Origin of the sequence: Kluyvera sp. STS39-E (assembly GCF_040932435.1) — a bacterium.
GTDB lineage: Bacteria > Pseudomonadota > Gammaproteobacteria > Enterobacterales > Enterobacteriaceae > Kluyvera.
This window is the reverse complement of record NZ_JBFQGA010000003.1, coordinates 171,904-228,624: the sequence shown is the minus strand read 5'-3', so window position 1 is coordinate 228,624 and position 56,721 is coordinate 171,904. Positions and strand designations below refer to the sequence as shown.

Annotated in this window: 58 protein-coding genes (2 of these 58 cut by a window edge); 29 read left to right on the top strand and 29 right to left on the bottom strand. The window is 52.6% G+C overall.

The annotated features are described in order from the left end of the window. Both trpB and trpA read left to right on the top strand, forming a co-directional pair. Window positions 1-1,060, top strand: the 3' portion of a protein-coding gene (gene trpB / locus AB4K05_RS07630; RefSeq protein WP_368479388.1) for a tryptophan synthase subunit beta. The gene continues 134 nt to the left of window position 1, outside the view; 1,060 of the gene's 1,194 nt are visible here — the last part of the coding sequence; its start codon lies off the left edge, out of view; it ends in the stop codon at window positions 1,058-1,060. Further along, window positions 1,060-1,869 carry a tryptophan synthase subunit alpha gene (gene trpA, locus AB4K05_RS07625; protein WP_368479387.1) on the top strand — a complete coding sequence of 270 codons (810 nt, stop codon included), beginning with the start codon at window positions 1,060-1,062 and terminating at the stop codon, window positions 1,867-1,869. Before trpB ends, trpA begins: the two co-directional genes overlap by 1 nt. Window positions 1,870-1,900: 31 nt before the next feature. Here trpA and AB4K05_RS07620 read toward each other — a convergent pair whose 3' ends face one another. After that, window positions 1,901-2,356 (bottom strand): MarR family winged helix-turn-helix transcriptional regulator, encoded by a 456-nt coding sequence (locus AB4K05_RS07620; RefSeq protein ID WP_368479386.1) that lies wholly within the window; start codon window positions 2,354-2,356, stop codon window positions 1,901-1,903. A gap of 75 nt (window positions 2,357-2,431) precedes the next feature. Here AB4K05_RS07620 and AB4K05_RS07615 point away from each other — a divergent pair, with 75 nt between their 5' ends. Then, window positions 2,432-3,379 (top strand): zinc-binding alcohol dehydrogenase family protein, encoded by a 948-nt coding sequence (locus AB4K05_RS07615; protein WP_368479385.1) that lies wholly within the window; start codon window positions 2,432-2,434, stop codon window positions 3,377-3,379. Between the two features lie 185 nt (window positions 3,380-3,564). Here the strand turns inward: AB4K05_RS07615 and dhaR are convergent, their stop codons facing one another. Both dhaR and AB4K05_RS07605 read right to left on the bottom strand, forming a co-directional pair. Further along, entirely contained in the window at window positions 3,565-5,490 is a 1,926-nt protein-coding gene (gene dhaR / locus AB4K05_RS07610) for a dihydroxyacetone kinase operon transcriptional regulator DhaR (RefSeq protein WP_368479384.1), read from the bottom strand. Between the two features lie 128 nt (window positions 5,491-5,618). Continuing rightward, a complete protein-coding gene (locus tag AB4K05_RS07605; protein WP_368479383.1) occupies window positions 5,619-6,719 on the bottom strand; it encodes a glycerol dehydrogenase in 1,101 nt (366 codons plus the stop codon). Window positions 6,720-7,295: 576 nt separating this feature from the next. Between AB4K05_RS07605 and dhaK the strand changes: the two genes are divergently transcribed. From dhaK to AB4K05_RS07575, 6 genes are all read left to right on the top strand, one after another. Continuing rightward, entirely contained in the window at window positions 7,296-8,366 is a 1,071-nt protein-coding gene (gene dhaK / locus AB4K05_RS07600; protein ID WP_368479382.1) for a dihydroxyacetone kinase subunit DhaK, read from the top strand. An 11-nt stretch (window positions 8,367-8,377) separates the two neighbouring features. After that, window positions 8,378-9,010 (top strand): dihydroxyacetone kinase subunit DhaL, encoded by a 633-nt coding sequence (gene dhaL, locus AB4K05_RS07595; protein ID WP_368479381.1) that lies wholly within the window; start codon window positions 8,378-8,380, stop codon window positions 9,008-9,010. Between the two features lie 16 nt (window positions 9,011-9,026). Beyond that, a complete protein-coding gene (gene dhaM, locus AB4K05_RS07590; RefSeq protein ID WP_368479380.1) occupies window positions 9,027-10,439 on the top strand; it encodes a dihydroxyacetone kinase phosphoryl donor subunit DhaM in 1,413 nt (470 codons plus the stop codon). Between the two features lie 67 nt (window positions 10,440-10,506). Then, entirely contained in the window at window positions 10,507-12,156 is a 1,650-nt protein-coding gene (locus tag AB4K05_RS07585; RefSeq protein ID WP_368479379.1) for a glycerone kinase, read from the top strand. Between the two features lie 210 nt (window positions 12,157-12,366). Next, entirely contained in the window at window positions 12,367-12,999 is a 633-nt protein-coding gene (locus AB4K05_RS07580) for a LysE family translocator (protein WP_368479378.1), read from the top strand. A 36-nt stretch (window positions 13,000-13,035) separates the two neighbouring features. After that, complete coding sequence (locus AB4K05_RS07575) at window positions 13,036-13,566, top strand: glyoxalase superfamily protein (RefSeq protein WP_368479377.1); 531 nt, start codon at window positions 13,036-13,038, stop codon at window positions 13,564-13,566. 188 nt (window positions 13,567-13,754) lie between these two features. On the opposite strand, the gene AB4K05_RS07570 is transcribed toward AB4K05_RS07575, so the two are convergent. From AB4K05_RS07570 to AB4K05_RS07560, 3 genes are all read right to left on the bottom strand, one after another. Next, on the bottom strand, window positions 13,755-14,327 hold the full coding sequence (locus tag AB4K05_RS07570; protein ID WP_368479376.1) for a TetR/AcrR family transcriptional regulator: 573 nt from the start codon (window positions 14,325-14,327) through the stop codon (window positions 13,755-13,757). A gap of 88 nt (window positions 14,328-14,415) precedes the next feature. Then, the gene (locus AB4K05_RS07565) at window positions 14,416-15,279 is read right to left on the bottom strand and encodes an arginase family protein (RefSeq protein WP_368479375.1); all 864 of its coding nucleotides are present in this window, start codon (window positions 15,277-15,279) and stop codon (window positions 14,416-14,418) included. Between the two features lie 274 nt (window positions 15,280-15,553). Continuing rightward, window positions 15,554-16,471, bottom strand: a complete 918-nt coding sequence (locus AB4K05_RS07560; RefSeq protein ID WP_368479374.1) for a LysR family transcriptional regulator — start codon at window positions 16,469-16,471, stop codon at window positions 15,554-15,556. 103 nt (window positions 16,472-16,574) lie between these two features. Between AB4K05_RS07560 and AB4K05_RS07555 the strand changes: the two genes are divergently transcribed. Continuing rightward, window positions 16,575-17,768, top strand: coding sequence for an MFS transporter (locus tag AB4K05_RS07555; protein WP_368479373.1), 1,194 nt, complete (start codon window positions 16,575-16,577; stop codon window positions 17,766-17,768). Between the two features lie 131 nt (window positions 17,769-17,899). On the opposite strand, the gene AB4K05_RS07550 is transcribed toward AB4K05_RS07555, so the two are convergent. The 3 genes from AB4K05_RS07550 to AB4K05_RS07540 all read right to left on the bottom strand — a co-directional run bounded on the left by AB4K05_RS07550 (window position 17,900) and on the right by AB4K05_RS07540 (window position 21,865). Beyond that, complete coding sequence (locus AB4K05_RS07550; RefSeq protein WP_368479372.1) at window positions 17,900-18,508, bottom strand: hypothetical protein; 609 nt, start codon at window positions 18,506-18,508, stop codon at window positions 17,900-17,902. 58 nt (window positions 18,509-18,566) lie between these two features. After that, window positions 18,567-21,053: an autotransporter outer membrane beta-barrel domain-containing protein gene (locus AB4K05_RS07545; RefSeq protein WP_368479371.1), complete on the bottom strand. Its 2,487-nt coding sequence runs from the start codon at window positions 21,051-21,053 to the stop codon at window positions 18,567-18,569. A gap of 119 nt (window positions 21,054-21,172) precedes the next feature. Then, window positions 21,173-21,865, bottom strand: coding sequence for an EAL domain-containing protein (locus AB4K05_RS07540; RefSeq protein ID WP_368479370.1), 693 nt, complete (start codon window positions 21,863-21,865; stop codon window positions 21,173-21,175). A 245-nt stretch (window positions 21,866-22,110) separates the two neighbouring features. Between AB4K05_RS07540 and AB4K05_RS07535 the strand changes: the two genes are divergently transcribed. Next, complete coding sequence (locus AB4K05_RS07535; RefSeq protein ID WP_368479369.1) at window positions 22,111-22,830, top strand: transcriptional regulator; 720 nt, start codon at window positions 22,111-22,113, stop codon at window positions 22,828-22,830. Further along, window positions 22,830-23,306, top strand: a complete 477-nt coding sequence (locus AB4K05_RS07530) for a hypothetical protein (RefSeq protein ID WP_368479368.1) — start codon at window positions 22,830-22,832, stop codon at window positions 23,304-23,306. The genes AB4K05_RS07535 and AB4K05_RS07530 overlap by 1 nt, the downstream gene beginning before the upstream one ends. Window positions 23,307-23,584: 278 nt before the next feature. Here the strand turns inward: AB4K05_RS07530 and ompW are convergent, their stop codons facing one another. After that, a complete protein-coding gene (gene ompW, locus AB4K05_RS07525) occupies window positions 23,585-24,220 on the bottom strand; it encodes an outer membrane protein OmpW (protein ID WP_368479367.1) in 636 nt (211 codons plus the stop codon). A 324-nt stretch (window positions 24,221-24,544) separates the two neighbouring features. Here ompW and AB4K05_RS07520 point away from each other — a divergent pair, with 324 nt between their 5' ends. The 3 genes from AB4K05_RS07520 to yciA are packed head-to-tail and all read left to right on the top strand — an operon-like array spanning window position 24,545 to window position 26,288. After that, a complete protein-coding gene (locus tag AB4K05_RS07520; protein ID WP_368479366.1) occupies window positions 24,545-25,288 on the top strand; it encodes a YciC family protein in 744 nt (247 codons plus the stop codon). 46 nt (window positions 25,289-25,334) lie between these two features. Then, on the top strand, window positions 25,335-25,874 hold the full coding sequence (locus AB4K05_RS07515) for a septation protein A (RefSeq protein ID WP_368479365.1): 540 nt from the start codon (window positions 25,335-25,337) through the stop codon (window positions 25,872-25,874). 15 nt (window positions 25,875-25,889) lie between these two features. After that, entirely contained in the window at window positions 25,890-26,288 is a 399-nt protein-coding gene (yciA, locus tag AB4K05_RS07510; RefSeq protein ID WP_368479364.1) for an acyl-CoA thioester hydrolase YciA, read from the top strand. 32 nt (window positions 26,289-26,320) lie between these two features. Here yciA and AB4K05_RS07505 read toward each other — a convergent pair whose 3' ends face one another. Next, the gene (locus tag AB4K05_RS07505) at window positions 26,321-26,857 is read right to left on the bottom strand and encodes a YniB family protein (RefSeq protein WP_368479363.1); all 537 of its coding nucleotides are present in this window, start codon (window positions 26,855-26,857) and stop codon (window positions 26,321-26,323) included. A 123-nt stretch (window positions 26,858-26,980) separates the two neighbouring features. On the opposite strand from AB4K05_RS07505, the gene hxpB reads away from it, so the two are divergent. From hxpB to AB4K05_RS07485, 4 genes are all read left to right on the top strand, one after another. Then, a complete protein-coding gene (gene hxpB, locus AB4K05_RS07500; RefSeq protein WP_368479362.1) occupies window positions 26,981-27,649 on the top strand; it encodes a hexitol phosphatase HxpB in 669 nt (222 codons plus the stop codon). 152 nt (window positions 27,650-27,801) lie between these two features. Next, window positions 27,802-28,563 (top strand): 2-dehydro-3-deoxy-D-gluconate 5-dehydrogenase KduD, encoded by a 762-nt coding sequence (gene kduD, locus AB4K05_RS07495; RefSeq protein ID WP_368479361.1) that lies wholly within the window; start codon window positions 27,802-27,804, stop codon window positions 28,561-28,563. Window positions 28,564-28,652: 89 nt separating this feature from the next. Next, the gene (locus tag AB4K05_RS07490) at window positions 28,653-29,243 is read left to right on the top strand and encodes a metal-dependent hydrolase (protein WP_368479360.1); all 591 of its coding nucleotides are present in this window, start codon (window positions 28,653-28,655) and stop codon (window positions 29,241-29,243) included. 177 nt (window positions 29,244-29,420) lie between these two features. Beyond that, the gene (locus tag AB4K05_RS07485; protein WP_368479359.1) at window positions 29,421-30,812 is read left to right on the top strand and encodes an L-cystine transporter; all 1,392 of its coding nucleotides are present in this window, start codon (window positions 29,421-29,423) and stop codon (window positions 30,810-30,812) included. Window positions 30,813-30,922: 110 nt separating this feature from the next. On the opposite strand, the gene cedA is transcribed toward AB4K05_RS07485, so the two are convergent. From cedA to osmE, 8 genes are all read right to left on the bottom strand, one after another. Then, entirely contained in the window at window positions 30,923-31,162 is a 240-nt protein-coding gene (gene cedA / locus AB4K05_RS07480; protein ID WP_368479358.1) for a cell division activator CedA, read from the bottom strand. A 130-nt stretch (window positions 31,163-31,292) separates the two neighbouring features. After that, complete coding sequence (gene chbG / locus AB4K05_RS07475; protein ID WP_368479357.1) at window positions 31,293-32,048, bottom strand: chitin disaccharide deacetylase; 756 nt, start codon at window positions 32,046-32,048, stop codon at window positions 31,293-31,295. Between the two features lie 11 nt (window positions 32,049-32,059). Continuing rightward, window positions 32,060-33,406, bottom strand: a complete 1,347-nt coding sequence (locus AB4K05_RS07470) for a 6-phospho-beta-glucosidase (protein WP_368479356.1) — start codon at window positions 33,404-33,406, stop codon at window positions 32,060-32,062. Between the two features lie 107 nt (window positions 33,407-33,513). Next, complete coding sequence (gene chbR / locus AB4K05_RS07465) at window positions 33,514-34,338, bottom strand: transcriptional regulator ChbR (RefSeq protein WP_368479355.1); 825 nt, start codon at window positions 34,336-34,338, stop codon at window positions 33,514-33,516. Window positions 34,339-34,363: 25 nt separating this feature from the next. Beyond that, on the bottom strand, window positions 34,364-34,711 hold the full coding sequence (gene chbA, locus AB4K05_RS07460) for a PTS N,N'-diacetylchitobiose transporter subunit IIA (RefSeq protein ID WP_368479354.1): 348 nt from the start codon (window positions 34,709-34,711) through the stop codon (window positions 34,364-34,366). A gap of 54 nt (window positions 34,712-34,765) precedes the next feature. Further along, entirely contained in the window at window positions 34,766-36,124 is a 1,359-nt protein-coding gene (gene chbC / locus AB4K05_RS07455) for a PTS N,N'-diacetylchitobiose transporter subunit IIC (protein WP_368479353.1), read from the bottom strand. An 80-nt stretch (window positions 36,125-36,204) separates the two neighbouring features. Continuing rightward, window positions 36,205-36,525, bottom strand: a complete 321-nt coding sequence (locus AB4K05_RS07450; RefSeq protein ID WP_368479352.1) for a PTS sugar transporter subunit IIB — start codon at window positions 36,523-36,525, stop codon at window positions 36,205-36,207. A gap of 285 nt (window positions 36,526-36,810) precedes the next feature. Further along, on the bottom strand, window positions 36,811-37,152 hold the full coding sequence (gene osmE, locus AB4K05_RS07445) for an osmotically-inducible lipoprotein OsmE (RefSeq protein ID WP_368479351.1): 342 nt from the start codon (window positions 37,150-37,152) through the stop codon (window positions 36,811-36,813). A gap of 195 nt (window positions 37,153-37,347) precedes the next feature. On the opposite strand from osmE, the gene nadE reads away from it, so the two are divergent. Further along, a complete protein-coding gene (nadE, locus tag AB4K05_RS07440) occupies window positions 37,348-38,175 on the top strand; it encodes an ammonia-dependent NAD(+) synthetase (RefSeq protein WP_368479350.1) in 828 nt (275 codons plus the stop codon). Between the two features lie 81 nt (window positions 38,176-38,256). Here the strand turns inward: nadE and spy are convergent, their stop codons facing one another. From spy to AB4K05_RS07410, 6 genes are all read right to left on the bottom strand, one after another. Continuing rightward, complete coding sequence (spy, locus tag AB4K05_RS07435; protein ID WP_368479718.1) at window positions 38,257-38,763, bottom strand: ATP-independent periplasmic protein-refolding chaperone Spy; 507 nt, start codon at window positions 38,761-38,763, stop codon at window positions 38,257-38,259. 316 nt (window positions 38,764-39,079) lie between these two features. Beyond that, window positions 39,080-40,057, bottom strand: coding sequence for a succinylglutamate desuccinylase (astE, locus tag AB4K05_RS07430; RefSeq protein WP_368479349.1), 978 nt, complete (start codon window positions 40,055-40,057; stop codon window positions 39,080-39,082). Window positions 40,058-40,066: 9 nt separating this feature from the next. After that, window positions 40,067-41,392 carry an N-succinylarginine dihydrolase gene (astB, locus tag AB4K05_RS07425; protein ID WP_368479348.1) on the bottom strand — a complete coding sequence of 442 codons (1,326 nt, stop codon included), beginning with the start codon at window positions 41,390-41,392 and terminating at the stop codon, window positions 40,067-40,069. Next, window positions 41,389-42,867, bottom strand: coding sequence for a succinylglutamate-semialdehyde dehydrogenase (gene astD / locus AB4K05_RS07420; protein WP_368479347.1), 1,479 nt, complete (start codon window positions 42,865-42,867; stop codon window positions 41,389-41,391). Before astD ends, astB begins: the two co-directional genes overlap by 4 nt. Then, window positions 42,867-43,898: an arginine N-succinyltransferase gene (gene astA, locus AB4K05_RS07415; RefSeq protein WP_368479346.1), complete on the bottom strand. Its 1,032-nt coding sequence runs from the start codon at window positions 43,896-43,898 to the stop codon at window positions 42,867-42,869. Before astA ends, astD begins: the two co-directional genes overlap by 1 nt. Further along, window positions 43,895-45,115, bottom strand: a complete 1,221-nt coding sequence (locus AB4K05_RS07410) for an aspartate aminotransferase family protein (protein WP_368479345.1) — start codon at window positions 45,113-45,115, stop codon at window positions 43,895-43,897. Before AB4K05_RS07410 ends, astA begins: the two co-directional genes overlap by 4 nt. Before the next feature lie 449 nt (window positions 45,116-45,564). Here AB4K05_RS07410 and xthA point away from each other — a divergent pair, with 449 nt between their 5' ends. The 7 genes from xthA (at window position 45,565) to AB4K05_RS07375 (ending at window position 52,655) form a co-directional block, all read left to right on the top strand. Beyond that, on the top strand, window positions 45,565-46,368 hold the full coding sequence (gene xthA / locus AB4K05_RS07405; protein ID WP_368479344.1) for an exodeoxyribonuclease III: 804 nt from the start codon (window positions 45,565-45,567) through the stop codon (window positions 46,366-46,368). A 204-nt stretch (window positions 46,369-46,572) separates the two neighbouring features. Then, on the top strand, window positions 46,573-47,232 hold the full coding sequence (locus AB4K05_RS07400) for a TVP38/TMEM64 family protein (protein ID WP_368479717.1): 660 nt from the start codon (window positions 46,573-46,575) through the stop codon (window positions 47,230-47,232). Beyond that, window positions 47,229-47,936, top strand: a complete 708-nt coding sequence (locus tag AB4K05_RS07395; protein WP_368479716.1) for a TVP38/TMEM64 family protein — start codon at window positions 47,229-47,231, stop codon at window positions 47,934-47,936. Before AB4K05_RS07400 ends, AB4K05_RS07395 begins: the two co-directional genes overlap by 4 nt. After that, complete coding sequence (locus tag AB4K05_RS07390; RefSeq protein ID WP_368479343.1) at window positions 47,936-49,126, top strand: ABC transporter substrate-binding protein; 1,191 nt, start codon at window positions 47,936-47,938, stop codon at window positions 49,124-49,126. The genes AB4K05_RS07395 and AB4K05_RS07390 overlap by 1 nt, the downstream gene beginning before the upstream one ends. Next, complete coding sequence (locus AB4K05_RS07385) at window positions 49,099-50,634, top strand: thiamine ABC transporter permease (RefSeq protein WP_368479342.1); 1,536 nt, start codon at window positions 49,099-49,101, stop codon at window positions 50,632-50,634. The genes AB4K05_RS07390 and AB4K05_RS07385 overlap by 28 nt, the downstream gene beginning before the upstream one ends. Then, window positions 50,634-51,266, top strand: a complete 633-nt coding sequence (locus tag AB4K05_RS07380; RefSeq protein WP_368479341.1) for an ATP-binding cassette domain-containing protein — start codon at window positions 50,634-50,636, stop codon at window positions 51,264-51,266. Before AB4K05_RS07385 ends, AB4K05_RS07380 begins: the two co-directional genes overlap by 1 nt. A gap of 84 nt (window positions 51,267-51,350) precedes the next feature. Beyond that, on the top strand, window positions 51,351-52,655 hold the full coding sequence (locus AB4K05_RS07375) for a rhodanese-like domain-containing protein (RefSeq protein ID WP_368479340.1): 1,305 nt from the start codon (window positions 51,351-51,353) through the stop codon (window positions 52,653-52,655). On the opposite strand, the gene AB4K05_RS07370 is transcribed toward AB4K05_RS07375, so the two are convergent. Both AB4K05_RS07370 and AB4K05_RS07365 read right to left on the bottom strand, forming a co-directional pair. Beyond that, window positions 52,652-53,284, bottom strand: coding sequence for a CDP-alcohol phosphatidyltransferase family protein (locus tag AB4K05_RS07370; protein WP_368479339.1), 633 nt, complete (start codon window positions 53,282-53,284; stop codon window positions 52,652-52,654). The genes AB4K05_RS07375 and AB4K05_RS07370 overlap by 4 nt on opposite strands. Then, entirely contained in the window at window positions 53,277-53,843 is a 567-nt protein-coding gene (locus AB4K05_RS07365) for a carboxymuconolactone decarboxylase family protein (protein WP_368479338.1), read from the bottom strand. The genes AB4K05_RS07370 and AB4K05_RS07365 overlap by 8 nt, the downstream gene beginning before the upstream one ends. A gap of 78 nt (window positions 53,844-53,921) precedes the next feature. Between AB4K05_RS07365 and AB4K05_RS07360 the strand changes: the two genes are divergently transcribed. Beyond that, window positions 53,922-54,338 carry a pyrimidine (deoxy)nucleoside triphosphate diphosphatase gene (locus AB4K05_RS07360; RefSeq protein WP_368479337.1) on the top strand — a complete coding sequence of 139 codons (417 nt, stop codon included), beginning with the start codon at window positions 53,922-53,924 and terminating at the stop codon, window positions 54,336-54,338. Here the strand turns inward: AB4K05_RS07360 and AB4K05_RS07355 are convergent. Next, window positions 54,298-54,567 carry a DUF1496 domain-containing protein gene (locus AB4K05_RS07355; protein ID WP_368479336.1) on the bottom strand — a complete coding sequence of 90 codons (270 nt, stop codon included), beginning with the start codon at window positions 54,565-54,567 and terminating at the stop codon, window positions 54,298-54,300. The two genes, AB4K05_RS07360 and AB4K05_RS07355, sit on opposite strands and share 41 nt — an antisense overlap. 235 nt (window positions 54,568-54,802) lie before the next feature. On the opposite strand from AB4K05_RS07355, the gene gdhA reads away from it, so the two are divergent. Then, window positions 54,803-56,146, top strand: a complete 1,344-nt coding sequence (gene gdhA, locus AB4K05_RS07350; protein ID WP_368479335.1) for an NADP-specific glutamate dehydrogenase — start codon at window positions 54,803-54,805, stop codon at window positions 56,144-56,146. A gap of 113 nt (window positions 56,147-56,259) precedes the next feature. Here gdhA and AB4K05_RS07345 read toward each other — a convergent pair whose 3' ends face one another. Next, a protein-coding gene (locus tag AB4K05_RS07345; protein WP_368479334.1) for a DNA topoisomerase III crosses the window boundary here: on the bottom strand, window positions 56,260-56,721 show its final stretch. Its footprint extends 1,479 nt past the window's final position; 462 of the gene's 1,941 nt are visible here — the last part of the coding sequence; its start codon lies off the right edge, out of view; it ends in the stop codon at window positions 56,260-56,262.

Sequence of the window (56,721 nt, the reverse complement as noted above, 5' to 3'; positions counted from 1 at the left end):
TACCGACCTGCTGAAAAACTACGCCGGTCGCCCTACCGCGCTGACCAAATGCCGTAACCTAACGGCGGGCAGCAAAACCACGCTGTATCTCAAGCGTGAAGATCTGCTGCACGGCGGCGCCCACAAAACCAACCAGGTATTGGGCCAGGCGCTGTTAGCCAAGCGCATGGGTAAAACCGAGATCATCGCCGAAACCGGCGCCGGTCAGCATGGCGTTGCCTCGGCGCTTGCCTGCGCCCTGTTGGGTTTAAAATGCCGTATCTATATGGGCGCGAAAGATATCGAACGTCAGTCACCGAACGTGTTCCGTATGCGTTTGATGGGTGCCGAAGTGATTGCAGTACACAGCGGTTCAGCAACCTTAAAAGATGCCTGTAACGAGGCGCTGCGCGACTGGTCTGGCAGCTACGAAACCGCGCACTATATGCTCGGTACTGCGGCAGGTCCACACCCGTTCCCGACCATCGTGCGTGAATTCCAACGCATGATTGGTGAAGAGACCAAAGCACAAATCCGTGAAAAAGAAGGCCGTCTGCCGGATGCGGTAATTGCCTGCGTCGGCGGCGGTTCTAACGCCATCGGCATGTTCGCTGATTTTATCGATGATACCAGCGTCGGCTTGATTGGCGTTGAACCTGGCGGTCACGGTATCGAAACCGGCGAGCACGGCGCACCGTTGAAACACGGTCGCGTGGGCATCTACTTCGGTATGAAATCGCCAATGATGCAGACCGATGAAGGCCAGATTGAGGAATCTTATTCTGTCTCCGCCGGGCTGGACTTCCCGTCCGTTGGGCCACAGCACGCCTATTTGAACAGCATTGGCCGCGCGGAATACGTGTCGATTACCGATAACGAAGCGCTGGATGCGTTCAAAGAACTCAGCCGCCACGAGGGGATTATCCCGGCGCTGGAGTCTTCGCATGCGCTGGCACACGCTTTAAAAATGATCCGCGAAAACCCGGAAAAAGAGCAACTGCTGGTAGTTAACCTCTCCGGCCGCGGCGACAAAGACATCTTTACAGTACACGATATTCTGAAAGCGCGAGGGGAAATCTGATGGAACGCTATGACAACCTATTTGCCACACTGAAGGCCCGCAAGGAAGGCGCGTTCGTTCCCTTCGTGACCTTGGGCGATCCGAATCCGGGCCAGTCGCTGAAAATTATCGACACCCTGATTGAAGCCGGTGCCGATGCGCTGGAGCTGGGTATTCCGTTCTCCGATCCGCTGGCCGACGGCCCAACAATCCAGAACGCCACCCTGCGCGCATTTGCCGCCGGTGTGACCCCAACGCAATGTTTCGAAATGCTGGCAACCATTCGTCAAAAACACCCGACCATTCCGATTGGCCTGTTGATGTATGCCAACCTGGTGTTCAATCGCGGTATCGATGAGTTTTATGCTGAATGCGCGCGCGTGGGCGTCGATTCCGTGCTAGTCGCCGATGTGCCGGTAGAAGAGTCCGCACCGTTCCGCCAGGCAGCGATGCGTCACAACGTCGCGCCTATCTTTATCTGTCCGCCAAACGCCGATGAAGAGTTGCTTAAGCAGATTGCCCAGCACGGCCACGGTTATACCTACCTGCTGTCTCGTGCAGGCGTGACCGGTACCGAAAGCCGCGCCGCGCTGCCGCTGCATCATCTGGTTGAGAAGCTGGCTGAGTACAACGCCGCGCCGCCACTGCAGGGCTTTGGTATTTCCACGCCCGATCAGGTCAGCGCGACTATCGACGCCGGTGCCGCCGGGGCGATTTCCGGCTCTGCCATTGTGAAAATCATTGAGCGCAATGTGGAAAATCCACAGGCGATGCTCGATGAGCTGTCACAATTTGTGCAGAACATGAAAGCCGCTACCCGTTCAGCATAACCTTCAGGCCGTCTGAGGCTCCTCAGACGGCCTATTTTTGTCGCAAACTGTCTGCGTATTTACGCGTTAAGCGAAATAACGCCTCCACATCCTCCGGCGACCAACCTGCTAGCACCTTATTCATCAGCGTCTGTCTAGCCACCGCAATGGCATTATAAATCTCCCTTCCCCGTTCGCTTAAGGTCACTTCACTGATCCGCCGGTCCTGCGCATTTGGCTGCTTGTGCGCCAACGACTGTGCTTCTAATTTTTTCACCTGACGGCTGACGGTGGTGTAGTCACGCCCCAGATTATCCGCCAGTTCAACCACGCCGATTGGCCCACAGCGACCAATCGCCACCAGCAGTGGAAAAAGGATTTGATCGAGCTGAACGCCCGCCGTTTGCAGCAGTTGGTCGTCACGCGCCGGTTGATTCATTACGCCAATGATATCGAGCAGCGCACCGTGGAATTCAGTGATGTCATAATTATTATGTGCATATTGCATATATTATTGAGCCGTGTATAGTGCCGTTATCTGATATGTGCATTTTACACATAAATTCCTTATGGAGATAATATTATGAAAGCAGCCGTGGTCTTTGACCTCGCTCAGGGGCCGGTCTGGGCCGATTTTACCGACCCACAGCCCAACGAACAGCAGACGCTGGTAAGCGTGCGCGCCGCTGCTATCAGCCACGTGGTGAAAAGCCGCGCCAGCGGTAAACATTACAGCTTTGATGGGCGATTACCGTTTGGCGTCGGCATCGACGGAACCGGAACCTTGCCCAATGGACAACGGGTCTATTTTGCTTTTCCTGAGGCACCGTGGGGCAGCATGGCACAATTTGCCCCGGTCGCATTGCAGCACTGTCTGCCCCTGCCCGATGCCTTAGATGATGTGACCGCTGCTGCCATGGCGAATCCCGGGATGTCGGCATGGGCCGCTTTGGTGAAACGCGCGGCATTTCAAGCCGGCGAAACGGTGTTGATTAACGGCGCGACCGGCACCGCCGGGCAGTTGGCCGTGCAAATTGCACGTCATCTTGGCGCAAAGAAAGTGATTGCCACGGGACGTAACCCGCAGGTGCTGGCATCTTTAGGCGCTGATGCCTGTGTGCTGTTGACGGCGGATGACAATACGATCGGCGAACAATTTGCGGCGCTGGCAAGCCAGCAGATTGATGTGGTCGTCGATTATCTATGGGGACACAGCGCCGAGCTGTTGCTGCCCATCCTCGCCAAACGCAGCCCGGGCCATTCTCCAATTCGCTATGTGCAGGTCGGTTCGCTTGCCGGTGCAGATATCGCGCTTAACGGTGCCGTTTTACGTTCGGCCCCATTACAGCTCATGGGCAGCGGGATCGGTAGCCTGACCATGCCTGAACTTTTGCAGGCCACTGGCGAAATGCTGGCGGCGGCCGCCGTTGGTGGATTTACCCTTGCCACCACTCCCGCGCATTTGCGCGATGTCGCAGCCGCATGGCCGCTGGATAACAGCCAGAAACGAACCGTTTTCCTCGTTGAATAAAAAAAATGCCTTTCACACAAAAGATAGGGTTGATATCTTAGATGAGAACTATTATCTTTCTCATTACCGAATAGTTGAGTAAATCACTCAGGTACTCGGTACGACATTGCTCACATTGCTTCCAGTATTTTTGCCCGCATTCTATGCGGGCTTTTTTTTGAGTCACGCGGCTGATAAAGCAGCGGCTATTCCTGATTCCGCCTTTTAAACTGGCTGACGTCTATCTCAAACTGCTTCAGCTTGCGCCATAGAGTAGTTCGCCCAATATTGAGCAGATGCGACATTTCCTGTACCCGACCATGAGTTACCCGCGCGGCGTGGATAATCGCTTCTTTTTCGATCGCCGAAATGCTCATCCCTGCAGGAAGCACCGCGCTGTTGCTTGCGGTACGAGGATGGTCGTTGAACAGCCAGCCCGGAAGATTGCTCAGCCGAATGTGGCCGTGTTCGCTGCTGATAGCAATATTTTCGATAATACTGTTCAGCTCAAAATCATTCCCTGGCCATGAGTAAGCCACCAGCCGCGCCAGCGCATCGTCATCCACCTTGAGCCGTGAAGAAAAGCGCCGCTCCAGCGTACGTAGCCGATTATGAACCAGCGAAGGAATGCTGTTACGCCGCTCGCGCAGTGGCGGTATGCTAATTTCAAATGAGTGCAGCGCATAATAAAGCTGACGACTAAAACGGTTTTGTTCCACCAGGTTATCGAGATCCATGGTGGTGGTGGCAATCACTTTCACATCCACCGGAATCAGCCGCCGGGCATCGAGACGCGTTACCACGCCTTGCTTAATCACCTGCAGCAGCACCGACTGCAGTTCCGGTGCCAGATACTCGATTTTTTCCAGAAACAGCGTCCCACCGGAGGCCAGTTCGAGGCGGCTTAGACGGCCGTTCTCCTCCTCTGTCGCGCTGCTGCCCATAAAATCGACGCCCAGCGCGTTATCCGCGTACAGCTGGCAGTTCACCGCAATAAACGGCCCTGCCGCTCGTTCGCTTTCATTATGCACAGCCTGGGCGATAAGCTCTTTACCGACCCCTTCTTCGCCACAGATTAAAATGGGGAAACTGCCGCGCGCGGCCTGACGGCCAAAGTGGATCACGCGGCGGGTTTCCGGATCGTCCGCCGACATCTGGGCAAAGGTGTGACTCACTTTGCCCAATTGGCTGGTCATCAGTTGGCGCATCTGCTCAACGGGGTGCAGCAGGAGAATAAAGCTGGTGCCCTGTGCTTCGACAATCGGTTTGAGCGTTACCACAGCATCGATAAACTGGTGCTGGCTTTCGAAGGTCACCTCCGCATGGCTCAGTGGCCTCGCGTGCTTGATGGCGCGGCGCAGTAACGCGGGAAGGGTGACCAAATCATCGAGATTTTTTCCCTGGCTTGCTTGGCCATCGAGGCGAAGCAGGCGCGCGGCTTGCGGATTAATAAACTGCAAAATCCCCTGCTCGTTCCACGCCATCACCCCGTCATCCATACTTTCCAGCAGGCCGTACATCTGGTTAAGGTGGCGATTCGATTCGGCCAGCAGGCTGTCAGTCAGCAACGAATTCCCGACTTCTCGGGCCATCGCCAGCGTCAGCGATAAATCCGCCGCACTCGCCTGCTCGGCAAGACAGCACAGGGCAATGGAGCCAGACAGCCGGCCATGGTTATCAAAGATAGGTGTCGAACAAAACGCCCACGGGAACAGCGCCTGCTTAAAATGCTGCTCTCCCAGCGTTTTAATCGGCTGTCCCACCAGCGAGGCCAGCGACAGCGCGCAGGTGCCGATAATGCTTTCCGCGCAGTAGCTTCCGGGCAGAAAACCAAGCGCGTCAAGCTGCGCAAGCGTGTCCGGGTGGCCGCAGCGCGTGAGAAGGCAGGCGGACTCATCCAGAATAAACAGCGCACAAGGGCGGCCGTCCATATATTCCCATGCGTCTTCCAGCGCGGCCTGGCCGATGGTCAGCAGTGCCGTTTTGCGTCGTCCTATCGACTGAAACGTCAACCCTTGCGCTTGGTGCGGCGTGGTCCAAGTCTCGCGCTGCATCATTTTGCCGCAGCGATGCCAGGAAGGCGCGATAAACGACGACGACGTAGGTTCGACGCGCTGATTCTGCATGGTCATACTCCCTTGGGTGAGTGCCGCGAACGGCAAATCCTAAACGCAACAACCCCCGGCGTCGGGAATAGCCCGCCGGGGGAAAACCACAACACAGGTGGCACGCCGACCGGGTCAACGGTCGGCGGGAAATCTTACTTCGCGGCCAGCCATTCAGCGCCCAATCGATCGGCGGTCAAGATGGCGCCATACACGCTGTCTGGAGTGACCGGGAACGGCATATTGTGAATGGTTTCACCTTCCGCGCAGGTCGCTTTTGCCACCGCAGCGATTTTCGCTTCAATCCCGTCTTTCACGCCCATCTGGGCCAGAGTCACCGGCAGACCAACTTTCTGGCAGAAGCCCAGCACGGTTTCAATTTCTTCTATCGGACTGTTTTGCAGTACCAACTGAGCTAAAGTCCCGAAGGCCACTTTTTCACCGTGATACAAATGGTGGCACTCTTCCAGAATCGTGAAACCGTTATGGATAGCGTGCGCTGCCGCCAAGCCGCTGCTTTCAAAGCCAATGCCGCTTAGGTAGGTATTCGCTTCAATAATTCGCTCCAACGCTATCGTAACCACCCCGGCTTCCGCTGAGCGGCGGGCTTTTTCGCCTTCTGCCAGCAGAGTTTCATAGCACAGACGTGCCAGATTCAGCGCCGCAGCGGTAGACTGACCACCGGCCATGCTGACCGCGTGCGCGTCGTAGCAGGCTTTGGCTTCAAACCACGTTGACAGCGCATCGCCCATCCCGGAAACCAGCAGACGAACCGGCGCTTTGGCAATAATCGCCGTGTCCATCACCACCATATCGGGGTTTTTCGGGTAAATCAGATACTCTTCAAATTCGCCCGATTCGGTATAGATGACCGACAGCGCACTGGTTGGCGCGTCGGTTGAGGCAATGGTCGGGATAATCACTACCGGCAGGTGCTGGTAATAGCCGATGGCTTTCGCCGTATCGAGGGTTTTACCACCGCCGATCCCCACCACGCCTTTGCAGCCTTTTTGTTTCGCGAGCGCACCCAGACGGTTGATTTCCGCGTGGCTGCACTCGCCGTTAAAGCGTTCTGCATGGCAAGAGATACCATTTTCATGCAGGCCGTTAAGCACTTTATCGCCCGCCAGTTTCATCACGAAATCATCGGCAATCACAAAAAAACTGTCCGCTAGATTTTTAGCGTATTGACCGAACAGCGCCGATGCATCAGGACCTTGAAGATATTTTGCTGGAGACTGAATAACTTGTAGCATTCTCTACACCCTCACATTGAACTCGTTTCCATGATGGCGCCGGGCGTTGCTCGCTTCTGCTTATCCTTTCGGAACAAGAAGCATCAGCAGGGCCGGCGCGTTAGACATCACTTTAGAGCGGGTGCGGATCAAAAAAATGCTTTGCTATTTCGTTCCACAACGAAACCGCAGTCCAAAATTTACGTTCCATGATGAAACATTCATTATGGAGGAACATCAGGTTTGCGATCCAGGTCCGGGTCATTCTCACACAATTGTACGCCGTAAAACGCGCTTCCCCGTGGGTTTCCTGCCGTTGTGCGAAAAAAAAAGCGCTACCGTCAAAATGCGCGAACCGACAAATTCGCTATGGCAGTAAAAAAAGCCTGTTCAGGCTCTCATTTTGGCATCTGTCTCGATAATAACGTTTCATTAAGGAACATTTTTAAGCGATCAGGTTTCGACTTGAAACTAAAATAAGTGGGGATTTTCTTTTTTTCGCTGTAGGCCAGAATCAATCTATCGGCGCTCCCATCCGCCGACTCTACGCGGAGCCGCTCTTGGGCGCTCCACATCACATCCAGCGGAGTACACATAATGAAAAAACTGATTAACCGTGTGGAAGAGGTATTAACCGAACAACTGGCAGGGCTGGCAAAAGCGCACCCGTCGCTGAATCTGCATCAAGACCCGGTGTATGTCACCCGTTCCGATGCCCCGGTCGCCGGGAAAGTGGCGCTCCTCTCCGGCGGCGGCAGCGGCCACGAGCCGATGCACTGCGGCTTTATCGGCCACGGCATGCTGAGCGGCGCCTGTCCGGGTGAGATTTTCACCTCGCCAACCCCGGATAAAATGTTTGAATGCGCAATGCAAATTGACGGCGGCGAAGGCGTGCTGCTGATTATTAAGAACTATACCGGTGACATACTGAACTTCGAAACGGCCACCGAGCTGCTGCACGAAAGCGGCATTAAGGTCACGACCGTCGTAGTAGACGATGATGTCGCCGTGAAAGATAGCCTGTACACAGCGGGTCGTCGTGGTGTCGCCAATACCGTACTGATTGAAAAATTGGTCGGCGCGGCGGCGGAACGCGGCGACAGCCTCGATGCCTGCGCTGAGCTTGGCCGTCTGCTCAACAACCAAGGCCATACCCTCGGCATTGCGCTCGGCGCCTGCACGGTGCCGGCAGCAGGCCGGCCGTCGTTTGAACTTAACGATAATGAAATGGAGTTTGGCGTGGGGATCCACGGCGAACCCGGCATCGACCGCCGCCCTTTCACTTCCCTTGATGACACCGTAGATGCCATGTTCGCCACGCTGCAAGAAAATGGCGATTACAGCCGCACGCTGCGTCAGTGGGATACCGTCAACGGCAGTTGGCAGGAAGTAACCCAGAGCAAACGCGCGCTGCAAAAAGGTGACCGCGTTATTGCTATGGTCAATAACCTCGGCGCGACGCCGCTTTCAGAACTGTACGGCGTCTATAACCGTCTTGAAACGCTGTGCGGCGATGCGGGGATCGTTATCGAACGCAACCTGATTGGTTCTTGGTGTACCTCGCTGGATATGTCTGGTTTTTCCATCACCCTGCTGAAAGTAGATGAGGATATCCTCACCTTATGGGATGCCCCGGTTCACACCCCTGCCCTCAATTGGGGTTGCTAAGGAGATCTGCAATGTCACTGAACAGAGAACACATTGTCGACTGGCTGTATCGCTGCGGCGAAACCTTCACCACCCAGTGCGACTTTCTAACCGGACTGGACCGCGAGATAGGCGATGCCGATCATGGCCTCAACATGCACCGTGGTTTTAGCAAGGTCGTCGAAAAACTGCCGTCCATTGCCGACAAAGACATTGGTTTTATTCTCAAAAACACCGGCATGGTGCTGTTGTCTAACGTCGGCGGCGCTAGCGGGCCGCTGTTTGGCACCTTCTTTATTCGCGCAGCGCAGGCAACCCAAGCGCGGCAAAGTCTTTCGCTTGATGAGCTCTATTTGATGATTCGCGAAGGCGCAGATGGCGTCGTCAGCCGCGGCAAAGCGGAACCGGGCGATAAAACCATGTGCGATGTCTGGCTGCCGGTCGTCGACTCACTGCGGCAATCCAGCGAACAAAAATTATCGGTAACCGCCGCGCTAGATGTCGCCTGCGACGTGGCACAACGCGCCGCGCAGTCCACCATCACCATGCAGGCACGCAAAGGCCGCGCCAGCTATTTGGGGGAGCGCAGCATCGGCCATCAGGATCCGGGAGCGACTTCGACGCTGTTTATGATGCAAATGCTGGCCGCCGCGGCAAAAGCATAAGACAAAGGATAAGGCGATGGTAAACCTAGTAATTGTCTCTCACAGCGCCCAACTGGGCGAAGGGATCGGGGAACTGGCCCGCCAGATGTTAAGGGGTGATGGCTGCAGGCTGGCCATCGCCGCCGGGATTGACGATCCCGACAACCCTATAGGTACTGACCCGATTAAGGTCATGGATGCCATTATTTCACTCGCGGATGCCGATGCCATTTTGGTGTTAATGGATATCGGCAGCGCCCTGATGAGTGCTGAAACGGCGATCGACCTGCTGGAACCTGAGATCGCAGCGAAAGTGCATTTGTGCCCGGCGCCGCTGGTCGAAGGTGCGCTGGCCGCAGCGGCGAGTGCCGCCGGTGGTGCAGGTATCGACAAAGTGATCTTCGATGCACAGACCGCGCTGCGTGCCAAACGCGTACAGCTCGGCTTTGCGCCGCAAGAAATGGAGGTTGACGACTCATCGACTGAAGAAAGCGACTTTGATGACGCGCAGTCGATTACCGTTGAGATTCAAAACCCTAATGGCCTCCACGTTCGCCCGGCGGCCCGGCTGGTCGAAGGGCTTGGCGGTTTCAACGCAGCGCTGCTACTTGAAAAAGACGGCAAATGCGTGAAACCCGACAGCATCAATCAAATTGCCCTACTGAAGGTGCGCTGCCATGACCGGGTGCGTCTGATTGCCAAAGGCCCGCAGGCGCAAGAGGCGCTGGCAGCGTTTCGCGCGCTGGCAGAGGATAATTTTGGCGAATGCCTAGCGGCAATGACCCCGCCGGATACCCGGCCACGCACACCGTCTACCGCTAGCGGCCAGGTTCTTTACTATCAACCTGCCGCCTATTCAATAACGCGCACAGCAAATGGGCGGCCGGAAGACGAGTTTCGCCGCCTAAAAATCGCCATCAGCCGTACGCTAGACGATCTTGCTGGCCTCACTGCGCTGGCGGCTGAAAAATACGCTGACGATATTGCCGCCATTTTCGCCGGCCACCAAACCTTGCTTGACGACCCTGAGCTGATGAAGGAGCTTGAACAGAAACTGCGCACGCAGAAGTGCAGCGCGGAATGGGCCTGGCAACAGACCATGAGCGCACTCAGCCAACAGTACCAGGCGCTTGATGATGCCTATCTTCAGGCGCGTTACATTGACGTCGACGATATTCTGCATCGGACTCTCGGACATCTGCTCGACGCCGCCGACGGCGCACCGGCGCTGCTGCATCGCACGATTCTGATAGCAGATGATATTTACCCTTCCGTGGTGCTACAGCTTAATGCTGAAAACACCGCCGCCATCTGCCTGCGGCAAGGCAGCCCGCTGGCCCACGGCGCGCTCATCGCCAAGCAGGCCGGTATCCCTTGGCACTGTCAGCAGGGCCAGGCTTTCGATACGCTGCGCAACGGCGACCCGTTGACGCTTAATTTCTCGCTTTAACCATCTTGGCAACGTTCTGCGCAGCGCGCTGCGCAGGCTTGCTACAGCCAAAATTCAGGAATCTGTTATGTCGCAATTTTTCTACAATCAACGCGAAAACCTTGTCAGTGACGCTATCGAAGGGGCGATTATCGCCAGCCCATGGAATAACCTGGCTCGCCTAGAAAGCGACCCAGCCATCCGCATCGTGGTACGCCAAGATTGGGATAAATCGAACGTCGCGGTGATTTCCGGCGGCGGCGCTGGCCACGAACCGGCACACGCGGGCTTCGTCGGCAAAGGTATGCTGACGGCGGCGGTGTGCGGCGACCTGTTCGCCTCCCCTAGCGTGGATGCCGTGTTGACGGCGATTCAGGCGGTGACCGGCGAGGCTGGCTGTCTGCTCATTGTTAAAAACTACACCGGCGACCGCCTTAACTTCGGGCTGGCTGCCGAGAAAGCCCGTCGTATGGGCTATAACGTGGAGATGGTGATCGTTGGCGATGACATTTCGTTGCCGGATAACAAGCAACCGCGCGGCATTGCCGGTACTATTCTGATCCACAAAGTGGCCGGTTACTTTGCCGAAAACGGCTACAACCTCGACACCGTCACCCGCGAAGCGCGGCTTGCGATGGCACGCGTATTCAGCATCGGCGTCGCGCTTTCCAGCTGTCACCTTCCCGCAGACCCGAATGACGGCGTACGTCATCACCCAGGCCAAGCCGAACTGGGTATGGGGATCCACGGCGAACCGGGTGCCAGCGTCGTTGATACGCAAAACAGCGTTGAAGTCGTGCGCTTGATGGTCGATAAAATCCGCGCTGTACTGCCGGATACCGGGCGGCTGGTGCTGATGCTAAACAACCTCGGCGGCGTGTCGGTCACCGAAATGACGATTATCACTCGCGAGCTGGCACACAGTGCTCTTGGTGCCCGCACCGACTGGCTCATTGGCCCAGCGGCGCTGGTCAGCGCACTGGATATGAAAGGTTTTTCCATCACGGCCATGGTGCTGGAAGAGAGCATTGAAAAAGCGCTGTTGTCGGAAGTCAAAACCGCCGGCTGGTTGCCGCCGGTGCGGTTGCGCGCACAGCGAACCCAGCCCTGCACCATTCGCAGCGCCCGGGTAGAATTCACGCCGTCTGAAAATGCGCTGGCGAGTCGCTATGTTGAAACCGTCACCGCCACGCTGTCGGCGCTGGAAGCCGATTTGAACGCTCTTGATGCCAAAGTGGGCGACGGCGATACCGGTTCAACCTTCGCCGCCGGTGCGCGTGAAATTGCCCACCAACTGCACCAGCACCGCCTGCCGCTGGCGCAGTTGGATACGCTGTGCGCACTCATCGGCGAACGCTTAACAGTGGTGATGGGTGGATCCAGCGGTGTGCTGATGTCGATTTTCTTCACGGCTGCAGGACAAGCCATCCATGAAGGCCACTCCTTTATCGCGGCCCTCCAGGCGGGCCTGGCGCAGATGAAATTTTACGGCGGTGCCGACGTCGGCGATCGCACGCTGATCGATGCGCTCCAGCCTGCCCTAGAAGCTCTTGCCCAGCAGCCGGACAATCTCTGTGCGGCCTATCTGGCGGCACAAGCGGGCGCCGATGCCACGGCACACGCCACCCGAGCCAACGCAGGCCGGGCATCTTACCTGAACAGCGAGAGTCTGGCGGGCAATATGGACCCCGGCGCGCACGCGGTAGCCATGGTGTTTAAGGCGCTAGCACAGCGGTAGTCGCCAGAAAATAGGGATTCCTGCCTGTATGGGCAGGGATTCTTCCTGCCCCCGTAAAGCCTCTGTTTCCCGCTTGTGCGCAATACGCCATCGCCACGATGGTTGGCCTGTTCACATCTCTACCAAAATTAACAGTTCATTGACATTTCTCTCGCTCGACGAAAACGGAAGTCGTAGTATGAAAAACAGTCGCCATGCTGGAGTTTCGTTATGCCTGAGTCTCACAATATTCTCGCCTTCGCCCTCGTCTCACTCGGCATGGCCCTCACCCCCGGCCCAAATATGATCTACCTGATTTCACGTTCTATCTCTCAGGGACGTGCGGCAGGCTTAGTCTCACTTGGCGGCGTGGCATTGGGCTTTATCTTCTATATGGTCAGCGCCGCGTTCGGTCTGACGGCGCTAATGATGGCCGTTCCCTATGCTTACGATGCGTTGAGAATTGCCGGTGTGCTTTATCTGCTGTGGATGGCTTGGCAATCGGTGCGCCCCGGCGGCCGTTCGCCGTTTCAGCTAAAAGAACTGCCGGAGCACAGCCCGCGAAAACTGTTTCTAATGGGCTTTTTGACCAACCTGCTCAATCCTAAAATTGCCATCGTCTATCTGTCGCTACTGCCACAATTTATTAATCCCACTCACGGCAGCGTTCTGGTGCAATCGTTGATGCTGGGGATGACGCAGATCGTCATTAGCGTATCAATCAATGCGCTAGTCGCTATCTCGGCGGGGACAATCGCACTATTTCTGGTACGCAAGCCGTCGTTTGGCGTATTCCAGCGCTGGCTGATGGGCGGAGTGTTGACCGGGCTTGCCGTGAAGATCGCCACGGAATCGCGGCGGTAATGCGAGCACCATCAGTTGCTGAAGACAGGAGAAAGTATGTTAACAATCGAGCTGGCCAAGCAAATGGCGGCAAAGTTAAAAACCTCTTTGGATCTGCGCGATCATAAAATTTCTTATTCCGCTGCACTTGAAACTATTGCACATCAATTAGGCTACAAGGATTGGAACACCGCTGAGGCTGCGCTGCCCTCACAAGCTCCTCAGCCTAAAATTCATTTCATTAAGCCTATCCCCATCTTACGCATGTTCGATGTGCGGAAAGCACGGGAATTCTATCTTGAATTTCTATCATTCAGCGTTGAATTTGAACACCGGTTCGAGCCCAACCTGCCTTTGTATCTTGGCATTGTCCGGGAGGGGTTGCAGCTGCACTTGTCTGAACATCACGGTGACGCTAGCCCAGGCGCTACGATTTTTATTCCTATGCACAATATTGAGTTGTTCAGAAACGAACTACAGGAAAAGCAGTATGGTTATGGTCGCCCGGAAATAGTGAAGCAGGATTGGGGCGATGTCTTGGAAGTTTACGATCCGTTTGGCAACCGGCTCCGTTTCTGTCAAAGCTGATTTTTCCGCTCAATGTTAAGGGGATTGCCATAGGCATTTCCCTTAACACTCATAGACACGAAGCCCGAAATTGGCATATTCGCTCCTGGCACGCAGCGGACAGGCTTGCTGGGCTAGAAGGTCCGCTTTGAGCGAGGAGCGGACATTTGCAATTCCCTGGCTATCACGTTGACTAAAGCTGTTTAGCATTATTTCAATAATTTTGACATCAACTCAAAAAACATAGGCAGGTCGCGACTGAAAGAGAAGGATGCATTTATAGCCTTGCGCGCGATTAAACCGTCAATAAAGGCAAAAAGAATAATCGTGACTTCCTCAAGGTTTATCTCCCGGCGAAACTCTCCTGCTGCAATACCGTCCGCGATTATTCCTGCAATACTTTGCCGCATGATGGTATCACTGGAAATATACGTTTTCTGCAATTCAGGGTTCCGCGCAGACTCCGCCATGATTTCAACCCAGAGTTGATGCGTAACTGGATAACCTACATCGCTTATGCACGAAGTAACCTGCACGCAAAGGCGCTCGAAATAAGTGCCGCTAGACGGAGCACTGTGAGCGGTCAATGCTGAATTCTGCTCTTCAAGAACGATAGCCTTGATGAGATCATCCTTGCTTTTGAAATACGTGTACATCGCTCCCTGGCTGATCCCAGCACGGGTAGAAATTTCACGTACGCTGGTCGCACTAAAGCCCTTTTCTGCAAAGCAGGCAGCGGCAGCGGTAATCAGCTTATGGTAGGTTTCGGTTTTCTTTAACATGTTGACTATTATGTTTAATCGAGGGCCATGACTTTAGCGCGCTTTTTTTCCTGGAGCCAGCATTGAACTCTGACCCCAGAATCAGATATTACTTCATAAGCGGCAACGCACTGAGCATATTCTTCAGATTCAGCATATCCCAGGGTAAATGTTCAGCAATTGTAAGGCCGACAGGCACCGTTTCTGACGTTGCCTGAGCGATCAGATTTAGAACATCTTCAATGGATAGTTTACCTTCTGCGACATCACCAAAATCATGCTCTCCTCTGCCAGGCTGGGCGAAAAGAACCGAACGGAAAAGTGACGGATCGAGAACGTCCAGATCAATGTGTATTGCCAGATGTTCAATATTTTCCCTCTTGATCCATTTTGTGACGTCTTTCGCGTCGTTTTTAACCTTTTCAGGACTCATCGTCGCAATGCTATGACTTGCCAGATATTCAGCTTCATAGGCCAGCGGATCGTGGATACCGGCAATCATTATTTTTGAGGGGTTAAGCCTCGTGCTTACGTGGGCTACTAAATCTTTATCACCCGTTCCAATGAGTGCGCCAAGAACATGGGCATGTGCGTTTGGATATTGTTTAGCGGTCTGCACATCAGGGTGAGAGTCAATCCAGAGCACACCCAGTTTGTCACCGTATTTATTGAGCAGATGGGCAAAAGGAGCCAGTGATACCAGGCAATCGCCACCAAAAACGACGATTGAATCGGGATCATGTTTCCCAATCAGCGTGGCTGCATCGTTGAGTTGCCTGATAATTTGAGGTTTAGCGGTAATGCCATCCACTTCGGCCTGTGGCTGCGATGTGGGCTCATCGACCGGAACTGACTCAACAGGGCCATCCGATTCGGGGGAAAGATACGAGAGAAGAAGCGAGCCAAGATGATAGGGAGGGTTATTGCCCCCCTGCCATTGAGGAAATAAAAGTCTGAGCGTTTTACTGGTCATAATTTGCCTTTACTTGTTTTGACAACAGACTGAATTGAGTGAATTACATCATAAAATGAATGATCGTTCATTCATTTTTGCGTAATCATCGCTCTTTCGCAAGCAACACGGCACGTTTAGTTAACGAAAAGGATAAAAGTCATTTGTCCAGGCTGCCTTCAATCTACGTCCGCTTTTGGCACAAAGCAGACAAGCTTACTGCATGCGCTTAAGCACCGCTTTGAGCCAATATCCCCAGTCGAGACTCAGCCCACTGCATACTTCCAATCCCACCTTATGCTTCTAGAGAACTATTGCTCAATCTCTGCTGCATAAAATCAATCAGCGCCCGTGTTTTCGCGGGTAAGAAACGTCGATTGGAATACAGGGCGAACAATTGCAACGGGGCTGCCGATTGTTCAAACGCCACCTCGATGAGGCTTCCATCGCTAATGTAGGGCTGGCAGGCCTGCTTCGATAGTATTGCAAAGCCGACTCCTGCTAGCGCAGCTCGTCCAGCCATCTCTCCGCTGTTGACCCGGTAACACCCTTTGACCTTGACTGCCTCAAATCCGCCCTGTTTATTGACAAACTGCCAGGGAGCGCCTTTCAGAGCACTGACTGTTGTAATACAGGGTAATTCCTCAAATTGCTGTATATCAGATGGCGTGCCGTAGCGCTGAATGACGGAAGGTGCGGCAACAATGGTGCACGGAATGGTCAGGAGATGACGGGCGATGTAATCGCTATCATCCATCTGACCACGGGTGATAATGACAGCTAAATCCAGATCGTCCCGCAGGGATTCGAAACCTGACAAGTTTGTGATGCAGCTGATCTCAAGATCTGGGTACTGACAAGCGAAATCAGCAACAGCGGCGCCCAGCAATGCCGGGCCAACCTCATTGGGAATACAGATACGCAGCGGGCCCTTGAGCTGCATTTGCCGCAACGTTAATTCTGTCTCAGTTTGCTCAAGCGCCTCCAACAATGGCTTCGCTCGGGTATAGAGTAGATGCCCTGCTTGGGTGAGCTTCATATGACGGGTGCTGCGTTCAATGAGCTGAAGATTTAGCTTTTCTTCTAACTGAGAAATACAACGGCTCACATTTGATGTCGGCATCTCAAGGACTTTCGCTGCCCCGACAAAACTTTCACTCTCCACCACGGCGATGAACACTTTCAAGGTATTGAAATCAAGAGCGGGTCGCATTAACTATCCCATAAATGATAATAATGAATACCATTATTACCACATTATTAGCACCACTGATATCTATTAAACTCAGGCATCTTTTATCTAAAGGTTGCTTGCTATGCCACTGGTCACCCAGACGTTTAATCCTAAAACACTCATGCGAATCGCCTTAGCAATGGCATTTATCCAGTTCACTAATGCACTAGAGTACATGGCATTAACACCCGTTTTTGCTTTTATGGCCGACGGGTTTTCCGTGCCGGTGTCTTTTTCTGGATATGTCTCTGGCATGTACACGCTGGGCGCGGTGTTATCTGGGATTGCTGCTTTTTATTGGATTGATCGATTTAATAAAAAACAGTTTTTGATCAAAAATATGGCGCTGCTAGGAACGCTAACCTTTTTGTCTACGCTCATTACGCATTTTGAAACTCTCTTGATATTACGATTTTGCGCAGGGTTGGTGGGGGGAACGACAATGGGCGTGGGGATCAGCATTTTAATCAATCATGCTCCGGCAAATCTTCGCGGCAGAATGCTAGCCACGGTGATTGCATCATTCTCAATGGTTAGCATTGTCGGAATGCCCACTATATTATTTTTATGTACGCATTATGGTTGGCATGCTGCGATGTGGCTAATCAGTTCACTGTGCTTAGTCTCTCTACCGATGATCATTTTTACCCTTCCCTATGATACGGTTTCACCCCACATAAAGGCCAAACTCTCTTTTGATACCGACACCTTACTTTTTGCTTCATGCACTGCATTCGCGCAATTTAGTCCTATGCTTGTCATACCCATTCTGACTCCATTGATGATGCAGTATATGGGTGCACAACAGAACCTATTACCTTTATTGTTTCTCAGCGGCGGAATTGTAGGTTATTTTTCGACAAAAATAACAGGCATTCTTACATCACGCTTACCCTCCCTCACCCTAGCCATATTTTCAACACTGCTATTGATATCAAGCTTGCTTATTCCTGCGATGGGCAATAAAAATGCCTTTCTCTTTATAACCATATTTCTTGGCGCCTCATATAGCCGACTGGTTTGCGCTTCGTCGGTGGCTCTCCATTATCCTGAGGATGAACAACGTGCCAGCTTTTCTTCATTGCAGACGGCAATAATGTACCTGATAACCACTCTTGCATTCTTTCTGTCTTCTCTATTGCTCCCCGACATGGGATTAACAACGCAAAATATAAATCGACTGTTGGTTGTCAGTGCCTTAACCGCAGCGGGATTTCCTTTCATGGTCATCATACTTCAAAAGAAACTGGCTAAACGTGCGGCTCATTACCCGTAGTGGATGGGCCTTGGTCTATAGCGGTCAATGATACCCATGCGACAGATTTTCAATCCTATAAAAGCATTTTCTGAGACGATTACACTGTTGTTTCCATCGTGTTTACTCACAAAAAAACCCGCCGAGGCGGGTTAACGTAGGGCCAAAGAAAAATCATGCATATTTCCCAACTGTTGCCGTACAGAACGTCTGACGTGTTCATCAATTTTTAGCTGAACATAATCCGGATGGAACTCATGTCTGAAGAACCAATGGGCTTGCAAACGATTATGCATATGTAATTTCTTAACCAATTTATCTACACGATGATAAAAAATTTTAGGCGTAGTACCAATATACTTGGCGGAGTCTGCCATGGTGTCGTTGAGCAGCAAGCTTCGTATCGTCGATTTATCTATATGCGTAAAATTTTCCAGCGACTTATATTCCAAAAGAAAATTAATCGCAGCATCATAAGTCACGCCTGGACAATGTCGGATGATGTTGCAGTAACTTTTTATTGAAATATCGCTCTCCAATGATATTAGTGGCAATAACAGGCGAGAATAGACTCCATCGTTACCAATAAAAATAAAACGAGAGACATTTCTATGTCGATCAATACAGCTAATAAGGGTTCTCAATGAATGAAAAGAGGGAAGATCAATTATACACGTCCCCCTCTCATACATATTATGTGGACTCAATTGCTCTAGGGCAATTCGCAAAAAATGATTTCGCGTCTCAATATAATATTTCACTGTCTTTACTCGTCATAATCGGAAGAGAGGCAGTCCCTCCCTTCCAATTTATCCAGTGTTAGAAGCTAATACGGATACCTGCAACGCCCTGAACGGGTTCTTCAACAAAGCTACCATTCCGATAGTTCAGCTCACCATATAAAGTCATATCCTTTGTAGGATTGGCGGTGAGACCCACGCCATACTTACCGGAGGTTCCGTTCTGGTGGTTTTTGAACTGATTAACTTGGTTAATTACGACTTCGTTGGAATGAGCCAGTTCCTGCTCCACGCTCGCGCTCAGATAAGGACGGAACATGGTGTTCCCGAGTTGGAAGTTCGTTCCCACACGGGTACCTGCTTCGGCGGTCAGTGAACGTGCCTTCCCGGTCTGCGCCGTCATGCCGTTAGTCAGAGCCACATTCGCATCATTGATGTATGTACCGGTCACACGAGCAAAGGGCTCAATACGAAAGGCTTCGGTCGGCAACAGGGTATAGCCAGCCTCAAACGCCGTGCTCAGGCCGTACTGGTGCCATTTGCCGCTGGTCATGTCACCGTTGGTCATCCGAGCATTAAGCTTGCTTTCCAGACGGTTCGCTTTCACCACGCCATCGAGATAGAAACCATTGTTGTCATACCAAGTGGCGTAGGCACCAAGACCATAACTGTCCACTGAACTGGTCCCACCGCGGGAATGCTTTACGTTGTTACTGGTCAGAGAGACAAAGCCGCCGGTCACTAGATTGCCACGGTCAAAACCATAAATAGTGTCTGCACCGAGCTCCATACCGTTCTGATAGAGCTTGTAGGCCGCACCGTTGCTGGTTTCCGCGGCGCTTTTCTTGCCAAGATAGTGGCCCCAGACGTTGCCTTCGTCCTTCTGCAGGTCAGTATTACGATCTTGGCGGGCGCCGCGCAGCCCATCCATCTCACCGCGCATAATATTCAGCCCGGCATTCGCCAAGTTCAGAACAGCATCAGTGGATGGGGTAGTAACTAGGTCACCGCCGCCATTGTTGCCACCGCCATTGCCTTCTTCATCGGTGAGAGCGCCAAGGTACCAGACGTTACCGTCCATTCCGTCTTTACCGGTTTCCTGTTTCAGAACATACATGTAGGCGCCGCCATCGACAGCGCGAGCACTGCCACCGCGAGAAGACTGCAGAGCAAAGTCAATATCACCACCCTGATCATTAATCAGGTTTACGGTCAGATCGGTGTGGTCTGCAATTTCCTTGCCGGAGTCCTGAACTATGACGCCAAAGCTACCGGTTCCCTGACCAATGGTGACAAAGTTGGCAGCTTTATCCGCGAGTGAAGTTTGGAACCGGAAATTCCCGCTGCCATTCAGTTCACCAATATTCAGCTGCGCATAACCGTGGTTGTTAATGGAACTGAACACTACATTACCGCCGTTCATATCGAGCTTATCGACTTGGGCATTCACCTGTCCTGGAGCATCGCTTGATAATGACGCGACTTGCAAAGTGCCGCCATTGAGAGTGACGTCCTCAGCCTGAGCGTTGGCATAGATCACCAATCTGGCATCGTTATTGACCTCCGTATAACCCTCGGCTCTCGCGCCGCCGAACAGATAGGATCGGCCACCATTTAGCGTCGTGTCGGTTGTCGTACCATAGACAATTTGTTGGCCATCCTCGAGCGTCGTATTGAATGCCTCACCGCCGCTCATAATTTTCTGTGTCCCACTATTCACCAGAGTATCTTTTGCAGTACCGCTGGCTTCAACACGTTGCGTGCCACCGTCAATTGTTGTTTCTTTGGCAGTGCCAGCAGCCTCGATGATTTGAACAGAATCTTCAGTAGCCAAAGTCGTTTTCTCTGCACTACCTCTTGCTGAGAGGATCTGTGTTCCAGAATAAATTGTCGTGTCTTTCGCGGTGCTCAAATTCCCCGAAACATTCTGAATCCCATTACCTCTTATTTCTGTTCCAATGGCCTGACCACCTCCACTAATATTTTGCGTCCCAGAGTTTATTGTGGTGTTAGTCGCAGTAGAATAAGTCCTGATTTCCTGTGTACCCCCTTCAATAGTTGTATTATTGGCTACGCCGTTAAATTGAATAATCTGTTTACCGCCGGCCCGGATCTCTGTCTTGTCTGCAACGCTACCTTCCTCGATCCACTGTTGTCCGCCTTCCATTATTATGGTGTCATAAACTTTTCCACCATCAGGAACATGCTGGAGCCCGCCATCATTAATGGTTGTCTGACTCGCGCTACCTCCTTTAGCAACAATTTGGCCACCATCTGCTGTATTGATCTGGGTATTATTAGCATGGCCTCCACTACCGATAAACTGAGTGCCATCAACAACAGTATTATTAGCCACCCCACCAGCATATACATCCTGCAGCCCCTCATAATTTATGGTCGTATTATTGGCCGTACCGTACACATATTGATTATCGCCCTCGCTAATGACTGTATCATTAACGATATCATCGGCGGCAACAGTACTATTAGTTGCATATGCATAGAGTGGATTGGCAATAATAGCAGCAATTGCAATACAAATAGGTTTGATTTTAAAAAAAGCCATTGAAATACCTTTGTATAAATTAACAAATAAAGAATAAATAGATTAGTGGTTGTAATGGTACTGCTAGACTCTTTAACTTTATAAAAAGCCTGTGCAGTTACAACGTAAGAATAACCAAATCATGCGGAAATTATATTCTTACCCTCCCAGTAATAACCCTGAGCGATATCGGCACCGCATAACATGCTCGTATTAAGATCTCTTTCAGATTCAACACCCTCAATCAATACCGGAATATTTCCCAACACGGACTTTACTAACCTAACGATGTCCTTTAGATGGCGGCCATGAATTTCACATTTATCAATTTTAATGCCATCTATATTGTCTTTATGCGCAGGAAGCGTGATCAAATCATCAATAGAAAAATCATCAACCCATACCTTTACACCAAGGTAACGCAAGCGACTTATGTTTTTATAAAATAAATACTGCTCCTTCTCATTCATACACTTCAATACCGAGGCATCTGATACTTCCAGACAAACGTGATTAAAAGCTACGATATCAACAATATCGCAATGATTCAGAGCAAGAAAACCTTCCACTGAGAGATTATAAAAGCAGACATCAGCGATTTTTCCGCTAACGCTGTGAATTTGCTGTCGCAAAATATTAATTTGCTGACGACCTGACAACTGGGTAAACCAACGTTCTGGGATCAAGCCATCCCGCAGTTCACTTAACACTTCATAGCCGATGACTTGTCCGACGTTGACTCGACTGGCGTTTAAATCGACAAGGGGCTCTAGGCGAAAATGCACAATATCTGGATGCATCTTCACGCTCTGGCCAGCAACGATAGTTTTCATACATCAGTCCTCTTATTAATGGCCCAAGGCGATATGGAACCGCCCGTTTGATGGACTCAGTATTCAGAGGTTTCCCCGATCAATCAACATTATAACCCAGTGACACGTTGTTTTATAAAAAACAATGCTGAATTGATGGTTAATTATAGAATAATACACTGTTGATATGGATTGGTATGACATAACTCCACGAGAAGGAAGGAAAGGTCTATCATGTAAAGATGCTCAACATAAGGAGACGAGCGATGTTATACATCCTTGATGACGTAGTGATCTATGACTCGGTCAATGGCACCCTTTACCGTCATGACAAAGAGAAGTCTGACACTACCCACCTGACGACGATCGCCAGTAAAATTCTGCAACATCTAGTACTTCATCATGGTGAACTGGTGACTAGGGATACTCTATTTAATGAGGTCTGGGAAAAGGCTGGGATCGTATCTTCATCCAACACCTTGAATCAGTACATCAGCCTTCTACGTAAAACACTATCAGGATATTTAGGTGATAGGGATATTATCGTAACCGTTCCGCGTGCGGGGTATTACTTAAGCAAAGACATCCATGTATCGACGCATATTGGCTTGCACCGTCGATTGCACATCGCGCCAAAATTTATCGCAGCGTCAGTTACTCTTCTAGTCATCGTATTGGCTTCTTTTTTATATACCTCCCAGCCAGATAAAATTACACCACGAAAAATCGGCGAACTGAAAGGATGTCCTGTTTATGATATTTCAGGGGTTAAAAGCGATGTCGCGGACGCATCCAGTTTTGCCGTAGCGAAAGAAGCGTTAGAAAAAAACAATCAAATTTGCACCGCGACAACTTCCTTTTATATATATGCGCAGGAAGCTTTACACCTACACAAACCAGCAAAAGTCTTGTTCAGTCGGTGCATTGAGTGGAGTGACAATCGTGATACCTGTCAGAATATTTACTACTACTCTTGGATACGCTGATGAAAAAATATCATGTTTTTATTTTTATCCTGATGGCATTATTGCTGGTGTTTCTGGCAGGTGGGTACTGGCACTCCCAACATAATCTCAGCTTCACTTGTTCTTCTTCAACGGTGTCTCTTTCAACGAACACAGAAAATAAACCATTTTTAAATTTCACCGAAAGTGTAACATTTACATTGAAGGGGCAAGTGTTTGTCAATATATCCGGCGAAATCCATAATGAAGATGCAAGCTATACGCTTAACCGTAGCATAATTTATGACTACATACGCCTTGGGAGCGGTGACTATCAGTTACATGCTATTAGAGTTACACCTACCGGTACCGATGATATCCCTGCTGAACTGGCTCAGAAATTTTTAGGTCAATTAAGCCTTGATTCATATAGGGTGGTAAGCATTAGACAGCTGCCTTCCGGAGATATGGTTATCTCCAATACAACAGGGCCTTACATTATTTGCGCTGTGCATTAATCTACTACAGCATATATTCGGCATGGAACTCGCAGAGCAAGAGACACTGATGACTTAGAATAAGGCCTATTGGTGCTATAAGTGCCCCATTGCAGGCAAGTTTCTGATGAGAAGCTGGCTGAAGAACTCGTTATGGAAGCAAATAGCCGACTTGCCGAACAGAGGATGATTATCTTCTTGTTGAGCAAAGTAAGACTAGTGCCAAGAAAGAGTGGAATGAGCTGGCCACATAATGACCAGCTTTGCAGAAGGGTTTTGCAGGAGTTTTGCAGAAGAATTCAGAAACGATAACCGGCTGAGAACATAAACACCCACGGATCCAGACGTGTGCTAACGCTTTGGTTCACGCCGCCGGCTTTAAATTTAACGTTGGTGTCGATATCCATGTACCAAACTGACATGTTCAGCAACCAGTCGCGGTTAATCAAATAATCAAGACCAACCTGCCCCGCCGCGCCCCAAGAATCGTCAAGGCTCAAGTCAGACAGTCCCGCCTTTTTACCCGTGTCGTTAAAATCGCTATCAAAGAAGGTGGTGTAGTTGATACCCGCGCCGATATAGGGGCGGAATTTGCTTTGCGCATCACCAAAATACCATTGCGCCATCAGGGTAGGCGGCAATTGATGAACGGTCGCAATATCACCGGTTGGCCCGGTGCCCACTTTATGACGGAACGGGCTGGCAGCCAGCAGTTCAATACCGATGTTGTCCGTCGCCATGTAGGTAAAGGTCAACCCCAACTGCGTATTGTTGCTGACATTGAAGCTCCCAAGACTGCCAAGAACGTTATCAGATCCTTCCGTTGGACGAACCGTTGCCGACCCAGCACGAATGAAAAACTCCCCTGCTTCATGCGCCCATACGCTGCCCGACAAGGTACTTAACGCAAGTGCAACCACTGCTAACTTTTTCATATCCACTTCCTCATTATGGTTTTTCTAGCGCGGCAAATATACCCACAACGAGTTACTTTTGATCCGTCCTGGATCACACTAAATCATGAGATTTAACATTTATTGATCCAGATTAATTTTTACCTTTTACTTACATTGCGTGATTAATATTCAAATCAATTTTTGCATTTGTTGATTAATCAGCCAACCGTTCAAAAGCGCGGCTGATACGGCTTTTTCTTTACAAAGATATACTTAGCCTAGCTCGCGCAGAGACTGCTACGCCCGCGCGATTTGCGGTACAATTGCCGACTTATTCACACCTGCAATACTCAAGGAGAGTGCATGTCTATCACGGCGCAGTCTGTATACCGTGACACGGGTAATTTTTTTCGTAATCAGTTTGTTACTATCTTACTGATTTCATTGCTCTGTTCATTTATCACGGTGGTGCTCGGCCATGCCTTTTCCCCCAGCGAAGAGCAACTTGCTACGCTGACGGTTGGGGATCATCTGACCGGGAGCACCGGTTTGTTCGACCTCGTGCAGAACATGACACCGGAGCAACAACAGATCCTGTTGCAGTCTTCCGCAGCCTCGACGTTCGCCGGACTGATTGGCAACGCCATTCTGGCGGGCGGGATTCTGCTGCTGATCCAGCTTATCTCTGCCGGGCATCCGGTTAGCGCTCTGCGAGCCATTGGCGCCAGCGCACCGGTATTGCCAAAGCTGCTGCTGCTTATCTTTATCAGCACGTTTCTGATTCAAATGGGCGTGATGTTGATTGTGGTTCCGGGGATTTTGCTCGCCATCGTGCTGGCCTTCGCGCCGGTGATCATGGTGCAGGATAAACTGGGTGTTTTCGCCTCAATGCGCAGCAGTACGCGTCTGGGGTGGGCTAATATGCGTATTATCGCTCCTGCGGTGGTTGGCTGGATGTTGGCAAAAACCCTGCTGCTGCTGTTCGCATCAAGCTTTGCCGTGCTCACGCCGTACCTTGGCGCGGTGGTGGTTAATGCGTTAAGCAACCTGGTTTCCGCCCTGTTGCTTATCTATCTGTTCCGCGTATATATGCTTATTCGCGACTAATCTGATGCTGCCCGTTGCGGGCAGCGCTGACCTACGGAATCGAAGTATGAAGCAGTTTCTGGATTTTTTACCACTGGTTGTCTTCTTCGCCTTTTATAAGATTTATGACATCTACACGGCAACCGCAGCGCTTATCGTCGCTACCGCTGTTGTGTTGATTTATAGCTGGGTACGCTATCGCAAAGTCGAAAAGATGGCGCTGATTACCTTTGTTCTCGTCGCGGTGTTTGGCGGCCTGACGCTGTTCTTCCATAACGATGAATTTATCAAGTGGAAGGTCACCGTGATTTATGCCCTGTTTGCTGGCGCGCTGCTGATAAGCCAGTGGGTCATGAAAAAACCGCTGATTCAACGCATGCTGGGGAAAGAGATCACGTTACCAGAGGCCGTGTGGTCGAAGCTCAATGTAGCCTGGGCGGTGTTTTTCATTCTCTGTGGGCTGGCAAATATTTACATCGCCTTCTGGCTCCCGCAAAACATTTGGGTAAACTTTAAAGTGTTTGGCCTCACGGCACTCACGCTGGTATTCACCGTACTGAGCGGTGTTTACATCTATCGCCATATGCCACAAGACGACCATAAGTAAGTACAGAGAACAAGAATGACACAGCAAAATGACGCTCCTCAGGGTGAGCTGGTATTACGCACATTAGCGATGCCCGCGGATACCAATGCCAACGGTGATATTTTCGGCGGTTGGCTTATGTCGCAAATGGATATTGGTGGCGCCATACTGGCGAAGGAAGTGGCACACGGGCGGGTTGTTACCGTTCGGGTAGATGGCATGACCTTTCTGCGACCTGTCGCGGTAGGTGACGTGGTGTGCTGCTACGCACGCTGCGTAAAACGGGGCAACACTTCCGTCACCGTTAATATTGAGGTGTGGGTCAAGAAGGTTTCATCAGAGCCTATCGGACAGCGCTACAAGGCCACCGAGGCGCTATTTATTTACGTCGCGGTAGACCCTCAAGGCAAACCACGCGCCATTCCAAACATCTAATCATCAGCCCGGCATCGCCGGGCTGTTTGTTTTTAGAGAAAACCCAGCACCTTTAAGACAAAGTAGCCGATAACAATCACGATAATCGGCAAAATGTAGAGCGGGAAAAATTGCACCAAGATGGTATGACGCGGCACTTCCACGCGTGCTTCCAGCGCTTCACGGCTTAACCCTTCCGCCCCTTTGGCTTTTTCCAGAATCAGCTGATCTTCTACCCCTTCACGAAGATGCTTCGCCTGTCGCGCCATGCGCGCACCGGAATCCTGCAGAGCCAGCGCGACAAAAATCAGCGCGTAGATCACCCAGAACAAAATATTTAGCCCATTTTGGAAGTCTGGCTGCGGCGAGTTGTACCAGAAAAGATTCAAAAATGGCGTATTGAAACGCATCATATCCACCATGACGTGAACAAAATCCATCATCACGGCATCGATGCCCGGCTGTTTTGCACTGTGCTCGTACATGAATTTCAGCACTGAAATCAGTGTCGAAACCAGCGCGGGTATGAAAATAATCCACCCGGCAATACGCTTTAAAATGGCAATGCGTCCAGCTTGTTGATACGTCATGGGTTCCCCTTGTGTAGACGCTTTGGTTCAGGACTCATCCTAAGTCTATCTGAAAGACGACGAGTATACGCTTGATATGATATACCATTGCCCTGCATTCGTTATCTTAAAGGAGAGGTAGTTATGTCCGCCGAGCGCCAAATACGAGCCGCCATTTTCGACATGGATGGATTATTGATCGATTCCGAACCATTGTGGGATCGTGCCGAGCATGAAGTTCTCAGCGAACTGGGCGTCGACTTTAGCCGTCGCCATGAGCTTCCCGATACACGCGGTTTACGTATCGATCTGGTGGTCGATTTGTGGTTTTCCCAGCAGCCGTGGAGCGGTCCAGACCGCGCTACCGTCGTGCAGCGTATGATTGCCCGCGTGATTGCCCTAGTTGAAGAGTCTCGTCCGTTGCTGCCCGGCGTGCGCGAAGCGGTGGCATTGTGTAAAGCCGAAGGCCTAAAAGTTGGGCTGGCTTCCGCCTCACCGTTGCACATGCTGGAAAAAGTATTGACCATGTTCGACCTGCGCGGACAGTTCGACGCGCTGGCCTCCGCCGATACGCTGGCGTACAGCAAGCCGCATCCACAGGTTTACCTCAACTGTGCCGCCGAACTTGGCGTCGATCCGCTGTGCTGCGTGGCGCTGGAAGATTCCGTTAACGGCATGATTGCCAGCAAAGCCGCTCGCATGCGCTCGATTGTGGTGCCTGCCGCTGAAAGCCAGATGGACCCACGCTTTAGCCTCGCGGATGTCAAACTGCTGTCCCTTGAATCCCTCACCCGCGAAAACCTGCTCGGGTAATCGTGATGCGGGCACGAACGGTGCCCGCAAATGCCAACTCAATCATAAAAATGAAACGACGTTTTATTTTTATTTGAATTTTCCATTTCCCCCTTCTATGCTTTGCTCGGTAGGTCATCTCATAACGATAAAAAACGTATACAGGGGTCGACATGATTCTCGATGCTTTCAATCTGCAAGGTAAGGTGGCGCTCGTCACCGGGTGTGATAAAGGTTTGGGCCAAGGTATGGCGCTAGGGCTGGCGGAAGCCGGTTGCGATATCGTCAGCGTTAGCCGCAGTCTGCCGCAGGAAACGGCGGATAAAGTCGCGGCGCTGGGCCGTCGTTTGTTCGCGATTCAGGCCGATCTCAGCCAGTCTGAGAGCCTCGCCGATATCATCCCCGCAGCCGTAGCGGCGGCTGGCCGTATCGATATTCTGGTTAACAACGCCGGGACTATCCGTCGCGAAGACGCGCTCAGCTTCAGCGAAAAAAACTGGGATGACGTGATGAACCTGAACCTGAAATCGGTGTTCTTCCTTTCACAGGCAGTAGCGAAACAGTTTCTGGCTCAAGGCGGCGGCGGAAAAATTATTAATATTGCCTCGATGCTCTCTTTCCAGGGCGGCATCCGTGTGCCATCCTACACCGCCTCAAAAAGCGGTGTCTTAGGGATCACCCGTCTGTTAGCGAATGAATGGGCGCAGCATGGTATCAACGTGAACGCCATCGCCCCGGGTTATATGGCGACTAATAACACGCAGCAGCTACGTGACGATGCCGAACGAAACAAAGAGATCCTCGACCGTATCCCTGCCTGTCGCTGGGGCACGCCGGAAGACCTAAAAGGCCCGGTGGTGTTCCTAGCCTCGAAAGCTTCAGACTATATCAATGGCTACACCGTAGCGGTTGATGGCGGCTGGCTAGCACGTTAATTTTTTGACAAAGAGTTACACTGTAACCTCTTCCGCCTACTGTATAAAAACCCTATACTGTATGAATTTACAGAACAATGGGTTTTATCATGACGGCGGAAGGTCATCTGCTCTTTTCCATCGCCTGCGCGGTGTTTGCTAAAAATGCCGAACTGACGCCAGTGTTGGCGCAAGGTGACTGGTGGCACATCGTGCCGTCAGCGATATTGACCTGTCTGCTCCCGGATATAGACCACCCGCGCTCATTGCTTGGCCAGCGGCTCAGTTGGCTATCAAAACCCATTGCTCGCATGTTCGGTCATCGGGGCTTTACGCACAGCCTGCTGGCGGTATTCGCCGCCCTGACCCTGTTCTATCTCAAAGTGCCCGATAGCTGGATTGTTCCCGCCGACGCGGTGCAAGGCATGGTGCTGGGCTATCTGAGTCACATCCTTGCCGATATGCTCACGCCTGCAGGCGTCCCGCTGCTATGGCCGTGCCGCTGGCGTTTTCGTTTGCCTATTCTCGCCCCGCGCAAAGGGAATCAACTGGAGCGTGTGTTGTGTATGGCGCTGTTCGCCTACGCCGTATTTATGCCGCAATCGCTGCCGGAAAACAGCGCCGTGCGCTGGTCTTCATCGGTTATCAATATGCTGCAAACCGACTTCAATCGCTTCATTAATCGCCGAGCTGAGCAATAATCAGGCACTAATCACACTTTTGGTATAATCAATTCCATTTGGATATAAGCGTGTAATCCCAGTTCTGTTACCCTTCTCACATCCAGACAAATCTTTACTGATTTGTTCAAAAAAGAACACGCCGCAGCGACTTCACACAGCAGCGGACGGCGTGAAAAATACTTCAGGAGAATGGGGATGAACTTTCCACTAGTCGCGAACATTATCGTGTTCGTCGTATTGCTGTTTGCATTGGCGCAGACTCGCCACAAACAGTGGAGCCTGGCCAAAAAGGTTTTGGTCGGTCTGGTTATGGGTGTGGTCTTTGGACTCGCACTGCAACTTATCTATGGTTCCGATAATCCGGTACTGAAAGATTCCATCCAGTGGTTTAACGTGGTCGGTAATGGCTATGTGCAACTGCTGCAAATGATCGTCATGCCGCTGGTCTTCGCCTCCATTCTGAGTGCGGTTGCCCGTCTGCATAACGCCTCTCAGCTGGGTAAAATCAGTATTCTGACTATCGGTACGCTGCTGTTCACCACGTTGATTGCCGCCCTTGTTGGTGTTCTGGTGACGAACCTGTTTGGCCTGACCGCTGAAGGTCTGGTACAGGGTACGGCGGAAACCGCACGTCTGAATGCGATTCAGAGCACCTACGCCGGTAAAGTCGCCGATCTGAGCGTACCGCAACTGCTGCTCTCCTTCGTGCCGAAAAACCCGTTTGCTGACCTGACCGGGGCTAACCCAACGTCAATCATTAGTGTGGTGATCTTCGCCGCCTTCCTGGGCGTCGCAGCGCTTAAACTGCTGAAAGACGACGCGCCGAAAGGCCAACGCGTTCTCACCGCCATCGACACCCTGCAGGGTTGGGTGATGAAGCTGGTTCGCCTGGTGATGCAACTGACCCCTTACGGTGTGCTGGCGCTGATGACCAAAGTCGTTGCAGGCTCCAACCTGCAGGACATCATCAAGCTCGGCAGCTTCGTGGTCGCCTCTTATCTCGGTCTGCTCATCATGTTTGTGGTCCACGGCATTCTACTGGGCGTGAACGGTGTGAGCCCGCTGAAATACTTCCGTAAAGTATGGCCGGTACTGACCTTTGCTTTCACCAGCCGCTCCAGCGCCGCTTCTATTCCCCTGAACGTGGAAGCGCAAACCCGTCGTCTTGGCGTGCCGGAATCTATCGCCAGCTTCTCTGCATCCTTTGGTGCCACCATTGGTCAGAACGGCTGTGCGGGTCTGTACCCGGCAATGCTGGCGGTGATGGTTGCGCCAACCGTGGGCATTAACCCGCTGGATCCGCTGTGGATTGCCACGCTTGTCGGGATGGTCACTATCAGTTCCGCAGGGGTTGCCGGCGTCGGCGGTGGTGCAACGTTTGCTGCCCTGATCGTGCTGCCAGCGATGGGGCTGCCGGTTACTCTGGTTGCATTGCTGATTTCCGTTGAACCGCTTATCGACATGGGTCGTACCGCGCTTAACGTCAGCGGCTCGATGACTGCCGGTACTCTGACCAGCCAGTGGCTGCGCCAGACCGACAAAGAGATCCTCAACAGCGAAGAAGATGCCGAATTGGCACATCGCTAACAGTGTGCCGGATGGCGGTGTAATCGCTTCATCCGGCCTACACGGTGATTCAAAAATAAAAGCCGCTGAGTAAACTCAGCGGCTTTTTTCTATTCGGTCCGCGTATCTGGCTACGCGTTGATTTCGCCATCCTGACGTATCTGCACCGCCCAACGCTGGGCCGACTCAGGAATACTGAACGCCTGCGAGCGCTGAAACGCGCTGCCCATCAGCACAAATGCCACATATTTCCCACGCAGCATCCAGACATCGCGAAAACCTTCTACCTTCACGGCATGGTCTGGCGGAGCAGGTTCGGTACGCGGTACATAGCTGATAATCTGCCGTTTTTGTTGGCGAAGCGGTTTCATAAGCAGTTAAATTCACAATCATTAATGACAAAACAGGAAAGTCTTATCATAGCAGGATTAGCGCGGGCGCGTCATACACAAAAAGGCCCGACAGGTTCGCTGCCGGGCAAGGGTTGAGGGGGTTAATTTCTTACACGTCGCGGTAAGTACCGAGACGATAACCTCGTTCCGCAATCGCATATTTCAGCGATGCCGAGGTCAATACATCCAGTTCCGCCAAGCGCGGGTAGCAATATGCGCTGCCCATAATCGTGTTATCCACAAACGCCGGGTGGCACATCACTTCTACAGACTGTTCATCGCGGGCAACTGAGCTATCCAGCGTTTGCAGGAACAGCTCTTCAGAAATCGCCTCACCGTAGAATTCACTGCTAAAGCCCTCACTGCTGCGAAGGCCATGCGGGATCTCAAACGGATACGGGATGGAGCGGTCAATACGCATCGCAATGCCTTTTGATTTCGCAAATTCCGCCACCAGCGGGAAAATCTGCGGGATCATATGCACGTGATGATGGCTATCAAAGTGCGTTGGCTCCGCGTCGAATAGCTCAACGAAACGGTTGTACTGACACTCCAGCTCATGGGCAATCTCATCTAACGGCAACGCGTCTTCTTCCGCCATCTGCCAAATCCACTTGCCGAGTTTTCCCTCGCGGGTCAGCCCAGGCATTGGCGACAGCGGCTCGCCTAGCGTCAGCACAAAGTGCATGCCAACCGCTAACTCCGGCGTACGATGGCTAAGATACGCCGCGTGGTCGATAGCCGCGCCGTTTACCAGCGCGGTTGTTGAGGTGACCAGTCCATTTTTGCAGGCATCGAGAATCCCGTAGTTCTGCCCTTTGCTCAGACCAAAATCATCGGCATTTACGATTAATAAACGTTCCATCATGCCTCCTGTCACTTTTTCAGCTTCTCCACGGTGGCAGCGAAGTTCGGCAGCCATTTTTCATGGGCCAGAATCAATTCGCGCGCCAGGATCTCTGCATCTTTGTCAGAGTGGATTAGCGGGCTCAAGTTCAGCGCCAGCAGCACATCGTTAAACTCGCCGCTCAGCGCGGCATGGCTTGCGGCAATCTCAAAGCCTTTGATGGTGTGAATAAGACCCAGCACTTTTTCATCAAAGTGCGTGACGCGTGGATGCGGTTTCGCGCCGTCGCGACCAAGAATAGAGGTCACTTCGATAGACCAGTCTGCCGGGATGTTATCGATATGGCCGTGATGCGGAATGTTAACGTAGTGCTCGGTCTGCTTATCGTTATAGATAGCGTTGATGACTTCGCACGCCGCGTCGGAGTAGTAGGCACCGCCGCGCTGCTCCAGCTCTTTCGGCTTCACGTTCAGATCCGGATTTTTGTACAGTTCGAACAGCTGCTTTTCAACTTTCTGCACAACCTGCGCACGTGCGCCGCCTTTGTAATACTCGCCCATTTCGATAGCCAGCATCTCTTTTTGCTTGAAATAGTACAGCAGGTAAGAGCATGGCAGCAGATTCAGGGAGCGAATAAGCCCTTCACTGAACGGCATATCGAAGATGTTTTTCACGGTGTTGGCAGAGAGCGTACCAGAGGCCACGCCGTCCAACAGTTCAGCAAAGCGTGATTCGCCGTTCACCAGCACGTCGCGAATAAAGACCATGTGGTTCAGACCGAACAGATCGATAGACAGGTCATCGCTCTCGTTTAAACGCAGCACGTCGGTAATGAACATTTTCATACCGATTGGAATGTTACAAACACCGATAAAGCGCTTGAAGTTGGTATGACGATAAACCGCTTCGGTGACCATACCGGCTGGGTTGGTAAAGTTGATAACCCACGCGTTAGGGCAAACGTCCTGCACGTCTTTAATGATGTCGAAAATAACAGGGATTGTACGCAGACCTTTAAACAGGCCGCCAGCACCGTTAGTTTCCTGACCCAGATAGCCGTGGCTCAGCGGGATACGCTCATCTTGCTCACGGGCTTTAAGCTGACCGACACGCAGCTGGGTGGTCACAAAATCTGCGCCTTCAAGGGCTTCACGGCGATTAAGCGTTTTGTAGACCTTCATTGGCACGCCGGCTTTTTCTACCATGCGCTGGCACAGAGCGTGAATAATATCCAGCTTCTCCTGCCCGCCTTCTACATCCACCAGCCACAATTCGCTAACCGGCAGTTCGTGATAACGTTTGAGAAAACCTTCCAGTAATTCTGGCGTATAGCTGCTACCACCACCAATCGTAACAACTTTTAATTTCTGGCTCATATCTTTTTCTCCCTAGAGATCCACAAGCTAAACGTGGTTTACCCTCCGCATAATATGCGGCGAGCTAAATTCTTTGTCTCAGATCTACGAAATAATATCGCAGTGCGTTATTTGATAACCGTCAGCTTCTTACGATAATTGCTTGGCGTGAATGAGGTCAGCTTTTTGAATGTTTTAATAAACAAACTTGGGCTGCTATAACCGGATTCATACGCAATATCGGTTACCGAGTAGTTGGTTATTTCCAACTGTTTCTTGGCAAAATTAATGCGGATGTCATTAATAATCTGCATTGGCGTTTTGCCATAGTAGCGTTGGGTAGCGCGAGTTAAATATTCCTGGGTTTTCCCGGATAACTCGACCATATTTTCCAATGCACCTTCACCAAATTTTAATTTATCGTGCATGGCTTCAACGGTGGATTTTAACCACGGCGGCGTAACATCCTGCGCCTGTTCTTCACGGTGATGTCGCAGACGATTAATCACATAGAAGGAAACCAGCTCAATAAATTCGTCAAATTCCGTCTCACGAAAGTGAAGTGATGCAATTACCGACTCAATGTAGCTAAGAAACGTGCATTTGATCGAATAGACTTGCGAAGCAACCAGAGCGAACGGGACCAGTGGCTGATAATGGGTGTCGAAGAAGTCTTTGCTGATCCCAACGTTTAAGATTCGCGTCGCACCGAACTCATAAAAGCTCTGATGATGAGAACCCATAGGGATGAAGACAAAGTCTCCGCGCTCCAGCATAACCCGTTTACCGTTGATGACCTGATAGTACCGCCCGGTCAGAACGATAGTGAACTCATAGTAATCATGCTGGTGTAGCCCACTGATGCTTTCCGTTTTGTTGTAGATGAAGACATGAAAATTCTTACCGTTGAAGAGCTGTTGTTCTCTGGCGGTGTTGATTTCCATGCTGATCATCTTAGGTTGCCTCATAGGGAAAAGCCTATTGTACCTTCTCGTGAAGTTCGATCAATTCAGCAACCAGCTCTCGGGCCAACATTGACGTCATTAAATGATCCTGCGCATGAACCAGCACCAGGCTCACCTTCATACGCCCTTCGCCTTCATCGCTTTCGATTAACTGCGTCTGTACACGGTGCGCTTCGCTCAGCGCAACGCGGGATTGTTCCATGGTGGCTTTCGCGCTTTCAAAATCGCCCTGCTTTGCCTGTTTCAGCGCGGCATATGCCAGGCTACGAGCTTGCCCTGAGTTGATAATCAGGCCCATCACCACTTCTTCGAGATCGTTTTCCTGCACGTCCTCAGCAACAACATTATCCAGATCAAACATATCTATTCCTTTTTGTGAGGGCGGTATGGAGACCTGCTCCATACCGCATTGGCATTAGAATTTCAGAGAGGCAGCGATGTCTTCTTCGCTTTCTTCTTCTTCAATGGTGGCCTGCGCTTTGTTGGAAATCATCACAAACGGCATGTAGACCATCGTGGCGACACCCAAGTTGAACAGCGCGACTAACAGGGCAGCGACGCTACCGTTACTGTTGAAGAATGCGCCCAGGCCGGTAGGCATGGTCCACGGCGCCAAGTTGGTGACCGGTGGGATGATGCCCATTGAGTAGGCCGCCAGCGTGATTGCCGCCAGAATCGGCTGCACCAAGACGAACGGGATAAACATAACCGGGTTCATGATGATTGGCAGACCAAACAGAATCGGTTCGTTAATCTGGAAGATACCTGATGGCAGAGCCAGTTTCGCAACCTGACGATGGTCAGCGCGACGAGACGCGATGAAGATAGCGATAATCAAGCCCAGAGTCGCACCGGAACCACCCAGCAGGATGTAAGAATCCAGCATTGGTTTCGCCCAGAAGTGGAACTGCTGGCCGGCAGCGATTGCCGCGTCGACAGAACCGTACTGGTTGTACAGCGCGATGTTTTCCAGCGCCCAAGGGGTCATGATGCCGTTATCCAGCGCAGTCAGCGCCAGTGAACCGTGAACACCGAAGAACCACAGCAGGGAGTTGAAGACCACGTATGCCCAGCCAACCACTCCGCCCATCGCCGCCAGCGGCTTGGAGATGGAGTCCATGATGATCTGGTGGAAGTTACTGCCGTAAGAGGACAGCATCCAAGAGAGGATCCCGAAGATAGACAGGATCAGGAAGCCTGGAATCAACGCCGAGAACGAACGCGCGACCGATGAAGGTACGCTATCTGGCAGCGTAATCACCCAGTTGCGACGGATAACGAAGGTGAATAGCTCAGCAACCACCAGACCGATAATCATGCCGGAGATGATGTTTTGACCACCTAGCCAGTTAGCGCCAACCGCGTATGCATCGCCAACGCTATATGGGGTAACGGTCATAAATGCAGCTACCGCAAGCAGACCCGCCGCCATTGGGTCAACTTTGCGCTCTTCTGCTAAAGCTGAACCGATAAAGAAAGGCGCCATCAGCGACATAATACCCAAGGTACCGTTATAAACGTTACCGCCGATAGCTTTAAAGCTGTCTAAGGTTGCAATGGTGGATGCATCCAAACGAATGCCCATTGAATAGAAGAATGAACCCTCACCAAAACTCAGGAAAACGTTATTAATTAATACAAACATAGCCCCCGCAAGGGTCAGCGGCATTAATTTAATAAAACCGTTTTTAATGGCGTTAATGTGAGGCTGCTTTCCTATTTTAACAGCAAAAGGAAGGAGTACCTTTTCAAGCGAATCGATCACTTTACTCATAGAAAATACCCTTAAAGGGCCGCAACATTAATTGCGGCGATTAAATATGAAATAACTCTTTGACGGGAAAAATAATTAAATTACTGCGCGGCGGCTTTTTTAATTGCAGCAACCGCTGCCTTAAGCACACCCAAACCATCTACTTTGCCATATAACGTTGAATCAATAACTTCGATAGGTTTATTCGGTAAAATCTTTTGGATATCGCCCAACATATAGCCAATTTGCGGGCCGAGTAAAATAACGTCAGCCTGAGGTCCTTTTTCTGCTGCAAACGCTTCAGAGAATGCTTCAATCACCACGGGTACTTCGTATTTCTCAGCCTGTGCCCGCATTTTGGATACCAACAATGAAGTGGACATCCCTGCAGAGCAAAAAAGATAGATATGTTTCTTTTCCATTCACGCTTCCTCAACTTGTGAAATCTGCCATCACCGGGCGATGTTCCTTGTGCCCACAACCCACGCATGTAACAGATGAGTTATCTTCTGTTTATGCCTTGAGTATACGGCAACATTTTGCCTACGGATAATTCTCAAAGCCCAGAAATTGTCTCTCATTGACCTCTCGTTTTGACTACCTTCACACTTTGGTCAAAATAATTCGCGACAAGAAATAAGCATGATTTCTCATAAAAAAGCCCGACGCTAGGGTCGGGCCTTCGTAGATGTCCGATGAATACACGATTACTTCTTAGCGGCCTGCGGATCCGTGTCGTACTGCGCGCAGGTTTGATAGCCGGAGTTGATCACATGACCGGTATCATCCAATGCCACAAAGTAGGTCTCTGCTTTACCATCACGTTGACCCAATATATAGGTCTGACAGGTGCCGCGGGCATGGATCATCGACACTTCAGAGGATGGTTTACCCGCAATCTGTGCAACCTGAGAGCGGCTCATCCCTTTCTTCACATCTTTCACCACCGGTTGGGTGAATTGGTCAGCGGTTCGATCGTAAGCGGTACAGCCAGCAAGCATGGTCATGACAGCGGCGGCACCCAGAAGCCCGGCTACGTTCTTATTCATCTTCCCTCTCCTTTCTTATGAAGTGCATTAAGCCTGGAATAAATAATGCTATTTATCAACCAATACGCCTAAATCAATGCCAATTAACGGAATATTCGGAGTAATTTACATCAGTCAAAACTGTGATCCTTGTCGTTTTAGCGCCAAAGAGGTAGCTTTAACCATACTGACTGACCCACATTTCCGGAGGGGTAAATGGCGTTACAACAAGAGATTATTCAGGCGCTTGGCGCAAAACCACAGATTGATGCAAAAGAAGAGATCCGTCGCAGCGTCGATTTTCTGAAAAACTATCTAAAAACTTATCCGTTTATCAAATCGTTAGTCCTTGGGATAAGCGGTGGACAGGATTCAACCCTTACCGGGAAGCTGTGTCAGATAGCGATTAATGAGCTGCGCGCCGAAACTGGCGACAGTGCGCTGCAGTTTATCGCCGTGCGCCTACCTTATGGCGTGCAGTTCGATGAGCAGGACTGCCAGGACGCGATTGCCTTTATTCAGCCTGACCGTGTGCTTACGGTCAATATCAAATCAGCGGTGCTGGCAAGCGAACAGGCGCTGCGTGAAGCGGGCATTGAACTGAGTGACTTTGTTCGCGGCAATGAAAAAGCGCGCGAGCGAATGAAAGCGCAGTACAGCATTGCCGGTATGACCCATGGCGTTGTGGTTGGTACCGACCATGCTGCGGAAGCTATTACCGGGTTCTTCACCAAATACGGCGACGGCGGTACCGATATCAACCCGATTTTCCGACTTAACAAGCGCCAAGGGAAACAACTGCTAGCCGAACTGGGTTGCCCGGAGCATCTTTATAAGAAGGCACCGACCGCCGATCTTGAAGACAACCGCCCTTCTCTGCCGGATGAAGTCGCACTGGGCGTCACCTACGAAAATATTGATGACTATCTGGAAGGCAAAACGCTGGAACCCGCGCAGGCTAATACCATTGAAGGCTGGTATTTGAAGACTGAGCATAAGCGCCGTCCGCCAATTACCGTGTTTGATGATTTCTGGAAGAAATAAAGAAAAAACCGCCGAATCTGCCCATAACCATTTGGTTTATATGGGCAAATCCGGCGGTCTTAAGACAGTGTGCCGATAACGTTATTCGGCAGGCGCAGGAGGCATTTTACCTTCTGGCGCTTTGTGTTCTGTCAGACGCTTCTCAAAATTCGCATTAAACTGTTTTTTCTGTTCAGGCGTTAAGATGTTGTAAATCTTGTTCTGCGTTTCCAGACGAGACAGCATCATACCTTTATGCTGCTCTTCCATTTTATCTACCTGCGCTTGCGCCTTCGCTTTGTCGAAGCTGTCGCTGGCAATCAGGTTATGCATCGCGCGCATTTCTTCCTGCGGCGGACGTTTGTTGTGTTCGCGGCCTTCTTTCATAATGTCGCGCATCTGCTGTTTTTGCGCGTCGGTCAGATTCAACCCTTGGAACATCATGTCGTGGCGTGGGCCCATTTTGCCTTTGTGCTGATGCATCATTTTACCGTTCGGCTGCGCCGCTTCGGTGGTGGTGGTTGCAGTGGTATCTGCAGCGTGAGCCAGACTAGTGGCACCCAGAGCCAAGGTTGAAGCAACAAACAGAGCAGTTAATTTTTTCATAATCGGGTCCTTACTTTCATTTATTCTGACGGCGTATTGCCGTGTTGACGAGATTAACTTTACGGGGTTTATCGTCAATTAATCAGAGCCTGCGTAAAACAATGAAAGTGTAAAAAACGATTTCCAACCAATTATGAAGAAATTGAGGATAAAGTATGGAGAGTGGAAACAAAAATAATCAAATGCATGATTAAGAAGAGATTTTGAAGAAGTATAAAGCACGGCAGATTATTAATAAAGCAGTTACCTAGGATTAATCCGTAATAATTTTGCAGGAAAAATAAAAATGCCGCTACAGCGCGCTAAGCGGCATTTTTTATTAAGTCACCGGAGGGCAACGTTCAAGCATTAATCCGGCACGTAACCCCAAAGCCACATCGGGATTCGGAAACAGTACGTACTCGCAAGGCGATGCCACCACGTAGCGAATGTCGCCATCCTCCGCCAGCAACGTTCCCTTAGCAAAGGGGGTAAAATTGAGTGTCTGTGCCGACATATAAAGACGAAAATCCGCACTGCGTCGGGTTATCTGCTGCACCACGCGATAATGAAGCGGGACTGCAGACGAACCGCCGCCCATTTCCCCCGCCAACAGATTTGCCAGTTGACGTTCCACCAGCGCAAACTGCGCCAAATCATTTTGTCCAAACGGTTTGGCTTTCCCTAACTCCAGCGTACAGGCCAGTGCCGAAAAAGTTTCGCAGGTAAAATGGGTGAATGTGCCGCCGGGCGCTTGATGAAATACCAGCGCCAGTAATCCTGCCGAACCGAGCCAGGTTAAAAACGCCGGATCCCACGGTTCTTCCCTAGATGGCAACACGCCAAAACGCTGATGATGGGAGCCACGAATTGCCGTATGCATATCGAGATGCCAGCGCACCTGTGCCGGACAACGCTGATAAAACGCCGCCACGGTTTGTTCAAGGCTAGCGGCACGAATGGTTTCATCGCTGACTGGAAAATGACGCCAGCGTGCGCCAAACATGCGGTTGAGATCGCTATGTAAATACCGCTTATTGTCACGCAGCGCCGGCGGGTTGCCCAGCACCACCAGCAAATGCCAGCGCAGGGCTTGCCGGCCGCTAATGAGTGCGCCAAGCAAGTTATCCAGTATTTCTACCGGCGCGGTCTCGTTTCCGTGAATACCCGCCGACAACACCAGCGCCTGCGAACAGGGTTGATGAGGCGTCAGTTGCAGCACCCCGGCCTCGCGCCACTCCCAGTGAAAAGCGTCGGTATCCCCTTCCGGCTGCGGCGGCAAGCGCCCCGCCAGCGTCAACGCCAGAAATTGTTTCATCGGTTCTCCTTAACGCTGGAAAGGATAGATTGACCCCAAATGCAGGATCTGCGTCAGCCGGTCCAGCGCCTCGCGCCCTTCCTGTAATAGCTGTGGGTCGACAAGGCAGCCGGCGGTCAAACGGTCACGATAGTAGCGGTCCACCCAATCATTTAAGGTCGCAAACAGCGTATCGTTCATCATTACCGCCGGATTCACCGCTTTTCGCTCAGCCTCATTGAGCACCACCCGCAGACGTAAACAAGCAGGCCCACCGCCGTTGGACATGCTTTCACGCAGATCAAACACCCGTAGCGTATCGATAGGGTTATCCTGCGTAATCAGCTCATTCAGGTAGCGCCAAACGCGCGGGTTCTCCTGCGCCTCACCGGGAAGCACCAGCATCATGCTGCCATCGGGCTTGCTCAGCAGCTGGCTGTTGAACAGATAAGTCGACACCGCCTCTGCCACCGTCACCTTCGATGAGGGCACTTCAATAACCTTGAACCCCGGCACGCGCTCGCTGAGCTGTTGCATCAGCTGCGCCTGATGCATAAAGGCCTGCTCATGACAGAACAATAGCTGGCGATTGCTGACCGCGATAACATCATTATGGAATACCCCTTGGTCAATCACTTGGGGATTTTGCTGGGCAAAGACCACCTGATTCAGGTTGGTCTCATTTAATCGCGCCACCGCCTCACTCGCCGCTCGCGTCTGCCGCGCTGGATAACGCTGCGGCATCGCACCATTTCCCGTATCGCGCCCATAAATAAACAGCTGCGTTGCCGGCAATCCGTAGTCGCGCCCGAGCCGATTATGATTGGCAGCCCCCTCATCCCCCAACAACGCTACCGACGGCAGCGGGCCGTGCACGGAAAAGTATTCCGGGTCATGGAAAATGGCCTGCAGGGTGGCCTGTGTTGTCGGGGCCTCACTGGCCCGATGCAGCAAACTACTGAGGTTAGCGACCGTCAGATGTACTTTGCCATCCAGTGCATCGGCAGAGGGACAAACCGTAGCCGCGTTAGCGACCCACATCGCCGAGGCGGAACTGGCCGCGCTCAAAAGTTCCGGCGCCTGAGCGGCGGCTTTGGCAATAACCTGCTCGTCGCGGCCGCTAAACCCGAGCTGGCGCAGCAGCATAACGTTCGGGCGCTCTTGCGGCGGGATTACCCCTTGGGGGAATCCCGCATCGGCCAGCGCTTTCATTTTTAACAGCCCTTGTTTCGCCGCACGCTGAGGATTCGACACCTGATACTGATGTTTGGTCGAAGCCTCATTACCAAACGACAATCCGGCGTAGTGATGCGTAAGCCCCGGCAGGCCGTCAAAGTTCACTTCCCAGGCGTTCATGACGGCACCTTTGGTGGGAATTGAAGCCCTGGGCTGAGGGAGGTCGGTAATGCCAGCGTCGGCGACTCTAGGCTTGCCATTGGCCATGCGCAGTAATCCGCGGCGTACCATGCGCCAGGACGATGATTGCCGGAAGCGCCGGTGCCACCAAACGGCGCGCTGCTCGCCGCACCGGTCAGCGGCTTGTTCCAGTTGACGATCCCCGCCCGTGCTTCCAGCAGCAGACGGTCAAATTTTTCTCGGTCGGCGGAGATCAGCCCGCAGGATAGACCGTAGCGCGTCGCATTGGCGAGTGTGATGGCCTGGGTGAAATCATCATATCGCCAGACGCCAAGCAGTGGCCCAAACACCTCTTCATCCGCAATATCGTGAGCCTCGGTTAGCTCTACGATCCCCGGCGTCAGCAGCGAGGTGCCGGGTTTAAGTAAACGCGGTGCCAGCAGCGTGGAGCCACCCTTTTCCACCTGCATCTGCCAGGCCTGATATACCCGTTCAGCTGCTGTCACCGAAATCAGCCCGCCGATGAACGGCTGCGGCTCGGCGTTCCACGCAGCGGGGATAATTTGCCCACTCACTTCCACGAGGCGCTGTAAAAACGCATCGCCAATGGCTCCTCGTTTCACCAGCAGCCGACGCGCACAAGTGCAGCGCTGCCCGGCGGTGATAAATGCCGACTGAATAGCCACATGTACCGCGGCATCAATATCCTCAGGTTCATCGACAATCAGCGGGTTATTGCCCCCCATTTCGAGGGCGAGCATTTTTTGCGGCTGCCCCGCCAACTGGCGATGCAGGTGAAAACCGGTTGTGGAGCTGCCGGTAAATAGCACGCCGTCCAGCCCCGATTGGCTGCTGAGCGCTTCACCCGTTTCGCGCCCTCCCTGCAGTAAATTCAGTACACCTGCCGGTAAACCCGCTTTCTCCCAAAGCTTAACCACCGCTTCGGCGCAGTGCGGAGTCAGTTCGCTGGGTTTAAACACCACCGTATTGCCCGCCAACAGCGCTGGCACAATATGGCCGTTTGGCAGATGTCCGGGGAAGTTGTAGGGACCAAAAACCGCCAGCACGCCGTGAGGCCGATGGCGCAACGTCGCTGCGCCGTCAGCCATATCGGCATGACTTTCGCCCGTCCGGCTGTGATAAGACGCCAGCGAAATAGCAATTTTATTGCTCATCGCCGTCACTTCCGTTGCCGCTTCCCAGCGCGGCTTGCCGGTTTCACGGGCAATCACCTCGGTCAACTCGGCTTTGTGGCTTTCCAGTAGGCCAGCAAATGCCTCAATAATCTGCTGACGCTCAACAAACGGGCGACGCGCCCACGTGGGGAAAGCGCTGCGCGCGGCGGTAACCGCCAGCTCTACCTGTAGCGGTGACGCATCATTTCCCGACCACGTTGCTTCACCGGTGACCGGGTTGGCGCTCTGGCGTGGCTGGCCGCCGCCGCTAAGCCATTCTCCGTTAATCCATAGGCTCATTATTTTTTCTCCAGAGGGCAAAGGCGCACTAGCCGCACGCTGTCACCGGGGTGGCAACTTAGGGCATCAAGCTGTTCGGCATTTAACATCAGGCGTTCGGTCTGCGGGTCGGCGTGAACCAACATGGCGCGGTAATGTTGATATTGTTCGTTAGCCACCACGCACAGCGGCAAATCGTCACCGTCGGGTTGCCCTTCCGCCACCTCGACGAGGCGGCTTTTACGTACCGCGCGCACCCGGTCAATCTCGCACTCCAGCGTCGGGCCGCCGTCGAAAATGTCGACATAATCGCGATATCGAAAGCCCTCTTTTTCCAACACCGCCCGCGCAGGCGCAGTCTGCGGATGCACTTGGCCAATAACCGCCCGCGCTTCCTCACTGAGGAAATCGGTGTAGATCGGATGTTTTGGCATCAGTTCAGCGATAAACGCCTTTTGACCGGTGCCGCACAGATAATCGGCGCGCGCGAACTCCATTGAGAAAAAGCGGCTGCCGAGGCTTTCCCAGAATGGCGAGTAGCCGTGTTCATCAATCACGCCGCGCATCTCTGCCACCACCTTGTGGTTGAAGCAGTCGCGGAAGGCCGCCATAAACAAAAAGCGTGACGATGACAGAAGGTGTCCATTGCTCTCTTTGCGCCACGCCGGGTCGAGAAACAGCGTACACAGCTCACTGCTGCCAGTATGATCGTTGGTGAGAAACAGCGTTGGCAGCGCGTTATAAACGTTCAGCTCTTTCGACGCGTGTACCAGTGTACCGACCCGATAGTTGTACCAAGGGTCATTGACGCCCACCGCGACTTCAATCGCGCACACACCGACCACCGCGCCGCTACGGGTATCTTCCAGAACAAAGACATACCCCTGATCGCCACGCGGCAACGTGCCTTGCCAAGTCGCCTGAGAGCGGGCAATACGCGCCGCCAGCGTATTCTCATCGACGGGAAGCGAGGTGAGTCCACCGCCAGTCTTCCCCGCCAGAGTGAGCAAGCCCGGAAGATCTCCGTTCGCAATAGGACGAATAATCATCATGATGAAGTCTCCGCGATAAAGCGTTCACAGGCTGCTTCGAAGCGGTTGAGACCCAGCGTCACATCGTCTTCATTGACGATAAGCGCTGGGGCAAAGCGCACCACATTGGCTCCGGCAATCAGCACCATCAGCCCCTCTTCAGCGGCCAAAAGGCTTATCTGTTTGGCTTTGCCGGCATGTTCATCGCGCAGCGCGCAGCCAATTAGCAACCCAACGCCGCGGATCTCTTTAAACAGTCCAAATCGGGTATTTATCGCCTGCAGACGTTCTTTAAACCACTGTTCGCGTTGTTTCACCCCATTCAATATCTGCGGAGTATTGATAATCGACAGCACTTCTCCCGCCACTGCACAGGCCAAAGGGTTGCCGCCATAGGTGGTGCCGTGCGTACCAACGGTCATCACGCTCGCCATCTCTTCACGCGCCAGCAGTGCACCGATAGGGAAACCGCCACCCAAGGCTTTGGCGGTGGAGAGCAGATCCGGCGTAATGCCGTAGTGCATATAAGCGTATAGTTCTCCGGTGCGCCCAACGCCGGTCTGCACTTCATCAAAAATCAGCGCCGCATGGTGACGGTCGCACAATTCGCGGAGTTCACGCAGGAATTCCGCCGTCGCCGGGATCACGCCGCCTTCACCCTGAATGGGTTCGACGATCACCGCGCAGGTGTTATCGTCAATCAGCACGCGAGCGGATTCGATGTCGTTGTATACGCCGTGACGAATATCCGGCGGCAGCGGCGCAAAGTCCTGCGAATAGCTTGGTTGTCCGCCCGCCGTCACGGTAAACAGCGTGCGTCCGTGAAACGCATTTTTGAAAGCCACAATGCCGGTTTTGTGTTCGCCAAAATGGTCGTGGGCATATTTACGCGCCGTCTTCAGCGCTGCTTCATTGGCTTCAGCCCCGGAGTTGCAGAAAAAGACGCGGTCGGCGAAGGTGGCGTCAATCAACTGTTTTGCCAGCCGTAGCGCAGGCTCATTGGTGTAACCGTTGCCGGTATGCCAGAATTTGCTGGCCTGCTCGGTTAACGCGCGGATCATTGCGGGATGGGCATGCCCCAAGGCATTAACGGCAATGCCGCCGGCGAAATCGATGTACCCTTTTCCTTCCTGATCCCACAACCATGCCCCCTCACCGCGTACAGGAATAAACTGAGCCGGTGCGTAAACCGGCATCATCCACTGATCAAAATTTTGACGGCTGATTGACTGAGACATAGCGACCTCGATAAGTAAACAAATGGTTTAATTTATGTTAATGATTTTGGTTATTTCCCCTTAAATGTAGATTGCACGGTTCGTGCCAGCGAGCGTTAAAATTGCATAAACGTGGGTCTATAACGAAATATCAATGAGTTACGAAAGGAAGTTATGCATAAATAATGCATACAAAGTGAATATCATGAACAAAGGAGGACTATTCAGGGCGAAATTTAGAAATATTATGCATCGGCAAAATATCGTTCTGGATTTGTGATCAACTGCGAAATTTATCGTAGATTTACGCCTCATTTCGGCGCGTATTGCCCAAACCTGGTGCAGTTTTTGCTCGGCAACACGGCAGCGGCGATAAAAGAAATTGGCGATTCCCTCCGTACTAGAGCAGCGAGACCCTCTAAATTCTGCTACTATCCCGTCACAATTCATCCCGCAAAGTGGCAACGACTATGAAATTTGTCTCCTTTAATATCAACGGCCTGCGCGCCCGCCCTCATCAACTGCAAGCCATTGTTGAAAAACATCAGCCTGATGTGATTGGCCTGCAGGAGACAAAGGTGCACGACGATATGTTCCCTCTTGAAGAGGTCGCAAAGCTCGGTTACCACATTTTCTACCACGGGCAAAAAGGTCACTACGGCGTGGCAATCTTGACCAAAGCCGAGCCGATTGCGGTGCATCGCGGCTTCCCGACCGATGACGAAGAGGCACAGCGCCGTATCATCATCGCCGAGGTTCCGTCTGAGTTTGGCAACGTGACGGTGATTAACGGCTACTTCCCACAGGGGGAAAGCCGCGACCACGAAACCAAATTCCCGGCCAAGACTAAGTTCTATCAGGATTTGCAGGACTATCTGGAAACCCATTTGAACAAAGACAATCCAGTCCTGATCATGGGTGATATGAATATCAGCCCAACCGATCTGGATATCGGTATTGGTGAAGACAACCGCAAACGCTGGCTGCGCACCGGAAAATGTTCATTCCTGCCGGAAGAACGCGAGTGGATGCAGCGCCTGCTTGGTTGGGGCTTGGTTGATACCTTCCGCCACGCCAACCCGGAAACCAACGATCGTTTCTCATGGTTTGACTATCGTTCCAAAGGGTTTGATGACAACCGTGGGCTGCGTATCGATTTGCTATTGGCCAGCCAGTCGCTGGCGGCGCACTGCGTCGAAACCGGCATCGATTATGAAATTCGCAGCATGGAAAAACCGTCGGATCATGCGCCGGTATGGGCGACGTTCAAATAATGTATTTGGCTAGCCTCACGTCACCGCTGACGATGGGCTAGCGGAATTATCCCGTGCACTGCGGGATAATTCTGAGCAATATCAATAAATCAGCGCTAAGCTCTTGCTGTAGTCGTGAAGTTATAATAACGTCGCGCACACTTTTTCTTCGTGGCAGGAGGACCCCCATGCAAAAGAAGTCACTACTTCGCAGCCTCTAAGCTCCTGCTCATTGTTGCTGTTATCAGCCTGCTTATCGCTTGTATTCAGCACTTTGGTCTGACCGATCTACTGACCAACTTTCGCCATTTACAGCAACTCATTAGCCAAAGCGGCGCACTCGGTTACCTTCTCTATATCACGCTGTTTATCCTTGCCACCCTGTGCCTGATGCCCGGAAGCGTGCTGGTATTGGCAGGAGGCATGGTGTTTGGCCCGTGGTTGGGGACGTTGCTGTCGCTGGCAGCGGCAACGCTGGCTTCCGCACTCTCTTTTTTACTGGCCCGTTGGCTTGGGCGTTCGCTGCTGTTGAAGTACGTGGGTCATACCGCCACATTTCAGGCCATTGAGCGCGGCATGTGCCGTAACGGCGCCGATTTTCTGATTCTCACCCGACTTATTCCGCTGTTTCCCTACAATATTCAAAACTATGCCTACGGATTAACGGCAATCCCGTTTTGGACGTATGTGTTTATCTCCACGCTAACCACTCTACCCGGGATTTTTATCTATACGTTTATGGCAAGCGAACTGGTTGCTGACGGAATCACGCTGTCATTTGTCCTTAAGCTCAGCGTCGCAGGTTTTGTGTTATTTGCCCTCGTGCGGGCAGCCAAATGGTACGCCCGGCGTAAACAGGTTGAACTGCCGGAAAAGGAGGTCTGATGGATCAGAACAATCGTGCGGTCTGGTATTTTCGCGGGCTTATTTTCAGCGTCGCGCTCGCGCTACTGCTTGCGTGGCTGTTTATTCCGTCGGTAACGGCCTTCATTAATCATGCTCTCAGCGCGTTTATGGCGGTCGATCAGCAGGGAATTGAGCGTTTTATCCAATCTTATGGTTCCCAGGCGGCGGTAGTTTCATTCCTATTAATGATTTTCCAAGCGATTGCCGCGCCGCTGCCAGCGTTTCTCATCACCTTTGCCAACGCTTCACTGTTTGGCGCCTTTTGGGGCGGCCTGCTGTCATGGAGCAGCGCCATGGTCGGCGCGGCGCTGTGTTTTTATATCGCCCGTCTTCTGGGGCGAGAGGTGGTGGAAAAACTCACCGGGAAAGCGGTGCTTAACAACGTCGATAGCTTCTTTACGCGCTATGGTAAACACACCATTCTAATCTGCCGCCTACTGCCCTTCGTTCCGTTCGACCCGATAAGCTATGCCGCAGGCTTGACCTCCCTGCGCTTTCGCCACTTTATGCTCGCCACCGGCCTCGGCCAGCTTCCCGCTACCGTGGTCTATTCATGGGTCGGCAGCATGCTGACCGGTGGCACCTTCTGGTTTGTCAGCGGGCTGTTTATTTTGTTCGCCCTAACGATTGTGATTGTTGCCGCTAAGACCTTCTACCAAGAAAGACACAAGAGGAATTCCTGATGCGTTATCACGGAGAAACCCGACGCCGTCTGCGCCTGGCGCTGCTGGGCTTGAGCCTGCTGGCGCCGCTCGCCGCCCACGCCGATAGCTGGCAGCAGATCCAAAACGAGGCCAAAGGGCAGACTGTCTGGTTTAATGCCTGGGGCGGCGATGAAGCCGTTAACCATTATCTCGATTGGGTCAGCGGCGAGGTGAAGCGCAATTACGCCGTCGACCTGCGTATCGTACATATCGCCGATGCCGCTGATACGGTAAAACGCATTCAAACCGAAGCGCGCAGCGGACGCAAAACCAACGGCTCCGTTGATCTACTGTGGGTCAACGGTGAGAATTTCCGCAGCCTTAAAGAAGCAAATTTGCTGCGCACCGGCTGGGCCGAGCAACTGCCGAATTGGCATTATGTCGATGTGAGTAAACCGGTGCGTGAGGACTTTTCCGTACCGGTCGAAGGTGCAGAATCACCGTGGGGTAGCGCGCAGCTGACCTTTATCGCCCGCCAGCAGCAGACGCCTCAACCGCCAACCTCGGCGCAGGCGCTGCTGGAGTTTGCCCGCACTCATCCCGGCACCGTGACCTATCCGCGCCCGACTGACTTCACCGGCACGGCGCTGTTGGAGCAACTGCTGATTAATCTCACTACCGAGCCGGAAGCATTAAAACAGCCGCCGAGCGAAAAAACCTTTGCGGCCGTCACCGCGCCACTGTGGGCATACCTTGATAAGCTACATCCTCTGCTCTGGCGTCAAGGTAAGGATTTCCCCCCCACTCCAGCACGGATGGATACGCTGTTGACCAACGGCAGCCTGAGCCTGTCGCTCACCTTTAACCCGATGCACGCCAAACAAAAAGTCGCCAAAGGCGAACTGCCGAAAGACAGTTACAGCTTCGGCTTTAGCCAAGGCATGATCGGCAATGTTCATTTTGTCACCATTCCAGCCAACGCCACTGCCAGCGCAGGAGCCCAGGTGGTCGCCAACTTCCTGCTCTCGCCTGAGGCCCAGTTGCGTAAAGCCGACCCGGCTATCTGGGGCGATCCTAGCGTGCTGGACCCGGCAAAGCTCGATGCCAAACAGCAACGAACGTTGCAGGCGCTTATCCCAGAAAATACGCCGCCGGTGCTAGCTGAGCCACATTCGGCATGGGTCAACGTGTTGGAGCAGGAATGGCTGCGCCGTTACGGTACACACTAACCGCCCTTTGCTGGGGCATGATGCTGCTCATCTATCTGCCCCTGCTACCGGCTGCGGGTCTGCTGCTGTCGCCTGTGGTATCCCTTAGCCATTGGCAGCAGCTATTGACCGACCCGCAACTGATACAGGCGGCTACCGCCACTCTCATTTCCACGGTTATTGCCGTCGGCGGCGCGGTGCTGTTGGCGCTGCTGACCATCGCCACGCTTTGGCCTTCTCCTCGCTGGCAACGTCTGGCTTCGCGCTTGCCGTGGTTGCTGGCCCTGCCGCACGTGGCGTTTGCCACCTGCGCCCTGCTTTTGTTCGCTGAAGGTGGTGAGCTTTATCGACTCCTCCCGATGTTAAACCCGGTGCAGGATCGCTACGGCATTGGCCTTGGGCTAGTACTGGCGGTGAAAGAGTGTGGGTTTTTGCTATGGGTGTGCTGGGCGCTGCTGGGCGAGCGACAGCTCGCGCAACAGGTTGTGGTGTTTAAAAGCCTCGGCTACGGGCGCGGGCAGTGTTTGAACTACGTGATTCTTCCCGCATTGATGCCATCGCTTGCTATCGCGCTCTTGGCGACCACCGCATGGACGCTTTCAGTAGTCGATGTGGCGATGATAATCGGCCCTGGCAACCCACCAACGCTTGCCGTGCTGGCCTGGCAGTGGCTCAATTCCGGTGAGTTGGATGACCAAGCTAAGGGCGCGCTGGCCTGCTTGCTGTTGCTGATAATGCTGTTTGTACTCGCCACCCTCGCCGTCGGTTTATGGCGCGTTTGGCGTCGCTTCAACCCACATCCTGACGGCGTCCGGCAGCCGCGATTTGGACTGTTCCCCGGTAAGGCCATCGGCCTGATGCTGCCGCTAAGCGGGCTGTTGTGCACCGGTTTTCTCGCTTGGCTGGCACACGCTTCATTCCCGGCGATGCCAACCTTCAATAACAGCCTAGGGTTAGCGCTGTTGTCAGCAGTGATTGGGGCGGTGGTGTGTTTGTTGTGGCTGGAATGGGGTCCGACACGTCGTCAGCGCTGGCTGGAGCTGCCATTGCTGCTCCCCGCGCTTCCTCTGGCAGCCGGGCAATATCAACTGGCACTCTACGGGTGGTTCGATGGGTTGTTTGGCACCGTGCTGTGGGGGCATTTGCTGTGGGTTGTGCCGTGGATGCTGTTTGTCCTACGCCCCGCCTGGGGGCAGATTGATCCGCGGCAAACGCTGCTGGCAAAAACGTTGGGCTGGGGGCGCGGGCGGGTATTTTTGCAGCTAAAATGTCCGCTGATTATCCGTCCGCTGCTGTCGGCGCTGGCGGTCGGTTTTTCCGTCAGTATCGCCCAATATCTGCCTACCCAATGGCTTGGCGGCGGACGGGTTCCTACGCTGACCACCGAGGCGGTGGCCTTAAGCAGCGGCGGCGCGGCAGCAACTCTTGCCACCCAGGCGCTGTGGCAACTGCTGTTACCGATGTGCTTTTTCTTATTGACCGCGCTACTGGCGCGTCAAATCAGTCATTTTCGCCGGGGATTACGTTAATGTTGCAGGTGCAGAATTTGACCCTTTCTCTTGCCGGTCAGCCACTGCTGCGTGAGGTGAATTTTACCGTACAACCGGGCGAGGTCATCACCTTGATGGGGCCATCCGGCTGTGGCAAATCCAGCCTGTTTGCGTGGATGGTCGGCGCACTCGACGGCGCGTTTCATGCGCGCGGTGAGCTGTGGCTAAACCAACGTCGCTGCGATGCATTGCCGACCGAAAAACGGCGTATCGGCATTTTATTTCAGGATGCTTTGCTGTTTGAACACCTCAGCGTCGGGCAGAATCTACGCTTAGCGCTGCCGGCAAACATCACCGGCCAACAGCGTCAGCGTGAAGTTTATCGTTCGCTGGAACATGCCGGGCTTACCGATTTCTATACTCGCGATCCGGCCACGCTTTCTGGCGGCCAGCGCGCTCGCGTGGCGCTGCTGCGCGCGCTGCTGGCAAGGCCTGATGCCCTGTTACTTGATGAGCCTTTTAGTCGGTTGGATCAACAGCTGCGCGGGCAATTTCGTCAGTGGGTTTTTAACGAGTTAAAACAGCAGAATATTCCGGTAGTCCAAGTCACCCACGATCCCGATGACGTGCCGCCCGATGCGCGTTGTTTACAGCTAGCAAACTGGCGCTGAAACGGCAAATACTGCGTTAACGCAAGGTAATTACGCAACCAGAGGTGCAAAATGATGCCCCATTTTCCCCCGTCGGATGACTTGATGAAACGTGTTTCTCAGCTGACCGCGCTGGCCCTTGCGCTTGGTCTTGCCTCTTCTGCTTTTGCCGCCGAAACGGCAAAAACCTTAACTTTCACCCATTTGCTCCAGCAAAAAGGTGCGGCCATTGATACACGCCTGAGTGCATTTTATAACGGCTGGCCGCAGCAGGTGAACGGTACGCAGGGCCACGAGCCTGGTGCGCTGAACCTCTCTGCAAACTGGCTTTCCGCGATGAATAACGAGCAGTTAACCGCGTGGGCACAGCAGCACCAGCTGCAAAAAAATACCGATATCGCGCTGTACGGTGAGAGCAAAGACAATGAAGCGGTGGCAAAGCGCTTAAAACAGGCGGGCTACACCAGCATTTCTACCCTCAGCGATGCGCTGCAGCAGCCTGACCGTCTGCAAAAATTGCCGCATTTCGAACAGCTTGTGTACCCGCAATGGCTGCATGACCTGCAGCAGGGCAAAAACGTGGCGGCCAAACCCGCGGGCGATGTGAAGGTGATTGAAGCCGCTTGGGGCGCACCGAAACTGTATCTGGTAAGTCATATTCCGAACGCCGGATATATCGATACCAACGATGTTGAGAGCGAACCGTTGTGGAACAAGGTCTCTGACGCGAAGTTGAAAGCGCTACTGGCAAAACATGGCATTCGTCACGATACCACCGTTGTGTTGTACGGACGTGATGTTTACGCTGCCGCCCGCGTGGCGCAAATCATGCTCTACGCAGGTGTGCAGGATGTGCGCATTCTCGACGGCGGTTGGAAAACCTGGTCTGACGCAAACCTGCCGGTAGAACGCGGTCTGCCAAAAGATGTCGCTCCGGCAGCGGATTTTGGCGTGGTAATTCCAGCGCAACCGCAGCTGATGCTGGATATGGAACAAGCCCGTGGCCTGCTGCACCGTAAAGATGCCTCGCTGGTGAGTATCCGCTCCTGGCCGGAGTTTATCGGCACCACCAGCGGCTACAGCTATATTAAGCCAAAAGGTGAAATTGCTGGGGCTCGCTGGGGTCATGCAGGTAGCGACTCAACGCATATGGAAGATTTCCATAACCCAGATGGCACCATGCGCAGCGCGGATGATATTGCCGCAATGTGGAAAGCGTGGAATATTCTGCCAACCCAGCAGGTTTCCTTCTATTGCGGCACCGGCTGGCGCGCCTCTGAAACCTTTATGTACGCGCGAGCAATGGGTTGGAAAAACGTCAGCGTCTATGACGGCGGCTGGTACGAGTGGAGCGCAAATCCAAAAAATCCGATCGTCACCGGCGATCGTGGCCCGGAGAGCACGCTCTAATTCGATGCCTCATGACGCTGAACGTTTTTCAGCGTCATGTATCCTCCCCATACCCGATTGAAGGTGGTCAGCCAGCACAGCGCACCAAACACCCACGCCATCCAAGCAAACCACGCCGGAAACAGACAGCCCAGCACAAACAGCAGGATAGTCTCGGTCCCCTCGGTTAATCCACCTAGGTAATACAACGACTTGTGCGCGTAGCCAGGATTATCAATTTGGTGTTTGGCAGCCAGCGCAGCAAAGGCCAGAAAACTGCTGCCCGTTCCCATAAAGGCGAAAAGCAGCCAGCCGCCCGCCACCGCATTAGACGCCGGATCGGCCAGAATAAAACCGAAGGGCACCAGTGCGTAAAACAGAAAATCCAGCGCGATATCGAGAAAGCCCCCTGCATCCGACAGCCCACGCCGCCGGGCCAAAGCCCCGTCTAGGCCGTCAAAGGCGCGGTTAATCACGATAACAATCAGCGTCGCGCCGTACCAGCCGAGCGCCAGAAATGGCAGCGCCAGCACGCCAACGGCAAAACCTACCAAGGTGATGCCGTCCGGTGTCACACTTGGCCTGTCGACGCATTGTGCCACTCGGTTTAGCCACGGTTTAAGACGGGGATGAAGGTGTTTATCAAGCATCGTTCTGCCCTTTCATTGCACATAGTCCCTGCGACGGAATCTCCAACGCAGAATTAAAACGAGCGGAAAGATTTTGGAAGGCCACCAGTGCGGTCATTTCAGTGATTTGCTCATCGTTAAAGTGACAGTGTAACGCACCCTTCATTGCATCATCGACGCACGGTGGCGTCGCGGTCATCGCATCCGCGTAGTCGAGTGCTGCGCGCTCGGCGGGGGTAAACAGCGTTGAGGTCTGCCAGTCGCTGAGCGCTTGGACCTTTTCCATAGCACCGCAGCGCTGCGCCAGGCGTAGGCTGTTGGCATCGATGCAAAATGCACATTCACACTGTTGGGAAACTCGGGTCATCAATAAGGCACGCAGCGTGGGTTCAAGACGGGCTTTTTTACGTTCTAGGTAACCAACAAACAGCGCCACCAGCCAGAAAAGACGTGGCATACGTCCCCACCAGCGAGTTGGATTGAGCACATCACCATAATGTTTTTGCTGCATCGCAACGATAGGTTTCAAACTGAGCGGTAGCTGGCTGAGTGGCTGCACCCAGGGTTGTGTTTTTTTCACCCGCAGACTCCTGCAAAACTTTGGCAAACGACAAAGCAGCGATAATATGGCATTCCATTCACCACGTCTTTGACCGCTATGCTGAAAACCATTGATGTTGTTGCCGCCATTATTGAACAAAACGGCAAAATTTTGCTCGCCCAACGCCCTCTCCATGCCGATCAAGCTGGGCTGTGGGAGTTTGCCGGTGGAAAAGTTGAGGCCGGTGAAAGCCAGCCAGAGGCGCTGGTGCGCGAACTGCAAGAGGAACTGGCCATTCGCGCATACCCTGGGCGTTACATCGCCAGCCATCAGCGCGAGGTTTCTGGACGGATGATTCATCTGCACGCTTGGCACGTCCCGCGCTTTGACGGCGAAATCATCGCCCGTGAGCACAGCGCATTGGTGTGGTGTACGCCGCAGGAAGCGCTCGGTTACGAACTGGCCCCCGCCGACATCCCGCTGCTGACCGCTTTTATGGCTTTACCCGGCGCCATACCAGCGGGTTCGTACTGATGGCGCGTTCGTCGCGCTGACACTGCAACAGCACGCCTTCTGTTTTCACCACCGCCCCTTCGCTGTAGTTCTGATCTTGATAGATGCAGCACTGGGAGCACGGCTGTACCCGCTGCGTATTGCCCGTGTTGCTAAACACCTCAGGCGGAACGTTAACTTCCACCTGAGGTCGTGCCTGTGCAGCATGGCAAAACAGCACCAGTACCCCGGCTATCCATAGATTTTTCATCAGCTATCCCCTTAAAAATTCACCTTTTATAACTATCGACCAAAAAGGCCATGAACTTAACTTTTTTCCATCATCGCTTTTGGTTATGACTTTTCCCCGAGTATTAATTTTATTCTGCTTCCGGAATTTCCTTGTCATCCGCAAGCTAGGTAGTGATATAGTCGAAAAAAAGCATTTTATTAAACACAACCATAACAACTACATACATCCACAATCATAAGAGGTACTTATACTTATGGATCAAGTTTCTTCTCTGAATCAATTCCTGGCTCATGTTCAACAACGCGACCCACACCAGACCGAGTTTGCTCAGGCTGTACGCGAAGTGATGACCACGCTCTGGCCGTTCCTCGAACAGAACCCGCGCTATCGCCAGCTTTCTCTGCTGGAGCGATTAGTTGAGCCTGAGCGTGTTATTCAGTTCCGCGTCGTGTGGGTAGACGACCGTAATCAGGTACAGGTTAACCGCGCTTGGCGCGTTCAGTTCAGCTCAGCGATTGGGCCGTTCAAAGGTGGGATGCGTTTCCACCCTTCAGTTAACCTGTCCATTTTGAAATTCCTCGGCTTCGAACAGACCTTTAAAAACGCCCTGACCACTTTGCCTATGGGCGGCGGTAAAGGTGGTTCTGACTTCGATCCGAAAGGCAAAAGTGAAGGCGAAGTCATGCGTTTTTGCCAGTCACTGATGACCGAGCTGTATCGTCACCTGGGTGCGGATACCGACGTTCCGGCCGGCGATATCGGCGTGGGTGGTCGTGAAGTTGGCTTTATGGCGGGGATGATGAAAAAACTCTCCAACAACACAGCTTGCGTGTTCACCGGCAAAGGCCTCTCCTTTGGCGGTAGCCTTATCCGCCCGGAAGCCACCGGCTACGGCTTAGTGTACTTCACTGAAGCGATGTTAAAGCGTCATGGTCTCGGCTTTGAAGGGACCCGCGTGTCGGTTTCCGGTTCCGGTAACGTCGCACAGTACGCGATTGAAAAAGCAATGGAGCTGGGTGCGCGCGTCATCACCGCTTCCGACTCCAGCGGCACCGTGGTTGATGAAACGGGCTTTACCAAAGAGAAGCTGGCGCGTCTGTGCGAAATTAAAGCCAGCCGTGACGGTCGGGTGTCTGACTATGCACGTGAATTTGGGCTGGTCTATCTTGAAGGCCAGCAGCCGTGGAGCGTGCCGGTCGATATTGCCCTGCCTTGCGCCACCCAGAACGAACTCGACGCTGATGCCGCTCGCGTCCTGATTGCCAACGGCGTGAAAGCCGTGGCAGAAGGCGCCAACATGCCAACCACTATCGAAGCCACCGATCTGTTCCTCGAAGCGGGCGTGCTGTTTGCGCCGGGCAAAGCCGCTAACGCCGGCGGCGTGGCGACCTCAGGCCTGGAAATGGCGCAGAACGCTGCACGTATGGGCTGGAAAGCGGAGAAAGTTGACGCACGTCTGCACCACATCATGCTGGACATTCACCATGCCTGCGTTGAACACGGCGGCGAAGCGAAGCAGACAAACTACGTTCGCGGCGCGAACATCGCTGGCTTTGTTAAAGTGGCCGACGCGATGTTAGGCCAAGGCGTGATTTAAAACAGATAGCCCGGACGCGCGCCGGGCTATCGTTTTGAGCGGTAGGCTTGATAAGCGCCGCCATCAGGCAGCCTGAGTACATTGCCGGATAAGGCGTATACGCCTTATCCGGCCTACAATGCGTCTGGTGCAGGGCTTGACGACGCTTTCTTACTCTTCCCCTTCCCTTTACTGAACGCCTTCTTAGCACCTGCCGGTGCCGCTAATCCTCTAAACTGTCTGACCGGCGTACTGCGCGCCTGGTCAATTAACTGGAACAATGTTCCCACCAGCGGCTGCATAAAGTCCTGATAGCGGCACTGCTTTTCGCTAATTTGCGTCAGAATCGATTCCCAGTGGGCGGTCATATCCGGGCGCGTCGCCATTTCCGGCAGCGAATGGAATAACGCACGCCCTGGGTCGGTTGACAGAATATTGCGCCCTTTCTTGGTGAGGAAACCGCGCTTGAACAGCAGCTCGATAATCCCCGCGCGCGTGGCTTCAGTGCCTAAGCCATCTGTGGCGCGGAGGATTTTCTTCAGATCTTTATCCTGCACAAAACGGGCGATGCCGGTCATGGCCGACAGCAGGGTTGC

Coding starts and splice junctions, on each gene's coding strand:
- astE (WP_368479349.1), bottom strand. CDS start 40,057: ATGAAACAATTTCTGGCGTTGACGCTGGCGGGGCGCTTGCCGCCGCAG.
- AB4K05_RS07410 (WP_368479345.1), bottom strand. CDS start 45,115: ATGTCTCAGTCAATCAGCCGTCAAAATTTTGATCAGTGGATGATGCCG.
- gdhA (WP_368479335.1), top strand. CDS start 54,803: ATGGATCAAGTTTCTTCTCTGAATCAATTCCTGGCTCATGTTCAACAA.
- AB4K05_RS07385 (WP_368479342.1), top strand. CDS start 49,099: ATGGCTGCGCCGTTACGGTACACACTAACCGCCCTTTGCTGGGGCATG.
- AB4K05_RS07380 (WP_368479341.1), top strand. CDS start 50,634: ATGTTGCAGGTGCAGAATTTGACCCTTTCTCTTGCCGGTCAGCCACTG.
- hxpB (WP_368479362.1), top strand. CDS start 26,981: ATGTCCGCCGAGCGCCAAATACGAGCCGCCATTTTCGACATGGATGGA.
- astA (WP_368479346.1), bottom strand. CDS start 43,898: ATGATGATTATTCGTCCTATTGCGAACGGAGATCTTCCGGGCTTGCTC.
- nadE (WP_368479350.1), top strand. CDS start 37,348: ATGGCGTTACAACAAGAGATTATTCAGGCGCTTGGCGCAAAACCACAG.
- AB4K05_RS07370 (WP_368479339.1), bottom strand. CDS start 53,284: ATGCTTGATAAACACCTTCATCCCCGTCTTAAACCGTGGCTAAACCGA.
- AB4K05_RS07515 (WP_368479365.1), top strand. CDS start 25,335: ATGAAGCAGTTTCTGGATTTTTTACCACTGGTTGTCTTCTTCGCCTTT.
- kduD (WP_368479361.1), top strand. CDS start 27,802: ATGATTCTCGATGCTTTCAATCTGCAAGGTAAGGTGGCGCTCGTCACC.
- dhaK (WP_368479382.1), top strand. CDS start 7,296: ATGAAAAAACTGATTAACCGTGTGGAAGAGGTATTAACCGAACAACTG.
- AB4K05_RS07535 (WP_368479369.1), top strand. CDS start 22,111: ATGTTATACATCCTTGATGACGTAGTGATCTATGACTCGGTCAATGGC.
- AB4K05_RS07530 (WP_368479368.1), top strand. CDS start 22,830: ATGAAAAAATATCATGTTTTTATTTTTATCCTGATGGCATTATTGCTG.
- astD (WP_368479347.1), bottom strand. CDS start 42,867: ATGAGCCTATGGATTAACGGAGAATGGCTTAGCGGCGGCGGCCAGCCA.
- dhaL (WP_368479381.1), top strand. CDS start 8,378: ATGTCACTGAACAGAGAACACATTGTCGACTGGCTGTATCGCTGCGGC.
- AB4K05_RS07355 (WP_368479336.1), bottom strand. CDS start 54,567: ATGAAAAATCTATGGATAGCCGGGGTACTGGTGCTGTTTTGCCATGCT.
- AB4K05_RS07545 (WP_368479371.1), bottom strand. CDS start 21,053: ATGGCTTTTTTTAAAATCAAACCTATTTGTATTGCAATTGCTGCTATT.
- dhaR (WP_368479384.1), bottom strand. CDS start 5,490: ATGACCATGCAGAATCAGCGCGTCGAACCTACGTCGTCGTCGTTTATC.
- AB4K05_RS07540 (WP_368479370.1), bottom strand. CDS start 21,865: ATGAAAACTATCGTTGCTGGCCAGAGCGTGAAGATGCATCCAGATATT.
- AB4K05_RS07585 (WP_368479379.1), top strand. CDS start 10,507: ATGTCGCAATTTTTCTACAATCAACGCGAAAACCTTGTCAGTGACGCT.
- AB4K05_RS07470 (WP_368479356.1), bottom strand. CDS start 33,406: ATGAGCCAGAAATTAAAAGTTGTTACGATTGGTGGTGGTAGCAGCTAT.
- AB4K05_RS07490 (WP_368479360.1), top strand. CDS start 28,653: ATGACGGCGGAAGGTCATCTGCTCTTTTCCATCGCCTGCGCGGTGTTT.
- chbC (WP_368479353.1), bottom strand. CDS start 36,124: ATGAGTAAAGTGATCGATTCGCTTGAAAAGGTACTCCTTCCTTTTGCT.
- chbA (WP_368479354.1), bottom strand. CDS start 34,711: ATGTTTGATCTGGATAATGTTGTTGCTGAGGACGTGCAGGAAAACGAT.
- AB4K05_RS07620 (WP_368479386.1), bottom strand. CDS start 2,356: ATGCAATATGCACATAATAATTATGACATCACTGAATTCCACGGTGCG.
- osmE (WP_368479351.1), bottom strand. CDS start 37,152: ATGAATAAGAACGTAGCCGGGCTTCTGGGTGCCGCCGCTGTCATGACC.
- AB4K05_RS07485 (WP_368479359.1), top strand. CDS start 29,421: ATGAACTTTCCACTAGTCGCGAACATTATCGTGTTCGTCGTATTGCTG.
- AB4K05_RS07560 (WP_368479374.1), bottom strand. CDS start 16,471: ATGCGACCCGCTCTTGATTTCAATACCTTGAAAGTGTTCATCGCCGTG.
- cedA (WP_368479358.1), bottom strand. CDS start 31,162: ATGAAACCGCTTCGCCAACAAAAACGGCAGATTATCAGCTATGTACCG.
- AB4K05_RS07615 (WP_368479385.1), top strand. CDS start 2,432: ATGAAAGCAGCCGTGGTCTTTGACCTCGCTCAGGGGCCGGTCTGGGCC.
- AB4K05_RS07580 (WP_368479378.1), top strand. CDS start 12,367: ATGCCTGAGTCTCACAATATTCTCGCCTTCGCCCTCGTCTCACTCGGC.
- chbG (WP_368479357.1), bottom strand. CDS start 32,048: ATGGAACGTTTATTAATCGTAAATGCCGATGATTTTGGTCTGAGCAAA.
- ompW (WP_368479367.1), bottom strand. CDS start 24,220: ATGAAAAAGTTAGCAGTGGTTGCACTTGCGTTAAGTACCTTGTCGGGC.
- yciA (WP_368479364.1), top strand. CDS start 25,890: ATGACACAGCAAAATGACGCTCCTCAGGGTGAGCTGGTATTACGCACA.
- AB4K05_RS07575 (WP_368479377.1), top strand. CDS start 13,036: ATGTTAACAATCGAGCTGGCCAAGCAAATGGCGGCAAAGTTAAAAACC.
- AB4K05_RS07520 (WP_368479366.1), top strand. CDS start 24,545: ATGTCTATCACGGCGCAGTCTGTATACCGTGACACGGGTAATTTTTTT.
- AB4K05_RS07570 (WP_368479376.1), bottom strand. CDS start 14,327: ATGTTAAAGAAAACCGAAACCTACCATAAGCTGATTACCGCTGCCGCT.
- xthA (WP_368479344.1), top strand. CDS start 45,565: ATGAAATTTGTCTCCTTTAATATCAACGGCCTGCGCGCCCGCCCTCAT.
- AB4K05_RS07505 (WP_368479363.1), bottom strand. CDS start 26,857: ATGACGTATCAACAAGCTGGACGCATTGCCATTTTAAAGCGTATTGCC.
- AB4K05_RS07450 (WP_368479352.1), bottom strand. CDS start 36,525: ATGGAAAAGAAACATATCTATCTTTTTTGCTCTGCAGGGATGTCCACT.
- AB4K05_RS07375 (WP_368479340.1), top strand. CDS start 51,351: ATGAAACGTGTTTCTCAGCTGACCGCGCTGGCCCTTGCGCTTGGTCTT.
- chbR (WP_368479355.1), bottom strand. CDS start 34,338: ATGATCAGCATGGAAATCAACACCGCCAGAGAACAACAGCTCTTCAAC.
- AB4K05_RS07565 (WP_368479375.1), bottom strand. CDS start 15,279: ATGACCAGTAAAACGCTCAGACTTTTATTTCCTCAATGGCAGGGGGGC.
- astB (WP_368479348.1), bottom strand. CDS start 41,392: ATGAACGCCTGGGAAGTGAACTTTGACGGCCTGCCGGGGCTTACGCAT.
- AB4K05_RS07390 (WP_368479343.1), top strand. CDS start 47,936: ATGCGTTATCACGGAGAAACCCGACGCCGTCTGCGCCTGGCGCTGCTG.
- AB4K05_RS07360 (WP_368479337.1), top strand. CDS start 53,922: ATGCTGAAAACCATTGATGTTGTTGCCGCCATTATTGAACAAAACGGC.
- AB4K05_RS07605 (WP_368479383.1), bottom strand. CDS start 6,719: ATGCTACAAGTTATTCAGTCTCCAGCAAAATATCTTCAAGGTCCTGAT.
- AB4K05_RS07555 (WP_368479373.1), top strand. CDS start 16,575: ATGCCACTGGTCACCCAGACGTTTAATCCTAAAACACTCATGCGAATC.
- dhaM (WP_368479380.1), top strand. CDS start 9,027: ATGGTAAACCTAGTAATTGTCTCTCACAGCGCCCAACTGGGCGAAGGG.
- trpA (WP_368479387.1), top strand. CDS start 1,060: ATGGAACGCTATGACAACCTATTTGCCACACTGAAGGCCCGCAAGGAA.